This is a genomic window from Lysinibacillus sp. NPDC098008, assembly GCF_044760715.1.
Taxonomy (GTDB): domain Bacteria; phylum Bacillota; class Bacilli; order Bacillales_A; family Planococcaceae; genus Lysinibacillus.
The window spans coordinates 1-57,300 of sequence record NZ_JBIWBA010000005.1; the positions used below are offsets into that span (position 1 = coordinate 1).

At 37.3% G+C, this 57,300-nt stretch carries 56 protein-coding genes, 16 tRNA genes, 2 rRNA genes and 1 other annotated feature (1 of these 75 only partly in view); of the genes, 49 read left to right on the plus strand and 25 right to left on the minus strand.

Going from position 1 to position 57,300, the window contains the following annotated elements; genetic code table 11:
* The 18 genes from ACIQVU_RS06975 to ACIQVU_RS07060 all read left to right on the plus strand — a co-directional run.
* Window positions 1-141: ribosomal RNA gene (locus ACIQVU_RS06975) — 23S ribosomal RNA — on the plus strand; the annotation flags it as partial.
* Window positions 142-258: 117 nt separating this feature from the next.
* Window positions 259-374, plus strand: a 5S ribosomal RNA gene (gene rrf, locus ACIQVU_RS06980).
* A 16-nt stretch (window positions 375-390) separates the two neighbouring features.
* A tRNA-Asn gene (locus ACIQVU_RS06985) sits at window positions 391-467 on the plus strand.
* Window positions 468-472: 5 nt separating this feature from the next.
* Window positions 473-564, plus strand: a tRNA-Ser gene (locus tag ACIQVU_RS06990).
* Window positions 565-588: 24 nt separating this feature from the next.
* Window positions 589-663: transfer RNA gene (locus tag ACIQVU_RS06995), tRNA-Glu, on the plus strand.
* Window positions 664-682: 19 nt separating this feature from the next.
* Window positions 683-758: transfer RNA gene (locus tag ACIQVU_RS07000), tRNA-Val, on the plus strand.
* A 27-nt stretch (window positions 759-785) separates the two neighbouring features.
* Window positions 786-860: transfer RNA gene (locus ACIQVU_RS07005), tRNA-Met, on the plus strand.
* Window positions 861-887: 27 nt separating this feature from the next.
* Window positions 888-963: transfer RNA gene (locus tag ACIQVU_RS07010), tRNA-Asp, on the plus strand.
* A 15-nt stretch (window positions 964-978) separates the two neighbouring features.
* Window positions 979-1,054 (plus strand) — tRNA-Phe (locus tag ACIQVU_RS07015).
* A 10-nt stretch (window positions 1,055-1,064) separates the two neighbouring features.
* Window positions 1,065-1,140, plus strand: a tRNA-Thr gene (locus ACIQVU_RS07020).
* A 7-nt stretch (window positions 1,141-1,147) separates the two neighbouring features.
* A tRNA-Tyr gene (locus ACIQVU_RS07025) sits at window positions 1,148-1,231 on the plus strand.
* Between the two features lie 14 nt (window positions 1,232-1,245).
* Window positions 1,246-1,319 (plus strand) — tRNA-Trp (locus ACIQVU_RS07030).
* 12 nt (window positions 1,320-1,331) lie between these two features.
* A tRNA-His gene (locus ACIQVU_RS07035) sits at window positions 1,332-1,407 on the plus strand.
* A 33-nt stretch (window positions 1,408-1,440) separates the two neighbouring features.
* Window positions 1,441-1,516 (plus strand) — tRNA-His (locus ACIQVU_RS07040).
* A 9-nt stretch (window positions 1,517-1,525) separates the two neighbouring features.
* A tRNA-Gln gene (locus tag ACIQVU_RS07045) sits at window positions 1,526-1,600 on the plus strand.
* A gap of 6 nt (window positions 1,601-1,606) precedes the next feature.
* Window positions 1,607-1,681, plus strand: a tRNA-Gly gene (locus tag ACIQVU_RS07050).
* Between the two features lie 8 nt (window positions 1,682-1,689).
* Window positions 1,690-1,763 (plus strand) — tRNA-Cys (locus ACIQVU_RS07055).
* Window positions 1,764-1,810: 47 nt separating this feature from the next.
* Window positions 1,811-1,892, plus strand: a tRNA-Leu gene (locus tag ACIQVU_RS07060).
* A 333-nt stretch (window positions 1,893-2,225) separates the two neighbouring features.
* On the opposite strand, the gene ACIQVU_RS07065 is transcribed toward ACIQVU_RS07060, so the two are convergent.
* Window positions 2,226-3,596, minus strand: coding sequence for a catalase (locus ACIQVU_RS07065; RefSeq protein ID WP_340807482.1), 1,371 nt, complete (start codon window positions 3,594-3,596; stop codon window positions 2,226-2,228).
* Window positions 3,597-3,837: 241 nt separating this feature from the next.
* Window positions 3,838-4,002: a hypothetical protein gene (locus ACIQVU_RS07070; RefSeq protein WP_340807481.1), complete on the minus strand. Its 165-nt coding sequence runs from the start codon at window positions 4,000-4,002 to the stop codon at window positions 3,838-3,840.
* A gap of 385 nt (window positions 4,003-4,387) precedes the next feature.
* Here ACIQVU_RS07070 and ACIQVU_RS07075 point away from each other — a divergent pair, with 385 nt between their 5' ends.
* From ACIQVU_RS07075 to ACIQVU_RS07085, 3 genes are all read left to right on the plus strand, one after another.
* Entirely contained in the window at window positions 4,388-5,419 is a 1,032-nt protein-coding gene (locus ACIQVU_RS07075) for an ABC transporter permease (RefSeq protein ID WP_340807480.1), read from the plus strand.
* Window positions 5,420-5,421: 2 nt separating this feature from the next.
* On the plus strand, window positions 5,422-6,111 hold the full coding sequence (locus ACIQVU_RS07080) for an ABC transporter ATP-binding protein (RefSeq protein ID WP_402894554.1): 690 nt from the start codon (window positions 5,422-5,424) through the stop codon (window positions 6,109-6,111).
* Between the two features lie 90 nt (window positions 6,112-6,201).
* Window positions 6,202-7,296, plus strand: a complete 1,095-nt coding sequence (locus ACIQVU_RS07085) for an S-layer homology domain-containing protein (RefSeq protein WP_340807479.1) — start codon at window positions 6,202-6,204, stop codon at window positions 7,294-7,296.
* Between the two features lie 38 nt (window positions 7,297-7,334).
* Here ACIQVU_RS07085 and ACIQVU_RS07090 read toward each other — a convergent pair whose 3' ends face one another.
* Window positions 7,335-8,081 (minus strand): arylamine N-acetyltransferase family protein, encoded by a 747-nt coding sequence (locus tag ACIQVU_RS07090; protein WP_340807478.1) that lies wholly within the window; start codon window positions 8,079-8,081, stop codon window positions 7,335-7,337.
* 177 nt (window positions 8,082-8,258) lie between these two features.
* Between ACIQVU_RS07090 and nagB the strand changes: the two genes are divergently transcribed.
* Both nagB and ACIQVU_RS07100 read left to right on the plus strand, forming a co-directional pair.
* Window positions 8,259-8,972, plus strand: a complete 714-nt coding sequence (gene nagB, locus ACIQVU_RS07095) for a glucosamine-6-phosphate deaminase (protein WP_340808621.1) — start codon at window positions 8,259-8,261, stop codon at window positions 8,970-8,972.
* Window positions 8,973-9,048: 76 nt separating this feature from the next.
* On the plus strand, window positions 9,049-9,954 hold the full coding sequence (locus tag ACIQVU_RS07100) for a S66 peptidase family protein (protein ID WP_402894558.1): 906 nt from the start codon (window positions 9,049-9,051) through the stop codon (window positions 9,952-9,954).
* A gap of 119 nt (window positions 9,955-10,073) precedes the next feature.
* Here ACIQVU_RS07100 and ACIQVU_RS07105 read toward each other — a convergent pair whose 3' ends face one another.
* The 3 genes from ACIQVU_RS07105 to ACIQVU_RS07115 all read right to left on the minus strand — a co-directional run bounded on the left by ACIQVU_RS07105 (window position 10,074) and on the right by ACIQVU_RS07115 (window position 13,144).
* Window positions 10,074-11,660, minus strand: coding sequence for a catalase (locus tag ACIQVU_RS07105; protein WP_340807476.1), 1,587 nt, complete (start codon window positions 11,658-11,660; stop codon window positions 10,074-10,076).
* Between the two features lie 270 nt (window positions 11,661-11,930).
* A complete protein-coding gene (locus ACIQVU_RS07110; protein WP_340807475.1) occupies window positions 11,931-12,440 on the minus strand; it encodes a hypothetical protein in 510 nt (169 codons plus the stop codon).
* Window positions 12,441-12,454: 14 nt separating this feature from the next.
* Window positions 12,455-13,144 (minus strand): B3/B4 domain-containing protein, encoded by a 690-nt coding sequence (locus ACIQVU_RS07115; RefSeq protein WP_340807474.1) that lies wholly within the window; start codon window positions 13,142-13,144, stop codon window positions 12,455-12,457.
* A gap of 58 nt (window positions 13,145-13,202) precedes the next feature.
* Between ACIQVU_RS07115 and queG the strand changes: the two genes are divergently transcribed.
* Together queG and trmL are read left to right on the plus strand one after the other, a co-directional pair.
* The gene (gene queG / locus ACIQVU_RS07120; RefSeq protein ID WP_340807473.1) at window positions 13,203-14,375 is read left to right on the plus strand and encodes a tRNA epoxyqueuosine(34) reductase QueG; all 1,173 of its coding nucleotides are present in this window, start codon (window positions 13,203-13,205) and stop codon (window positions 14,373-14,375) included.
* Window positions 14,376-14,382: 7 nt separating this feature from the next.
* Entirely contained in the window at window positions 14,383-14,901 is a 519-nt protein-coding gene (gene trmL, locus ACIQVU_RS07125; RefSeq protein ID WP_402894563.1) for a tRNA (uridine(34)/cytosine(34)/5-carboxymethylaminomethyluridine(34)-2'-O)-methyltransferase TrmL, read from the plus strand.
* A 39-nt stretch (window positions 14,902-14,940) separates the two neighbouring features.
* Here the strand turns inward: trmL and ACIQVU_RS07130 are convergent, their stop codons facing one another.
* A complete protein-coding gene (locus tag ACIQVU_RS07130) occupies window positions 14,941-15,786 on the minus strand; it encodes a VOC family protein (RefSeq protein ID WP_340807470.1) in 846 nt (281 codons plus the stop codon).
* Window positions 15,787-16,181: 395 nt separating this feature from the next.
* On the opposite strand from ACIQVU_RS07130, the gene ACIQVU_RS07135 reads away from it, so the two are divergent.
* Complete coding sequence (locus tag ACIQVU_RS07135; protein ID WP_402894567.1) at window positions 16,182-16,355, plus strand: hypothetical protein; 174 nt, start codon at window positions 16,182-16,184, stop codon at window positions 16,353-16,355.
* A gap of 71 nt (window positions 16,356-16,426) precedes the next feature.
* The gene (locus ACIQVU_RS07140; protein WP_340807469.1) at window positions 16,427-17,257 is read left to right on the plus strand and encodes an aldo/keto reductase; all 831 of its coding nucleotides are present in this window, start codon (window positions 16,427-16,429) and stop codon (window positions 17,255-17,257) included.
* Window positions 17,258-17,301: 44 nt separating this feature from the next.
* On the opposite strand, the gene ACIQVU_RS07145 is transcribed toward ACIQVU_RS07140, so the two are convergent.
* Both ACIQVU_RS07145 and ACIQVU_RS07150 read right to left on the minus strand, forming a co-directional pair.
* A complete protein-coding gene (locus ACIQVU_RS07145; protein ID WP_340807467.1) occupies window positions 17,302-18,141 on the minus strand; it encodes an RluA family pseudouridine synthase in 840 nt (279 codons plus the stop codon).
* Window positions 18,142-18,195: 54 nt separating this feature from the next.
* Window positions 18,196-18,621, minus strand: a complete 426-nt coding sequence (locus ACIQVU_RS07150) for a disulfide oxidoreductase (protein WP_340807466.1) — start codon at window positions 18,619-18,621, stop codon at window positions 18,196-18,198.
* 196 nt (window positions 18,622-18,817) lie between these two features.
* Between ACIQVU_RS07150 and ACIQVU_RS07155 the strand changes: the two genes are divergently transcribed.
* Both ACIQVU_RS07155 and ACIQVU_RS07160 read left to right on the plus strand, forming a co-directional pair.
* Window positions 18,818-19,933, plus strand: coding sequence for a GAF domain-containing sensor histidine kinase (locus tag ACIQVU_RS07155; protein ID WP_340807464.1), 1,116 nt, complete (start codon window positions 18,818-18,820; stop codon window positions 19,931-19,933).
* A gap of 12 nt (window positions 19,934-19,945) precedes the next feature.
* Window positions 19,946-20,593: a response regulator gene (locus tag ACIQVU_RS07160; protein ID WP_340807463.1), complete on the plus strand. Its 648-nt coding sequence runs from the start codon at window positions 19,946-19,948 to the stop codon at window positions 20,591-20,593.
* Between the two features lie 55 nt (window positions 20,594-20,648).
* Here the strand turns inward: ACIQVU_RS07160 and ACIQVU_RS07165 are convergent, their stop codons facing one another.
* Window positions 20,649-21,770 (minus strand): response regulator, encoded by a 1,122-nt coding sequence (locus ACIQVU_RS07165; protein ID WP_340807462.1) that lies wholly within the window; start codon window positions 21,768-21,770, stop codon window positions 20,649-20,651.
* A 521-nt stretch (window positions 21,771-22,291) separates the two neighbouring features.
* Between ACIQVU_RS07165 and ACIQVU_RS07170 the strand changes: the two genes are divergently transcribed.
* Window positions 22,292-23,221 (plus strand): helix-turn-helix transcriptional regulator, encoded by a 930-nt coding sequence (locus ACIQVU_RS07170; protein WP_340807461.1) that lies wholly within the window; start codon window positions 22,292-22,294, stop codon window positions 23,219-23,221.
* Window positions 23,222-23,281: 60 nt separating this feature from the next.
* Entirely contained in the window at window positions 23,282-24,025 is a 744-nt protein-coding gene (locus ACIQVU_RS07175; RefSeq protein ID WP_402894574.1) for an effector binding domain-containing protein, read from the plus strand.
* A gap of 18 nt (window positions 24,026-24,043) precedes the next feature.
* Here the strand turns inward: ACIQVU_RS07175 and ACIQVU_RS07180 are convergent, their stop codons facing one another.
* The 3 genes from ACIQVU_RS07180 to ACIQVU_RS07190 all read right to left on the minus strand — a co-directional run bounded on the left by ACIQVU_RS07180 (window position 24,044) and on the right by ACIQVU_RS07190 (window position 27,113).
* Window positions 24,044-24,952 carry a cation diffusion facilitator family transporter gene (locus ACIQVU_RS07180; protein WP_340807458.1) on the minus strand — a complete coding sequence of 303 codons (909 nt, stop codon included), beginning with the start codon at window positions 24,950-24,952 and terminating at the stop codon, window positions 24,044-24,046.
* Between the two features lie 192 nt (window positions 24,953-25,144).
* On the minus strand, window positions 25,145-26,482 hold the full coding sequence (locus ACIQVU_RS07185; RefSeq protein ID WP_402894577.1) for a hemolysin family protein: 1,338 nt from the start codon (window positions 26,480-26,482) through the stop codon (window positions 25,145-25,147).
* A 427-nt stretch (window positions 26,483-26,909) separates the two neighbouring features.
* Window positions 26,910-27,113, minus strand: coding sequence for a YheE family protein (locus ACIQVU_RS07190; protein ID WP_340808619.1), 204 nt, complete (start codon window positions 27,111-27,113; stop codon window positions 26,910-26,912).
* Window positions 27,114-27,299: 186 nt separating this feature from the next.
* On the opposite strand from ACIQVU_RS07190, the gene ACIQVU_RS07195 reads away from it, so the two are divergent.
* The 3 genes from ACIQVU_RS07195 to ACIQVU_RS07205 all read left to right on the plus strand — a co-directional run bounded on the left by ACIQVU_RS07195 (window position 27,300) and on the right by ACIQVU_RS07205 (window position 29,740).
* A complete protein-coding gene (locus ACIQVU_RS07195; RefSeq protein WP_340807457.1) occupies window positions 27,300-28,442 on the plus strand; it encodes a DUF445 domain-containing protein in 1,143 nt (380 codons plus the stop codon).
* Window positions 28,443-28,458: 16 nt separating this feature from the next.
* Window positions 28,459-28,806 (plus strand): YlbF family regulator, encoded by a 348-nt coding sequence (locus ACIQVU_RS07200; RefSeq protein WP_340807456.1) that lies wholly within the window; start codon window positions 28,459-28,461, stop codon window positions 28,804-28,806.
* A 271-nt stretch (window positions 28,807-29,077) separates the two neighbouring features.
* On the plus strand, window positions 29,078-29,740 hold the full coding sequence (locus ACIQVU_RS07205) for a ribonuclease H family protein (protein WP_402894582.1): 663 nt from the start codon (window positions 29,078-29,080) through the stop codon (window positions 29,738-29,740).
* Window positions 29,741-29,814: 74 nt separating this feature from the next.
* Here ACIQVU_RS07205 and ACIQVU_RS07210 read toward each other — a convergent pair whose 3' ends face one another.
* Window positions 29,815-30,894, minus strand: a complete 1,080-nt coding sequence (locus ACIQVU_RS07210; RefSeq protein WP_340807454.1) for a hypothetical protein — start codon at window positions 30,892-30,894, stop codon at window positions 29,815-29,817.
* Between the two features lie 171 nt (window positions 30,895-31,065).
* Between ACIQVU_RS07210 and ACIQVU_RS07215 the strand changes: the two genes are divergently transcribed.
* Window positions 31,066-31,971: a stalk domain-containing protein gene (locus ACIQVU_RS07215; RefSeq protein WP_340807453.1), complete on the plus strand. Its 906-nt coding sequence runs from the start codon at window positions 31,066-31,068 to the stop codon at window positions 31,969-31,971.
* 376 nt (window positions 31,972-32,347) lie between these two features.
* On the opposite strand, the gene ACIQVU_RS07220 is transcribed toward ACIQVU_RS07215, so the two are convergent.
* On the minus strand, window positions 32,348-32,731 hold the full coding sequence (locus ACIQVU_RS07220) for a hypothetical protein (RefSeq protein ID WP_340807452.1): 384 nt from the start codon (window positions 32,729-32,731) through the stop codon (window positions 32,348-32,350).
* Between the two features lie 163 nt (window positions 32,732-32,894).
* On the opposite strand from ACIQVU_RS07220, the gene ACIQVU_RS07225 reads away from it, so the two are divergent.
* On the plus strand, window positions 32,895-34,400 hold the full coding sequence (locus ACIQVU_RS07225) for a coproporphyrinogen III oxidase (RefSeq protein ID WP_340807450.1): 1,506 nt from the start codon (window positions 32,895-32,897) through the stop codon (window positions 34,398-34,400).
* A 103-nt stretch (window positions 34,401-34,503) separates the two neighbouring features.
* Here ACIQVU_RS07225 and ACIQVU_RS07230 read toward each other — a convergent pair whose 3' ends face one another.
* Window positions 34,504-35,622, minus strand: coding sequence for a CdaR family transcriptional regulator (locus ACIQVU_RS07230; protein WP_402894586.1), 1,119 nt, complete (start codon window positions 35,620-35,622; stop codon window positions 34,504-34,506).
* 141 nt (window positions 35,623-35,763) lie between these two features.
* Between ACIQVU_RS07230 and ACIQVU_RS07235 the strand changes: the two genes are divergently transcribed.
* The 6 genes from ACIQVU_RS07235 to ACIQVU_RS07260 all read left to right on the plus strand — a co-directional run bounded on the left by ACIQVU_RS07235 (window position 35,764) and on the right by ACIQVU_RS07260 (window position 41,832).
* Window positions 35,764-36,903, plus strand: coding sequence for a glycerate kinase (locus tag ACIQVU_RS07235; RefSeq protein WP_340807448.1), 1,140 nt, complete (start codon window positions 35,764-35,766; stop codon window positions 36,901-36,903).
* Window positions 36,904-38,250: a GntP family permease gene (locus ACIQVU_RS07240; protein WP_340807447.1), complete on the plus strand. Its 1,347-nt coding sequence runs from the start codon at window positions 36,904-36,906 to the stop codon at window positions 38,248-38,250. It begins immediately after the preceding gene.
* A 140-nt stretch (window positions 38,251-38,390) separates the two neighbouring features.
* Complete coding sequence (locus ACIQVU_RS07245; protein WP_340807445.1) at window positions 38,391-39,560, plus strand: MBL fold metallo-hydrolase; 1,170 nt, start codon at window positions 38,391-38,393, stop codon at window positions 39,558-39,560.
* Window positions 39,547-39,801 carry a DUF3006 domain-containing protein gene (locus ACIQVU_RS07250; protein WP_340807443.1) on the plus strand — a complete coding sequence of 85 codons (255 nt, stop codon included), beginning with the start codon at window positions 39,547-39,549 and terminating at the stop codon, window positions 39,799-39,801. Before ACIQVU_RS07245 ends, ACIQVU_RS07250 begins: the two co-directional genes overlap by 14 nt.
* A gap of 49 nt (window positions 39,802-39,850) precedes the next feature.
* Entirely contained in the window at window positions 39,851-40,933 is a 1,083-nt protein-coding gene (locus ACIQVU_RS07255; RefSeq protein ID WP_340807442.1) for an ABC transporter ATP-binding protein, read from the plus strand.
* Between the two features lie 110 nt (window positions 40,934-41,043).
* Complete coding sequence (locus tag ACIQVU_RS07260; RefSeq protein ID WP_340807441.1) at window positions 41,044-41,832, plus strand: HAD family hydrolase; 789 nt, start codon at window positions 41,044-41,046, stop codon at window positions 41,830-41,832.
* A 53-nt stretch (window positions 41,833-41,885) separates the two neighbouring features.
* Here ACIQVU_RS07260 and ACIQVU_RS07265 read toward each other — a convergent pair whose 3' ends face one another.
* The 5 genes from ACIQVU_RS07265 to trhO all read right to left on the minus strand — a co-directional run bounded on the left by ACIQVU_RS07265 (window position 41,886) and on the right by trhO (window position 47,294).
* Window positions 41,886-42,353, minus strand: coding sequence for an 8-oxo-dGTP diphosphatase (locus tag ACIQVU_RS07265; RefSeq protein ID WP_340807439.1), 468 nt, complete (start codon window positions 42,351-42,353; stop codon window positions 41,886-41,888).
* A gap of 24 nt (window positions 42,354-42,377) precedes the next feature.
* A complete protein-coding gene (locus ACIQVU_RS07270) occupies window positions 42,378-43,298 on the minus strand; it encodes a hypothetical protein (RefSeq protein WP_402894592.1) in 921 nt (306 codons plus the stop codon).
* Complete coding sequence (locus ACIQVU_RS07275; protein ID WP_402894595.1) at window positions 43,288-43,782, minus strand: RNA polymerase sigma factor; 495 nt, start codon at window positions 43,780-43,782, stop codon at window positions 43,288-43,290. The genes ACIQVU_RS07270 and ACIQVU_RS07275 overlap by 11 nt, the downstream gene beginning before the upstream one ends.
* A gap of 109 nt (window positions 43,783-43,891) precedes the next feature.
* Window positions 43,892-45,499 carry a phosphoglycerate dehydrogenase gene (serA, locus tag ACIQVU_RS07280; protein WP_340807436.1) on the minus strand — a complete coding sequence of 536 codons (1,608 nt, stop codon included), beginning with the start codon at window positions 45,497-45,499 and terminating at the stop codon, window positions 43,892-43,894.
* Window positions 45,500-45,653: 154 nt separating this feature from the next.
* Window positions 45,654-45,897 (minus strand) — a binding site (T-box leader).
* 425 nt (window positions 45,898-46,322) lie between these two features.
* Window positions 46,323-47,294, minus strand: a complete 972-nt coding sequence (trhO, locus tag ACIQVU_RS07285) for an oxygen-dependent tRNA uridine(34) hydroxylase TrhO (RefSeq protein WP_340807434.1) — start codon at window positions 47,292-47,294, stop codon at window positions 46,323-46,325.
* A 140-nt stretch (window positions 47,295-47,434) separates the two neighbouring features.
* Here trhO and ACIQVU_RS07290 point away from each other — a divergent pair, with 140 nt between their 5' ends.
* Complete coding sequence (locus ACIQVU_RS07290) at window positions 47,435-48,217, plus strand: enoyl-CoA hydratase (RefSeq protein WP_402894599.1); 783 nt, start codon at window positions 47,435-47,437, stop codon at window positions 48,215-48,217.
* A 50-nt stretch (window positions 48,218-48,267) separates the two neighbouring features.
* On the opposite strand, the gene ACIQVU_RS07295 is transcribed toward ACIQVU_RS07290, so the two are convergent.
* Entirely contained in the window at window positions 48,268-48,453 is a 186-nt protein-coding gene (locus ACIQVU_RS07295; protein ID WP_340807432.1) for a YhzD family protein, read from the minus strand.
* Between the two features lie 255 nt (window positions 48,454-48,708).
* Between ACIQVU_RS07295 and ACIQVU_RS07300 the strand changes: the two genes are divergently transcribed.
* From ACIQVU_RS07300 to yhaM, 3 genes are read left to right on the plus strand one after another with little or no spacing between them, the layout of a single operon-like run.
* The gene (locus tag ACIQVU_RS07300) at window positions 48,709-49,923 is read left to right on the plus strand and encodes a metallophosphoesterase family protein (RefSeq protein ID WP_340807430.1); all 1,215 of its coding nucleotides are present in this window, start codon (window positions 48,709-48,711) and stop codon (window positions 49,921-49,923) included.
* Window positions 49,924-49,928: 5 nt separating this feature from the next.
* Window positions 49,929-52,817 (plus strand): ATP-binding protein, encoded by a 2,889-nt coding sequence (locus ACIQVU_RS07305; RefSeq protein ID WP_402894603.1) that lies wholly within the window; start codon window positions 49,929-49,931, stop codon window positions 52,815-52,817.
* A complete protein-coding gene (gene yhaM, locus ACIQVU_RS07310) occupies window positions 52,814-53,749 on the plus strand; it encodes a 3'-5' exoribonuclease YhaM (RefSeq protein WP_340807427.1) in 936 nt (311 codons plus the stop codon). The genes ACIQVU_RS07305 and yhaM overlap by 4 nt, the downstream gene beginning before the upstream one ends.
* Window positions 53,750-53,843: 94 nt before the next feature.
* Here yhaM and ACIQVU_RS07315 read toward each other — a convergent pair whose 3' ends face one another.
* Complete coding sequence (locus ACIQVU_RS07315; RefSeq protein ID WP_402894606.1) at window positions 53,844-54,545, minus strand: HAD family hydrolase; 702 nt, start codon at window positions 54,543-54,545, stop codon at window positions 53,844-53,846.
* Window positions 54,542-54,724: a hypothetical protein gene (locus ACIQVU_RS07320; protein ID WP_340807425.1), complete on the minus strand. Its 183-nt coding sequence runs from the start codon at window positions 54,722-54,724 to the stop codon at window positions 54,542-54,544. The genes ACIQVU_RS07315 and ACIQVU_RS07320 overlap by 4 nt, the downstream gene beginning before the upstream one ends.
* 156 nt (window positions 54,725-54,880) lie before the next feature.
* Here ACIQVU_RS07320 and ACIQVU_RS07325 point away from each other — a divergent pair, with 156 nt between their 5' ends.
* From ACIQVU_RS07325 to ACIQVU_RS07335, 3 genes are all read left to right on the plus strand, one after another.
* Window positions 54,881-55,384 (plus strand): DeoR/GlpR family DNA-binding transcription regulator, encoded by a 504-nt coding sequence (locus ACIQVU_RS07325; protein WP_340807424.1) that lies wholly within the window; start codon window positions 54,881-54,883, stop codon window positions 55,382-55,384.
* On the plus strand, window positions 55,269-55,658 hold the full coding sequence (locus ACIQVU_RS07330) for a DeoR/GlpR family DNA-binding transcription regulator (RefSeq protein ID WP_340807422.1): 390 nt from the start codon (window positions 55,269-55,271) through the stop codon (window positions 55,656-55,658). Before ACIQVU_RS07325 ends, ACIQVU_RS07330 begins: the two co-directional genes overlap by 116 nt.
* Before the next feature lie 171 nt (window positions 55,659-55,829).
* On the plus strand, window positions 55,830-57,134 hold the full coding sequence (locus ACIQVU_RS07335; RefSeq protein ID WP_340807421.1) for a methyl-accepting chemotaxis protein: 1,305 nt from the start codon (window positions 55,830-55,832) through the stop codon (window positions 57,132-57,134).
* A 64-nt stretch (window positions 57,135-57,198) separates the two neighbouring features.
* On the opposite strand, the gene ACIQVU_RS07340 is transcribed toward ACIQVU_RS07335, so the two are convergent.
* Window positions 57,199-57,300 carry the end of a peptidylprolyl isomerase gene (locus tag ACIQVU_RS07340; RefSeq protein WP_340807420.1) on the minus strand. Its footprint extends 873 nt past the window's final position, so the window shows 102 of its 975 coding nt (coding positions 874-975); the start codon falls outside the window, past its right edge; its stop codon occupies window positions 57,199-57,201.

Genomic DNA, 57,300 nt, shown 5'->3' on the forward strand with positions numbered 1-57,300 from the left:
GCATGAAGCCCCCCTCAAGATGAGATTTCCCATTACGCAAGTAAGTAAGATCCCTCAAAGACGATGAGGTAGATAGGTTCGAGGTGGAAGTGTGGTGACACATGGAGCTGACGAATACTAATCGATCGAGGACTTAACCAAAACCAGTTTGACGCAATTCAATGCACCGTTTATCCAGTTTTGAAAGAACAAGAAAGTTTTAAAAAAAGCTTGCAATGATAACAAAACCTGTTATAATAAATCTTGTCTTTTAAATAGTCTAGTGATAATGGCAAAGAGGTCACACCCGTTCCCATCCCGAACACGGAAGTTAAGCTCTTTCGCGCCGATGGTAGTTGGGGGCTTCCCCCTGTGAGAGTAGGACGTCGCTAGGCTGTATATTAAAATTATTCCGAAGTAGCTCAGTTGGTAGTAGCACCTGACTGTTAATCAGGTTGTCGCAGGTTCGAGTCCTGCCTTCGGAGCCATTCTTGGAGAGTTGTCCGAGTGGCCGAAGGAGCACGATTGGAAATCGTGTAGGCGGTTAACACTGTCTCAAGGGTTCAAATCCCTTACTCTCCGCCAGCACTTTGATTTATTCCAAACGAAGGCCCCTTGGTCAAGTGGTTAAGACACCGCCCTTTCACGGCGGTAACACGGGTTCGAATCCCGTAGGGGTCACCATTTTATTTAATACCCAGATGGAGGATTAGCTCAGCTGGGAGAGCACCTGCCTTACAAGCAGGGGGTCGGCGGTTCGAGCCCGTCATCCTCCACCATTATTTTTACTAAATGCATATTATTGTCGCGGGGTGGAGCAGTGGTAGCTCGTCGGGCTCATAACCCGAAGGTCGTTGGTTCAAATCCGGCCCCCGCAACCAATTTTTTATGGATGAAAGCAATCAAATGGTCCCGTGGTGTAGCGGTTAACATGCCTGCCTGTCACGCAGGAGATCGCCGGTTCGATCCCGGTCGGGACCGCCATTTATTTTAACATGTGGGTCAGTAGCTCAGTTGGTAGAGCATTAGATTGAAGCTCTAAGTGTCGGCGGTTCGATTCCGTCCTGACCCACCATATTTGTTATGCCGGTTTAGCTCAGCAGGTAGAGCAACTGACTTGTAATCAGTAGGTCGTGGGTTCGATTCCTATAGCCGGCACCATCTTACCGGAGGGGTAGCGAAGTGGCTAAACGCGGCGGACTGTAAATCCGCTCCTTAGGGTTCGGCGGTTCGAATCCGTCCCCCTCCACCAGCTTTATTGATTATAGGGGCATAGTTCAACGGTAGAATAGAGGTCTCCAAAACCTTTGGTGTGGGTTCGATTCCTACTGCCCCTGCCAATTAATTTTATGGCGATTGTGGCGAAGTGGTTAACGCACCGGATTGTGGTTCCGGCATTCGTGGGTTCGATTCCCATCAGTCGCCCCATCAAATATAAAATTAATAGCAATTATAATAATGGCGATTGTGGCGAAGTGGTTAACGCATCGGATTGTGGTTCCGACATTCGTGGGTTCGATTCCCATCAGTCGCCCCATTTTAACGTTGGGGTATAGCCAAGCGGTAAGGCAACGGATTTTGATTCCGTCATGCCTAGGTTCGAATCCTAGTACCCCAGCCATTTTATGCGGAAGTAGTTCAGTGGTAGAACACCACCTTGCCAAGGTGGGGGTCGCGAGTTCGAACCTCGTCTTCCGCTCCAAATATGATGGCGGCATAGCCAAGTGGTAAGGCACGGGTCTGCAACACCCTTATCACCGGTTCAAATCCGGTTGCCGCCTCCATATTTTTACTGCTAATCGGATTATCCGATTTTTTTTATCTTTATTATGCCGGTGTGGCGGAATTGGCAGACGCGCACGACTCAAAATCGTGTTCCTTCTGGAGTGTCGGTTCGACCCCGACCACCGGTATCAAATTAACTAATAATGGTTCATTAGAGATTATCTCTGATGAACTTTTTTTATTTTGTTTATTACACTCACGGTATTGACTGAAGATGCTAGATGCTATAGATAAGCTTAACATCCACTCACGCTCAATATATGTATGAAAGGGAGTTACTCGTATGCAAACTAGAATATGTTGCTTAAGTAGTAGGTTTCTTCGATAAATGTTTTTAAGTAGCTGATTGTATAAAAATATGCCCTCAGTTTTATAAACGGAGGGCAGTCGGAATTCGAGAAAGGCTAGCGTTTTGTTTCAGGACGTTTGGGTTTCTCTATTGTTTGACGATTAGACAGGTACTACCTCTTTCCTTTAGTCCCAATTTGTCGGGCAACACGTTCTCCCAGCTCTGGGCTTGCTTGGGTTAGATAACCTAACACAATCTGTTGCAGCTTTGGAGAGGCAGCCCCAAGATCAGAGGCAATGTTGTGGACTAAATGCTCCTGAAGCACAGGCGCTAGCGAGTTGTAAAATTGCCCTGGCTGCGTGAAATCATCACCTTTTGGAGGTGCAGTGCGTTCGAGCCGGCCTGCCACATAGCTGCCCATGCTGCTCGTTACCTCGTCTGATGGCTTCCAGTTCGCCTGATGGTTGATCGGTATGCTACGGAAATTCGGTCCTAATCGATAACGTTGTGAATCCGTATAGATATTGGAACGACCTTGAAGCACTCTATCGAAGGAAAACTCGACGCCCTCCAGCATATTAGACGGGGAAAAGGCCAGCTTTTCCACCTGTTCTTTATAATTATTGGGATTTTGGTTCAATACCATCTTGCCGACTGGTAGCAGCGGGTACTGCTGTGCATCCCATACCTTTGTATCGTCTAGCGGATCGAATGGCAGTGAGGCTTCGTCTTGTGGATTCATAAGCTGTACGTACAACCCATATTCGACTGGTACTCCTTGAGCAATTGTGTCATAGAGATCCTTACCAGCGTAATCTGGATTTTCGCAGGCAAGTCGCGCTGCCTCCTGACTATCGATATATTGCACGCCGGCTAGCGGAATCCAGTTGTATTTTACATAAGTACGAGCTCCCTGCTCATTCTTCCAAACATAGGTACTTACGCTGTAACCCGGAATGTGGCGGAGGCTCTTGATCGTCCCTAGATCGGAGTACAGTTGCAGCACGAAATGCGTCGCCTCGGGATTGTTCGCATAGAAGCTCCAGAACCGATTGGGATCCATCAAGTTGTTGACAGGCGATGGGTTGAAGGCGCTGACGGTTTCTACAAACCGCATTGGGTCACGCACCGTAAACACGGGAAGATGGTTGCATATTAAGTCGAAGATACCTTGCTCGGTATAAAATTTAGTCGAGAAGCCCCGCACATTGCGTGAAGTGTCTGGCGTTCCCTTGTTGCTTGCCGCCAGTGAGAATCGGACGGCAACAGGAACTTTCTGACCTGGCTGCTGCAAAAAACAAAGCTTTGTATAGGCTGCCATCGAGTTAAATGTTTCGAAATAGCCAAAGGCTCCAAAGCCTTTCACATGCAAGGGGCGCTCTAAAATTGTTTCATGGATAAAGGTTTCATTTTTTTCATGTAGCATGGTATCTTGTTCCAGAATCGGACCACGCTCCCCTACCGTCTGCGAGTAGCGCGACGAATGTGAGCCGCCTTGCCAACTTTGATTGTTCGTCTGATCATGAGCGTTCTTGTCGTCCATTCCTCTACCTCCCATATCTATATTCTCCCAATGTATATGTATTGTTGTAGGTTGTTATGACTGTGCCCCCAACACAGCGAGCAATTGTCACCGTAGTAAAAGCCTGCATAGGAGCAGGACCTTCTTCGTTATCGCAAATATGAGTAACGTTGCCACTTTCAAGAATGACAACTATAAATACCTGAGCCAGTAGCTGACGCTAATGTGGCATTTAGAGTCAGCTATGAAAGTCCTTCACAATTTAGCCGTGAGTAGGTGTTTCGCTACGATAAGATATAAAGCATATAAGAGATATTTGTTGATTTTCATTGTTAAATTGCTCTGTTTCATCATCATTTTTTGCCAGATTGTGTTTAATGATGTAGATAATGTTCTTTACTTGCTGTTTTCGTTCAATTTTTTCCATATACTTAATTCCTCCTTTACATCTTTAGAAGCATACCTGTTGCCCTGATTATAAGATGCTACCGAGTTAACAAAACAACATCTTATCTACTAAGGAAGGGCAGAGGAATAAAAGTTCGGAAATTAAGCAAAATGATAGAGGAAGCAATTGACAAGCTTCCATTTGCGAATGTAAATAGGAAAATTAAAGGTATTGATCCGAATAAAGGAAAGTATCTTTTATTTATAAGCCCACTTCACAAAAATAAGAAAGGCTTTAGTATAAGAACCACTTGATAAGAATAGTTTTATTCTTTAGAGTGGTTTTTATTTTTTAATAAGGAGTTCATGTTCTGTTCATGTAACAGTTTTAAGCTGTGAGTAGTTTAAAAGTGGAGGGATTAGTAATGAATCTTGCTTGGAAAGACATTAAGAAGAATAAAATACGGTTTTTAATTTTAGGCTCCATTATTTTCTTAGTTAGTTTTTTAACATTTATTATTTCAGGTTTGGCAAATGGTCTGTCACAAGATAATGCAGCTTTTATTAAAGATTTACCGAAGGGGCAATTTTATATGACTGATGATGCAGATGACACATTTAGCCTGTCAAAAATTGATCAGGAACTTCAACGGGAAATTATTAGTAAGGAACAAGAGGCAGTAGCTTTTTCAATTCAAATGGGCTTTTTAAACAATGAAGATGATAAACAGCAAAGTGTTGCTTTTGTAACCTCTACAGAATCACCATTCTTTCAGCATGTACAGCAAAATGAAATATTTTTAGATAGCTCATTACGGGATAAAGGCATTCAAGTTGGAGAAATAGTAACAAGTCAGCAATATAGTGGTCAATTTATTGTAAAAGGTTTTATTGAGCAAAAGAAATATAGCCATGCGCCTGTTGCTTATATAAGTAAAGAGGCATATGAAGAAATGTATCGTGTACAAGAGATGCAATTGATTTATTTACCAAACAGCAAATCTAAAGAATTTCAAGGGTTACAAGCGTATAGCAATAAAGAATTTCTTCACACAATTCCAAGCTATAGTGCGGAACAGCTATCGTTAAATATGATTATATGGTTTTTAGTAGTAATTAGCGGTATGCTATTTGCAATTTTCTTCTATATGATGAATGTACAAAAAATTGGTTTGTATGGCATTTTAAAAGCAATTGGTTTAAAGACAAGTAAATTATTTAAAATGATTTGGATGCAGATGATGATTATTACAGTTATTTCACTAGTGCTATCGAGTAGTTTGAGTCAACTATTCAGTATTATTTCCCCAAAAGGAATGCCATTTACATTAACAATTGGCACAACGTTTCAATTATCACTCGTGTTTTTAATAATCGGCTTTATTGGAGCTACACTGTCAGGGTTGCAAATTAAAAAGATTGAACCATTACAAGCAATAAAGCAAGGGGAGGCTTAATGATGACATTATTTGCAATGGATAATGTAAGAAAAACATTTAAAAATGGTGAAGTTGAGGAGGAAATTTTAAAGGGCATTAACCTTACTTTAAAACAAGGAGAAATTACAGCATTAGTGGGTGCATCAGGTTCAGGAAAAAGCACGCTTTTAACAATAGCTGCTGGGCTACAATCCGCAACAGATGGGCAAGTGTTATTTGAAGATCAAAATCTTACAGCAATGAATGCGGAGCAGATGCGAAAATTACGTGCCAGCAAATTTGGCTTTGTGTTTCAGTTTTCCTATCTTGTGCCATTTCTGACAGTGGAGGAGCAGCTACTATTAATGCTAGATATTGCCGAATCACCATTAAACAAGTATCAACAAAAATCAGAAGTACATCGCCTTTTGCAATTAGTAGGCATGTCACATCGCACAGCAGCATATCCTGCTGTATTATCGGGTGGTGAAAAGCAGCGTGTTGCTATTGCACGTGCTATTATACATCAACCCAAAATATTATTTGCAGATGAGCCAACAGCCAGCTTAGATTCACAGCGTTCTATAGAAATTATGTTATTGCTAAGAGAATTAACAGCAACATTACAAATTACAACACTAATGGTGACGCATGACGAAGAAATGTTAGCTTATGCAGATCGTATTATTAAAATAAGTGATGGTGCTGTATTATCAAATAGCCTATACTAGTCTTAACCATAAATACTACAATTATATCTTTTATAATTGTAGTATTTTCTATGTCATTGGGGTAAAGAGTAATTGTAGAGGAGGGAGAATATGAAGAATATTTTGAAGGTGGCTTGTTTGCTTGTACTACTGGTTGTTTTTCTACCAAAGGAAGCACAGGCAGCAAGTTTTCGAGATTTAACAGATGAAACATTGTCGACAGAAATTGACTATTTAGTGGAGCAAGGTATTATAGAGGGCTATCCAAATAATATATTTAAGCCAAATGACTATGTCACGAGAGCACAGGTTGCGGTTATGTTAACACGTGCATTAGGGTTAAATACAGTGGAGATAGAAAATCCAAATTATCGGGATGTACCAACTACTCATAAATATTATAAAGAAATTGCGGCAGTACAAAATGCGGGCATTTTTAAAGCAGCTCCAAATTTTAAACCGAATGCAACACTTTCGAGAGGAGAAATGGCGATTGTATTGCAAAGAGCCTTTCAGTTAAAGGGGAATGACTCGCATTATTATTTTACAGATGTGACGAAGCAGACGCCAGGCTATCAGGCGATTTTAGTAGTCGCTCATAATCATATCGTCAAGGGCTATAGTGATAGGTCATTTAAACCAAATCAACCGTTAACACGTGCGCATTTTTCAGCCTTTTTAGCGCGAGCGATGACGCTGGCGAAGCCAAACCTAGCAAAAGATCGTCGCTTTATTTACACGTATAATTACTATTCGCTAGGTGATCATAAACGCCATACGTTAAATTATGAATACGATCATTTTGATGGCAAAAATGATGTTTGGACAGTTATTGATGCAAATACGGGAAAACGCGTTTATGATGAGCTTTTATATAATGGTATTGACGTATATGGTGAAGCTTTGGTTACTGATGATGATTATGCTTCACATTATGATTTATACATTCAAACACCACTTAGAATAGGGGTTATTGAACATGAGGATGAACCGAAAGTTACTATGGGTTCACGCATAACGGTTAAATCAACGAATGATACAGTGCAAGCTGGTGAAGTGCAATATACAGGTGCAATCGCTTTTGAAATAACATCAATTTATACGGATGGTGTGGATACTTATTATTATGTAGATAATGTCGGTTTAGTGAAGATGCTACATAATGACAAGGTCGTTTATGAGCTGCTTGATCGCACGCTAAAGTAATATTTTTAGAGGGCTTCAAAATTATTGGAGCCCCTTTTTTATTGCTGTAAGGAGATATGAAAAAAACGCTGAAGCGCTTGGAGCCATTCTTGATCGGTTTGTGTTGTATAGGTTGTAAGGGATTGCCCTTCATAGATTCTAAATTCATTGTTGAACATTGTATGACGGCCATAAGGTGTTCGAATCATCGCAATTTTATTTTTTTGTTTGGATAGTCGTGGTGCGAATTTCGCATCATTTGCATCATTATGAAAGCTGTACAGTAAACGCCAATGATGCTTCATTTGCTCAAAAAGCATCCAGCCATTTGCCTCATCATACTCAATTTTATAGAGTTCTCTGCCTTCTCGGTGCTGATAGCCAGCAACTAATGGTACAGGCTTACATGGCGCTAAAGCACCAACACCTACATCTGAAATATAAGATTGTCCAGCATTCTTTACTAGTAATAGCTGATGCATTGGGATTTCTTCAGGAGGTGTATTTTCTGTTACATTACGCCAAAATTGTGCATAGCGATTCGTTACCGAAAAGCCAAGCTCCCGCAAAAGCCAGCTAAATAAAATATTCAGCTCGAAACAATTACCGCCACGTCGTTCAATAATAATTTTTTGAAATAAATCAGGAATGGCGAAGGAGATACTATGTTTTAACACAACATCTAAATTTTCATAAGGAATCGTCAGCAAATGTCGAGTTTGCAATTGTCCAAGTAATTGTATTGTTGGCTCTAAAGTTCCTTGAAATCGAATATGCTGTAAATATTGTTGAATCTGTGTATTCATCAAATCGCCTCACTTCCTTATTAATAACATAACCGAAATAACTTGAGAATACACGCATAATATTTGAAAGTAAATAATAGAAAAATAATTAAATAACTTGTAAAATTAATATATTAGCTATTGTTACCTATTTTAGTTAAAACAATAAACGTCAGGAAGGTATATATGAGAAATAATATGAAATGGATAGAAGTTAATACATATGAGGAAATGAGTGAAGTTGCTGCAAATATTTTTTCTAAGCAAATTCAGGCGAAGCCAAACAGTGTTTTAGGGTTAGCAACGGGCGGTTCACCTGTAGGCATGTATAAAGAGCTAGTATCACAGCATCAAGCAGGACAATTATCCTTTAAGGATGTACAAACTTTTAATTTAGATGAGTATGTGGGGCTTGATCATACAAGTCCAGCGAGCTATTGGACATTTATGCATAAGAATTTATTTAATTTAGTAGATATTCAGCCTCAAAATATCCATTTACCGAATGGTAAGGCAAAGGATTTAGCTGCTGAATGTGCGGCTTATGATGCTAGTATTGAAGCAGCAGGAGGCATTGATTTACAGCTTCTTGGGATAGGCGTGAATGGTCATATTGGCTTTAATGAACCAGGCACTCCGTTTGATTCTATGACTAATATTGTTGAATTGACAGAATCCACAAAAACAGAAAATGCGATTTACTTTGATGATCCTTCTGAAGTGCCAACACATGCCATTACAATGGGTATTCAATCCATTATGAAGGCAAAGGAAATTGTTTTAATTGCCTTTGGTGAGAAAAAGCTAGATGCTATTGAAAAATTGAAAAGCGGCGTGATTACAGAAGATTTCCCAGCAAGCCAATTAGTAACGCATCCAAATGTTACGGTTATTTATGGGGGAACAAAATAACTATAAAAGGGCAAAGGCTTCTTATCGCTGAAGTCTTTGCTTATTTATTGTAGGGAGAACAGTAGGAGGAGTTTATATGAAAACGACCGTACCACATTTACAAAAGGGCGATTTAGTAGGTGTTGTTGCTCTATCTAGCGCTGTAGAGCCCGAAAAACTAGGAAACGCACTATCTTTTTTAGATGAGTTAGGTCTTCGCTATATTGTCGGTGATACTATTTATACACAGCACCATTATTTAGCAGGTAATGATGACATGAGATTAGCAGATTTCCATGAGATGGTGAAAAATCCACAGGTGAAGGCGATCTTTTGTATAGCTGGAGGCTACGGCTGCGCACGAATTGCTGAAAAAATTGATTATGCTCTATTAGAGGAAAATCCTAAAATTTTCTGGGGATTTTCGGATGTAACATATTTGCATTGTGCAATTAATGAGTACGCCAATTTAGTAACATTCCATGGACCTATGCTAATAACAGCTAGTAAGCTGGATGACTTATCAAAGAAAATGTTTTTCCAGCTATTTTCACCAATGGAAATTCAGTATACAGAGGCAATTTCCCCTTTAACAGTAATTGCAGAGGGTATTGCACGTGGAGAACTAATTGGTGGGAATCTGCAACGACTTGTTAACACATTAGGGACTAAATTTGAGATATGCACGGATGGCAAAATTTTATTGCTGGAGGAGAGCGGAGAAACAATTCCTAAAATCGATGCAATGCTGCAGCAATTAAAACAAGCAAGGAAGCTAGAACAGCTAGCAGGTGTTGTAATTGGCTCCTTTACACAGACAGATGCAGATAAAGCAGTATTACATATAGTAATGCAAGAATACTTTGGAGATTTGACTATTCCAGTGATGGCAGGGTTTAAAATTGGACATGAAACAACAAATATCGCCATTCCATTAGGAGCAGATGCTATTTTAGACACGCAGGAGAAAGTATTGAAAATTTTACCTGGGGTTTATGGCTAAATTGGTGGATAGAATCTTAAAAGTGACGGATAGAACTCAATGCAACATTGAAATTAATCAATATAAAATCCGCTAATCAAAGGAGAACACCTTCAATTAGCGGATAGTATTCATTATCTTTAATAAGGCTCAGCATCATGCCCTTTATTAACAGCGTCTTGGGGGGCTTGATTACCATTCGTATTGCCAAGTGGCTTTGAAGCGCTGGAATTTTTGCGAGCTTTATGCAATCCTTCCTTCAATAGGCGACCGTATTCTTCATCGGCTTCTTCTGCCAGAGCAATCATGGCATTTTGAATGTTCTCATGGCAAACCGATAAATCACGTATTAAATTTGCGAGTAGCTCATCGCGCTCCCATTGCTCAAAGTTGCGATAAGTTTCCCCAGCTTGCTTTGTATTGCTTTGACGATCAATGGACTCACGCACAAGGTTTCCTTCTACATATGGTGTATATTCTTTCCCAGCTTGTGTAGCTTCTTTTAAGCCATTTAACATCGAAGGCTCATAATTAATATGTGGATTTTGCCCAGGTGCTAGATCGCGTTTATACATCATTTGTCCACCGCTTTGATTTGTTGCGACACGCTTTTTCGGTGCATTAATTGGTAGCTGTAAATAGTTTGCGCCTACGCGATGACGCTGTGTATCTGAATAAGAAAACGTGCGACCTTGCAGCATTTTATCATCTGAAAAATCCAAGCCATCGACAAGTACACCAGTGCCGAAAGTTGCCTGCTCTACCTCAGCGAAATAATCTTCAGGGTTTTTATTCAACACCATTTTGCCAACAGGATACCATGGGAATTGATCATTTGGCCAAAGCTTTGTATCATCCAATGGATCGAAATCAAGCTCAGGATGTGGACCATCCTCCATAATTTGCACATATAGCTCCCATTCAGGATATTCTCCACGTTCAATGGCATCATATAAATCCTGTGTAGCATGATTAAAGTTTTTTTGTTGAATTTCTTCTGCTTCTTTTTGTGTTAAATTTTTAATACCTTGAAGCGGCTCCCAATGATATTTCACAAGAACGGCTTTTCCTTCATGATTCACCCATTTGTACGTATTAACACCAGAGCCCTGCATCATGCGATAATTTGCTGGAATGCCCCAAGGCGAGTAGACGAATGTTACCATATGGAAGGTTTCTGGTGAGCTGGCACAAAAATCAAAAAAGCGTTCCACATTTTGGATATTTGTAATAGGGTCAGGCTTAAAGGCATGAATCATATCTGGGAATTTGAGCGCATCACGAATAAAGAAGATTTTTAAATTATTGCCGACTAAATCCCAGTTGCCATCCTCTGTATAAAACTTTACAGCAAAGCCTCGTGGGTCCCGTAATGTTTCGGGGGAATGACCACCATGAATAACCGTAGAAAAGCGCACAAAGACAGGTGTTTGCTTTCCTTTATCCTGAAAAACCTTTGCACGTGTATATTTAGAAATTGGCTCATCGCCCACAGTGCCATAGGTTTCAAAATAACCATGTGCGCCAGCACCACGAGCATGCACGACTCGCTCTGGAATTCTTTCACGGTCAAAATGACTCATTTTTTCTAGGAAATCATAATTTTCAAGTGTTGCAGGGCCACGATTACCCACTGTTCGTAGATTTTGATTGTTTGTGACGGGATGCCCTTGTCTGTTTGTCAATGTTGTATCTTGCTCATGTGCTGAATCATTGTGCTTTGTCATAATATGCCCCTCTTTCTTTATAGATAATTCTATATTGTCCGTTATTGGGGCAAATTAGACATAAAATAAAAAGCTCTCCTACATGCAAGATGTAAGAGAGCCTTTGGATGGCGTTTTCAAATAATTTTCCAAGTTGGTTGAGTATGGCCATTGCCTATGGTTGGTGAGTAGTCATTGGTCATACAGTAACAGGTCACTTGTTATTGGTTTTCCATAGCTAAGGTTGAAAACAGCACATCCAACTCGGTTTGGAGTCTCACCGCCCCGAGCTTAGAAATAACGAGAATCATCAAAGCTAAGCTGTATACTATAGTTTTTAGCATTAATTAGATTAGATAGCTTATGTGCATCTTTTTCAAGCTGAATTGCACGCTCCCGATATACGTCAGGCTCATACATGGCGATGTCATAAAGCACCGTATTTTCACCATAGCCAAGTCGTACGCTTTCTTTTTCGCGCATGCTAAAGCCTTTACAGAGCTCTGCCTCAGCACGTAGCTGTGTTGCTAGCTCAATGGCTTCCACTAATGCTAGCTGCTCGCCCTTAAAATCTACAAAGTTTTGAATATTTGCTTCATAGACTAAACGATCTAATGTACGGGCATCTCGGCGAACTTGTGCTAACTCCGCTTCAATAATGGCTAGGGCACGATTACTTGTTTTAGGTGCTTGTCCTTTTTCTACTGTAACAAAAGCGCTGCGATGTAATTCCTCAACAAGCTCTTGAATTTTCTTGCCTAAAATACTTTTTAGTTTTACAGCTTCTGCAAGATTAATCATGAAAACACGTCCTTTTATAGTGTTGTGGATGGTGCATCATTTGATAAGAGGGCGATTTGATAATCACCGCCATGAATTTGACGAAACATTTTACCTGCCACTGCAAGAAGCTCATTCGCTGCTTCAGCTGACAAGGATGGTCGTAAATAAAAAATATGTAATGCCTCAGTTGTGCCCTCTGAAACGGCTGTACGTTTAGAATCAACAAAAGGTGAGCCAAATGCTCCGATGTCATCATGACTGTAGAGAATGTTTTTTAATGAATTAAAGCGACCATTTAAGCCTTCATAGCCAGTTTCTTCATCACCTAGAGCTATTTCCACATTCCCTTTTAGTTGTGCTATATCATAGAGACCAATAGGAATCTCGTATTGTAATGAGAAGAAATTATTGATATCAACACCTGAATGAAAAGGTGTTAAATAATTTTGTTTACTAACTCGGCGCATTAAGCTTTCTGCTGAGTGACGATAGCGATTTGGATCAGCCCCAAGCTTTTTCCATAGCTGTCGCCATTCTGCAATCCCTTCACGCTGAGTTACAGGCTGGTTCTGCATTTCTAGAAAGAGATTTTCCTGATACAATTGTATACGACCTTTAATCATTTGAGGCGATTCTGCCACAACAATTTTGGTATAATGGATAATGCCGATTTTTAGCTCAGGATGTTGTGCTAAAAGAGCTTGATTAATCGAAATTTCCAAAAACATCACCTACTTTATCTATTTTTACTATTGTACCATGTAAGGAGTTGGAAATAAAATGAACATACATGACCTACAACGTGATTTTGTGGCATATGCGATGTCCATTGGCGTTGATAAAATAGGTTTTACGACAGCAGCTCCCTTTACAGAATTAAAAAATCGATTGCGTCGTCAGCAAGAGCTTGGCTATCAATCAGGTTTTGAGGAAAGTGATATTGAAAAACGTACCGAACCCCTTCAATTATTAGATGAAGCAGAGAGCATTGTGGCGATAGCTGTTGCCTATCCTTCACGTATGCAAAATGCACCTAGAGGTAAAAAGGGTGCAAGACGTGGGATATTTTGCCGTGCTTCTTGGGGTGTCGATTATCATACAGCATTACGTGAGCGCTTGGCGCTATTATCTGCATGGCTTGAGGACCGCGTTGAAGGTGTACGCATTCAATCAATGGTAGATACGGGTGCTCTTGTAGATAGAGCAGTAGCAGAACGAGCAGGAATAGGCTGGAGCGGCAAAAACTGCTCGATTATTACCCCTGAATTCGGCTCCTACGTCTATTTAGGAGAGCTTATTACAAATATTCCTTTTGCACCAGATCAGCCGATGGAGGATGAATGTGGGGATTGCCGTTTATGCTTAGATGTATGTCCAACAGGAGCATTAATTGAGGGAGGACAGCTAGATGCCCAGCGCTGTATTGCCTTTTTAACGCAGACGAAGGGAATGCTTCCAGATGAGTTTCGGAGTCATATTGGTAATCGTTTATATGGCTGTGATACATGTCAAACGGTATGTCCTAAAAATAAAGGAAAGGTTAACTGGATTCATGAGGAATTTCAGCCAGATCCAGAGCTTGCAAAGCCATTGCTAACGCCCCTTTTAACAATTTCTAATCGAGCATTTAAGGAAAGCTTTGGTCATGTTTCAGGCTCATGGCGGGGGAAAAAGCCTATTCAACGCAATGCGATTCTAGCACTTGCTCATTTTAAAGAGGAGGCTGCCGTGCCAGATTTAATTGCCTTGCTTCAAAAAGATGAACGGCCCGTTATTCGAGGTACAGCAGCATGGGCTTTAGGCAAAATAGGTGGGGAACAAGCACAAGCTGCCCTGTTTGAAGCAGAAGCGACAGAGCAAGATGAAGAGGTACTTGCAGAAATTCATAAAGGCTTACAGTTTTTTGTTAATGTTGGAGTGGAATCGCTCAAGTCTGGGGAGAATCGCTCATAAAACCAAAATGAAATGCCATTCAAAGAAATTTTTAATAAGGAAGTGTACCGTTATGCCATTGCATATCGTTTTATATCAACCAGAAATCCCCGCAAATACAGGAAATATTGCCCGTACTTGTGCTGGTACAAATACATCATTGCATTTAATTCGTCCACTTGGTTTTTCCACAGACGATAAAATGCTAAAGCGTGCAGGGTTAGATTACTGGCATAGTGTCAATGTTGTCTATCATGACTCATTAGAGGACTTTATCGAATTCTCGAAAAATGGTGATGTTTATTTAATTGAAACATATAGCGAGGAACCATTTACCACACATGATTTTAGCAACCAGCATCGTGATATTTACTTTATGTTTGGAAAGGAAACAACAGGCTTGCCAAAGGACTTTGCCTATGAACGCCGAGATATGTGCTTGCGTATTCCGCAAAGTGAGCATGTGCGTTCATTGAATCTATCCAATACGGCAGCAATCGTTATTTATGAGGCATTGCGTCAACAAGGTTATCCAGGATTACACTAAACGAAAGCCGTTCTCCATCATGGGAGGACGGCTTTTAATTTAGAATTTTAATAACACTACATTACCAGCAGGGTCCTCTGTTTGGAGCCCTTTTTCTAGCTCTATAACAGGTGCGCCAAGTGTCTGAAGATTTGCTTTTATTGTTGCGGCTTGCTCCTCATTAGTTAACTGCAATGAAAATGTTTTTAAACCGATCTGATTTACACCGAGCTTTGGTGCATTTGCTGATTGCCAAGTATTTAAGCCAATATGGTGGTGATAGCGTCCCGTAGAAATAAACAATGCTTGTGTGCCATAGCGTGCTACAATAGTAAACCCTAATCCCTTTGTATAAAACTGTTCAGCTTCCATTAAATTAGCAACAGATAAATGAATATGCCCCATTACGGTGTTAGCAGGTAGCCCATTCCAGTGACCATCACCTTCTGCTAAGATAGAACGAATATGAAGCGGCTCCGTTACCATATACACCTCATTAAAATGCCATAGCCATTCATGCTCAGAACGATCTGCATATACTTCAATACCATTACCATCAGGATCATTTAAGTAAAGTGCTTCACTGACATGATGATCAGAAGCTCCAAAGTATACGCTCTTTTGATGAAAATGATTAATAATGTTGGCTAAATCACGGCGGCTCGGTAATAGTAGAGCAAAGTGATATAAGCCAGTGGTTTGACCTACTTTTTCTTCTACTATTTCAGGCTGAATAAGTGTTAATAATGCTGTTTGTCCATCTGCTGTTAAAGTTGCTTGATAGGCTTCTTGTTGCAAAATTTGAAAGCCGATTACTTCTTGATAATACTGTAAGGAGCGTTGTAGATCACTTACCTTTATTTCAACGTTTGTAACATATATGTTAGGTTTTTGATGAAAATGCATAGAGTAAGCCTCCAGACTTAAGTTATCTTTTTTTATTTAGTTACTTTATGTAAGTTATATTAATAGAAAAATAAAAGAAAGTCAAGGAGCGCTATTGTTTCATAAAAAATAAGAAACTCACTAAACCTTATCGTAGGCTTAGTGAGTTTCTTGTGCTCTTATTTGTCAGCTTTGTAGTCGCCTTCGTAGCCGGCAGTGAAGATAGCTGATAAGAAAGCAATTGTTACACCAATAATTAATATTAATTTCATGGAAGTACCCTCCTCATGTTATAAAGAAATCTCTTTTTAGTATAGCCTATCTACTATAAAAATGAAACGACATAGCTGAATAAAATATGGCGGAAATGGTTCAAACGTAGCGATAACGGGAAAACTAGCAATGAGGTGATGATGATGGAGAAAAAGGTACCAAATATTGAAAATGGAACAATGGCAAGGGATATGAAGGAATTAAAAGATTTAGGTAAACAAATGGAGCATTTACGAGATGGCTTAGAGCTTGCTGAGGATGAGCGAATTGCTGACCCTATTCAATTGGATGATGCTGAACTGGAAAAAGATAAGTAAAAAACTTCTTTATTTTTCTTAAATCCAATTTTTTGTATAATGGTACTAGGAAAAGAAAGGGGTTGTGATTTTTGCATTTACAATCGACAAAAACATTAGCAAATGGTGTAGAAATGCCTCGATTTGGCTTAGGTGTATATAAAATGACAGAGCGTGAGGAAACATTACAGGCAATTGATACAGCATTAAAATTTGGTTATCGTGCTATTGATACAGCATCTTTATATGGCAACGAAGCAGAGGTAGGAGAAGCGATTCGCTATTCAGGCATTCCACGCGAGGATATTTTTGTGACAACAAAAGTATGGAATAGTGACCAAGGCTATGATGCAACATTACATGCTTTTGAGGTATCACTGAAAAAATTAAATATGGATTATTTGGATTTATATTTAACACATTGGGCTGTTCCAGAAACATTTGAAGAAACATATCGAGCGATTGAACGTCTATACGACGAGAAATTAATTCGTGCAACAGGTGTATCAAATCATCATGAGCATCATTTAGAAAAAATATTGGCAAAGGCAAATACAGCGCCAATGGTTAATCAAGTGGAATTACACCCTTATTTACAGCAGCAAGCATTAAGTGCATTTTGCAAGGAGCAGCAAATTGCAGTGACAGCATGGTCACCGCTTGGTCGTGGTGGTGTACTAAATGACCCTACAATTGTGGAAATAGGGCAGGAACTAAGAAAAACTGCTGCACAAGTCGTACTCCGCTGGCATTTACAAAATGATACCCTTGTTATACCTAAATCAGTGACACCTAGCCGAATCGAGGAAAATGCACAAATCTTTGACTTTGCATTAACCGAAGCGCAGATGGCTAAAATAGCTACATTAAATCGTGATCAACGTTTTGGGCAACATCCAGATCATTTTAAATTTGATTTTTAGTGATAAATAATCCCGCTCTCTAACTGAGAAGCGGGATTGTTTGCTTATTGCTTATCTTTAACAATAATCCGTTTATTTAAAAATGGATGCTCAAATTCTAATTGAATCGCATGAAGTTCATAATCACTGCTTGCTGTTTCTCTTGCGCCATACATTGTATCACCAATAATTGGATGACCAATATAGGATAAGTGAACACGAATTTGATGTGTTCGACCTGTTTCTAAAATAAGGTGGACAACACAGGAATTTTTATAGCGTGCAACAACTTCGTAATGTGTTACAGCGTGCTGCCCATTTTTAGATACAACACGTCTTGTAGCATGATGACGATCCTTCCCAATAGGCTCAGCAATTGTGCCAGATGCCCCACGTATATTTCCTTGTACCTCTGCTGCGTACATACGAATAATGGATTTTTCCTCAATCATTCTGTCAAAAATAGATTTTGCTAGTGGATGCTTTGCAACAAGTAATAAGCCCTGTGTTCCTTTATCAAGACGATGGACATGCTCTGCATAAATACCACCTTGCTCCTTAATATGTGCCATAACATGGTTCATACAAGTATGTGTATCATGGGCATCGTTAGGATGTGTTGACATGCCCTTTGGCTTCGATACGATTAAACAATGGTCGTCCTCATAGACGATATCAATTGCACAAACAGGCGTTGGCTTATAGTTAGATGCTGTCATAGGAAATGTAAATTTAAGCATCGTTCCTTTTGGTAAAGGTGCTTGCCATTGAATAAGCTCATCATTTGCTAATGTGACCGTCTTAGCCATGCGTAATTCATGGACAAGCTTTTTGCCAAGTCGCCAATGATTACGTAGCAGTTCTTCAATACTTACGTTATCTTCAACAATTTCATAAAGAAACATTGATTTACCTCCATAGAAAAGACCGCATTCCATTGGTAGAACACGGTCTTTTAATTATTTTGTAGCTTTTGAAGCCTTGATTAAATAGAAGCTTGCACCTGCAATTAAAATAAATGCAGCTAATGCTAAAAATGGAATAGTAATAAAGCCGAGCCAGTTAATATATTGACCAGTACAAGAAACAGCACCGCAGGAAGGGGCATTTTCAGCTAAAAAACTAAGCTTTTGAATGCCGTAATGGTAGAGTGAAATACAACCACCAATTACAGAAAAAATAGCTGTTGTTACAGCAATACGAGCATTTTTCTGGATTAATGCCACCGTTGAGATAATGACAATAGGATACATAAAAATGCGCTGTATCCAACACATTTTACAGGGCTCATAATGGCGAATTTCAGAAAAATATAGTGAGCCAAGTGTCGCTACAACTGAAACAATCCAAATAAATAATAAGCCATTTTCCTCTTTTTTGGACATATAAGTTCTCCCCTTCATCAAACTATGTACTTGTATGATTATAGTTGTTCCAGTTTTAGATGTAAATGAACTTACGTAAAATAAGTTATAGCCTTAAAAGGTGAATTTCAGTCTAAAGTATGAATGGCTGATACAGACGTTTCAAATCTCTTAATGGTATGATAAATAGTAGTCATGCTAAAGAAGAGGTGTTTTCGTGAAAGAAAATGAGCATTCCAATATTAGTATTTTAAAGGAAATTGCTGAGCTATTAAATGAAGAAACTGAAATTGTGACAATGCTGAAAGGTGCACTTATTAAATTTTTAAATGGTACAAATTTTGAAACAGGCTGGATATTTTTTATTGATGCAAAGGGACGCTCAGAGCTAGTTGTTCATGAAAATCTACCAGAGGCATTGGAATATAATCATTGTCATTATTTAAAAAAGGGTGGCTGCTGGTGTGTATCCCGCTATCGAAATGAGGAGCTGAAAAAAGCTTCTAATATTATTGAATGTCAGCGTATTGAAAGTGCTATAGCTGCAAAGGTTGGGGATCATGCAGGCATTACCCATCACGCAACAGTGCCTTTGCAATCTGGACAAGAGCGTTTTGGTGTCTTAAATGTTGCATCGAAGGATACGGTGCGCTTTTCAGAGGAGGAGCTAGCCTTATTGGAATCAGTGGCGTTTCAAATGGGCTCTGCCATTAAGCGTATTTTACTGACAAAGCAAGAGCAGGAAATGGCACTTGTTAAGGAGCGTAACCGTCTAGCACGTGACTTACATGATTCTGTTAATCAGCTATTATTTTCTGTAACATTAACCGCAAGAGCAGGAATTGAAATGACAGAGGATAGCGATATTAAAGAAACATTTAAGGAAATACAGCAATTGACACAGGATGCCCTAACAGAAATGCGTGCACTTATTTGGCAACTGCGACCAAAGGGCTTAGAAAATGGCTTATTGGAAGCGATTAAAGTATATGCTGAGATGCTTGGCTTAAAATTGCATATTACTGTTTCAGGTGTACTGCAATTTCCCTCACGTATTGAAGAAACATTATTTCGTGTAGCGCAAGAGGCACTCAATAATGTGCGCCGTCATGCAGGTGTGCTAGAAGCGGCATTGTATATTACGGTGACATCAACAGATATTTTACTTGTTATTCGTGATGAGGGACGAGGCTTTGTTATTGATAACAATATAAAGTTATTATCAATGGGCTTACAATCCATTAAAGATCGTGCAAAATCAGTGGGTGGCACTGCTGATTGGGTAAGTGAGCTTGGCAAGGGCACGGAACTGCTAATCCGCTTGCCGTATTAAGGGGGAGAGGACATGATACGTGTATTAATTGCAGACGATCATCATGTGGTGCGTCGAGGACTATTGTTTTTTTTAAAGACACAAAAGGATATTGAAGTTGTGGGAGAGGCAAAAAATGGGCATGAAGCTGTAGCTTTGGCAGAAAGCATTCAACCAGATATTATTCTAATGGATTTAGTGATGCCTGAAATGGATGGTATTCAGGCTACAAAACGCATTAAAGCAAGATTTCCGCAAATTGAAATTTTAATGCTAACAAGCTTTTCTGATCGAGATCATGTAGTGCCAGCAATGGAGGCTGGGGCAGCAGGCTATCAATTAAAGGATATTGAGCCTGATGAATTAGTCTTAGCGATTCGTCGTATTATGCGTGGCGAAAATACATTACATCCTGACGCCACAACAACGCTTGAAATGGAGCGCCAAGAATCTCAAAATGCCCCACATTTATTAAATCCGCTGACACCACGTGAACAGGACGTATTGGCTGAGCTAACAAAAGGAAAAAGTAATCGTGAAATTGCGGCTTCATTGTTTGTAACAGAAAAAACGGTGAAAACACATATTTCAAATATTTTTACAAAGCTCCAAGTACAAGACCGAACACAAGCAGCATTATATGCTGTTAAGCACGGTCTAACAGAAGGTAGCGGCATTTAACACGGCAACGGCGAGTTTCTACAAATGTGTAGTAGCCCGTCGTTTTTATATGATGCTATTTATGCTGTGCAAATAATTTTTTAGATATTTCTAATAATGTAGAGCTTGGTGCTAACGCTAAATCTTCCTTTAATTTTTGTCGATATGTTTGAAAAACCTCATATGCCTGCTTATGAAGCCCTGCCTGGATTAATGTATATAAATAGTGCTCAAGCTTTTGCTCATTATAGGGGTCATACTCTAATAATCTATTTAAAAAATCCATGGCTTTTTCCGTGTCAGAAAAGACGGTTATTTGAAATCCTTTTTCTAATAACTCTATGTATGATTTTGTTAATTTATCTTTATAAGTAGTAGCCCACTCATAATCATCATATACAAACAAGCCATTTTTATAAATAGCAAGACATTGATGAATCAATGAAATAGGCGGAGATTTCAATTTTGTAAATTCCTCATGAAATTTTTGGAAATCGTATAAATCACATAGAATATTTGGTTTTTCAAAAATATAATATTTATTTGAAAAAATAATACAGTTATCATAGCCGATCGTATTTAAAGCTTTTCTTAAATATGAGAGTGCCGTATGAAGATTGGATTTAGCTCGTACATAGTCTAACTCTGGCCATAAAATTTCAATTAAATAATCTCTATGAATTGGTATATTAGGATGCAAAATAAAATAAGCAAATAATTCCTTTGTTTTTTCTGTTTTAAATGGAACTAAGCGATTATTGCTATAAACAGCAAATTGATCAAAGCATTGTACATTAAGTATAGTATGAGTATTTTGCTGTAGCATTTGCTGAATCGAGAATTCATGTTCAATACGGGCTACTGTTTTTGCTAAACGTGTATGATTAATAGGTTTTAATAAGTAATCAAGACCTCCAATTTCATAGGCTTGTAATGCAAATTCCTGATAGGAAGTAATAAATACAATGCTTATATAGGGGCGATCTGTTTTAACAATATCAGCTATTTCAAGTCCAGAAAGTTCTTGTAGCTTTACCTCTAAAAATATAACGTCAAACTCTATCATTGGTAGTTCATTCAAAAATGACTCCACACTTGTAAAGGCTTGAATGACCTGTATTTGTTGAAAGGCTTGTAGTTTATTTTGAAAATAATGTAAAGCTAAAGGTTCATTATCTAGTAAAATGGCTCGAATCATATCAAACTCTCCTTTTTACAATTAAATTGAAAACTATTAAACTCTAGCTTATTTTGGTTGAGAAGTCTTTTTCTAGATAAGGAAAAAGCATGAAAATAGAAAATTATTTATTTTTTTTGTTAAAAAATTGACTTCAATGAAAGGATATTTATTATAGACGAGCGCCAAGTTATTCTAGGGAGTCTTAAAATATTCTGTATGATGAATGGCATCGCCAAAAATAATCTATAGATTATGTTAAGAGAATTGAAAGAATTGTATAACTATCATGTAACATCTAGTTGCAGTTATAATGATTAAACAATTCTTATAAAAAATAAAACAGCATGGATGTAGCAAAAACATATTAGATAGTATTAATAACAAGTATTATTTATCTTATATTGTAATAATTTACTAGGCGTATTATAGTACATTTGACTTAAATAAAACTTAAACAATACTTAAATGGACAATGTATTAGGAATTAAGATATGAACAATGATAGGCATAATGAAATATATATAGAAAGGAGCTCCACCATGAAATTAGAACGATTGCTGACAATGACGATGATTTTAGTAAATCGTAAAAAAATTAAGGCACAAGAGTTAGCAGAGCTATTTAATGTATCTGTTCGTACAATCTATCGAGATATTGACACACTTAGTTGTGCGGGGATTCCTGTTATAAGCCAGCAAGGGGTGAATGGTGGTATTTATTTAATGGAGGGCTATCGTATGGATAAGCAAGTTTTAACGAAGGATGAGCTTACATCATTATCGATAGCCATTAAAAGTGCATTGACGGGGTATGAGGATTTACATGCAGAGGCAGTCCTTGAAAAATTAACAAGCATTGCAGATGATGATAGTAAACAATCTATGGAGCATCTATTAATAGACTTAAGTCCATGGGGACCAAATTCTCTTTTTAAGAAGCAGCTTACATTATTAAAAGCAGCTATTAAAAATGGTCAATATGTAAGTTTTAGCTACTCAACTACACATGGTAAGCTAACCAATCGCTTTGTTGAGCCACATACATTAGTACACAAGGGGCGGGTATGGTATTTATATGGCTATTGCACATTAAGACAAGATTTTCGTCTATTTAAACTTGCAAGAATAAAAAATTTACAGCAGCAACTGATGACCTTTGAACGCAAGGAAGTACATTTATCTGAGCTACCATGGAGTACAGAATGGCATCAGCCAGAAAATACGGTTAATTTGGTCATTTCTTTTGACAGAGCTATCACAACACTTGTCGAGGAATCATTTGGGGCTGAGCATATCGATCATGAGCATGCCATCATCTCAATAGAGATACCAGAGGATGAGTGGCTTTATGGCTTTTTGCTTAGCTTTGGTCATCGTATAAAAATCATTGAGCCACTCTATTTACAAGAGATTATCCAACAGCGCGCACAAGAAATTCTCCATTTATATAAAAATCCAAATAATTGCTGACAGACAGCTGTCAGGTTTCCTTCGCTATAGTAGGAATAAATAAAGTGAAGGGTGGAGGTAATGATGCAAAGCTATTGTCAAAGCTGTAGTATGCCATTAACGACTGAGGCATTATTAGGAACTGAAAAAGGAGGCAGTATCAATAAGGATTATTGTCGATATTGCTATCAGGAAGGCGAGTTTACACAGCCGACTATAACAATTGAAGAGATGGTAGAAATTTGTGTACCATATTTAAAGGACAATGGCATGGCTGAAAAGGAAGCACGTCATATGCTAGTAGCTGTGTTGCCAGATTTGAAGCGCTGGAGAAAAAATAAATCATCAGAGCCAAAAGTAGTAGAACGACCTGCATTTTATATTATGGGAATTGCGGAGGAAACAAGTAATGCTCAGGAAATAACAGCACAAGCTAAAATTCCGCAGCTATGGACAGACTTTTATCAGCAAAATATAATTGGTCAAATTGCTAATCGGCATAATGCAACGATTTATGGCTTATATTCAGACTATGCAACAGATGTTAATGGGGATTATACAATTACACTTGGTGTAGAGGTGTCCAATACAAATGAGGCTCCTGCAGGTATGGTATTAAAAACAATACCGGCAGCTAAGTATGCTGTATTCACTTCTCAAACGGGTACAATACCAGAGATTGTTATTCAGACATGGCAAGATATTTGGGCATGGTTTGCAAGCGCTGAAGTAGAGCGAACTTATACTGGCGACTTTGAGGTTTATGATGAACGATGCACAAATCCTCAAAAGGCACAGGTAGATATTTATATTGCGATTAAATAATAAAAAGTCCCCTACCACTTAATGGGTAGGAGACTTATCATTGTTTTGCGGAGGGATTGCTTCAATATATGGTTCAATATGGACAAGAACCTGGCAAAAACGGTTTTCACGCATAATGGTATGTTCAATTTCCTCTGTAATACGATGACTTTCAAATACATTTAAATAAGGGTCAACAGTAACCGTTACATCAATGAAGTACATATTACCATGTGCACGTCCTTTAAAGTCTAAAAGCTCCATAACACCATCTACATTTTGAATTAAAACAGATAATGTTTCAACTTCCTCAATATCAAAGGCATCTGTAAGGCTTTGAACAGCCTCCCAAAAAATTTCAACAGCTGTTTTGATAATTAAAAAAGCAACAATAAGCGCTGTTAAAGAATCAATAATAGGGAAGCCAAAAATTGCGCCAAAAATTCCAATGGCTGTACCAATACTAACAAGTGCATCTGAACGATTATCAAAGGCGGCTGCTTTCACAGCGGCACTTTTAATTTTCTTAGAGAGTGCCAAATTATAGCGATATACTACATACATTACAGCAGCACTGCCGATAGCGACATAGGCTGTTAACAGAGAAGGTGTTGTCCCTGTAGGCTCCCAAAGGTGTTGTAACGAGTTAATTAATACTTGAAGGCCAACAATAAGCATAATAAAGGATGCTACTAAAGATGCAACCGTTTCGGCACGTAAATGTCCATATTGGTGATTGGAATCAGGTGGTCTTTGTGCAATACGTAAGCCAACCAATACGGCGATAGAGGCAATAATATCTGTAGTATTATTTAACCCATCTGCCTTTAATGCCTCAGAGGTCCCAGTATAGCCAATTGTAAGCTTAATGGAACTTAAGATTAAATATGTACCAATGGATAACCAAGCGCCTTTTTCCCCTTGACGTAAATTTGTATAAAGCTCCATATTGTTTCCTCCTCACAAAACTTTCGAACATTAGAAAACGACCCCCTTTGAGAAAGGGAGTCGTTTTCTATTTATTATGACAGTATTTGCTCCCACCCTTATAGAGTGTGAGCGAAAAACCATTTTTATAGCCTAAATCATCTAAGTGTGCTTATAATCGTATCACGATAAGGGTAATAAGGTAAAGTCACATTAGTCAATTACTGTGTCAATTTTATTTAATAAATCACTTTCAGGCAATTTCAGAACTTCTAAGTATAAAATATGGTGACCATCTAATTCTTTGGCAATAAATTTATAACCCTGTTCCTGAATGCTATCTCCTTCGACAGCATCAAAGCGCTTTGTCATAAACCAACCGCCAATCGTATCAATATCATCATCTTCTATGTCAGTACCAAGCATATCATTTACATTTTCAAGCAGCATTTTAGCATCTAAAATAAAATGATTTTCTGCAATTTCTTGTACTTCTGGAACTTCATCTTCATCGAATTCATCTTGAATATCGCCGACAATTTCCTCGATAATATCTTCGATTGTTACTAAGCCAGATGTTCCACCATATTCATCCATTAAAATAGCCATATGAATACGTTCACGTTGAATTTTTAGTAATAAATCGTTAATTTGCGTTGTTTCCATTACACGAATAATAGGCTGCATATAATCAATAACAGGTTTATCGCCATTTTTAGGGTCTTTAATGTAAGCGGTTAATAAGTGCTTCATATTGACCAAGCCAATAATATGGTCTTTATCACCATCAATAATTGGATAACGAGTATACTGCTCAACACCCATTAAATCGAACACTTCTTTAATTGTCAGCTCTTTTTCAATACCGACAATTTCAGTTCGAGGAACCATAATTTCCTTTGCAAGACGATCTGAGAACTCAAAAATACTGTTCACATATTCATATTCTGCGTTATTGATTTCTCCACCTTTTAAACTATCCGATAAAATCATACGCAGCTCTTCCTCTGTATGGGCTACTTCTGATTCTGACATCATTTTTAAGCCAAAAAGACCAGTTAAGGCACGAGCAGAGCCATTTAATAGCTTAATGATGGGATACGTAATATTGTGGAATAAAATTAATGCGCCAGAAAAGTTTAATGTAACAAATTCTGCTTTTTGGATGGCTAATGTTTTTGGCGCCAACTCCCCAATAACAACATGCATAAACGTTACGAGTGAGAATGCAAGTATGAATGAAAGGATAGACGTTATACTACCACTTAAATTTAGAAATTCAAACACCGGGTGTAAAATAATTTCAAATGTAGGTTCACCAAGCCAACCTAAACCAAGTGCAGTAATTGTAATACCTAGCTGACAAGCAGATAAGTACTCGTCTAAATCTGAAACAACACGTTTTGCATTTTTCGCTTTTTTATGCCCTTCTGCGAGCAATTGATCAATGCGGGTAGCTCTTACTTTAACGATTGCAAATTCAGTTGCAACGAAAAATCCTGTCATTATAATAAGTAGGGCGAATGCCGCCAACCTAATGGTTATCTCCAATATGTCTCCGTCCAAATAATCCCTTTGTCCCCGCCCGAATGAGGGAAGTAAACAAAGTGTACACCTCCTATGATTTAAAAAATTGTTGGATGTTTCAATCATAAATTATTTACAAGGAAAACACAAATATTGACAACGTTTTTTCGCTGTTTTTCAGTAGCTTTTTTTGAATAGATGTCCACCTTTACATATCATATAAATTGAAAATAGTATAGCTATATGATAATTTTAAAAATATAGTAAAAATAGTTTATTTAGGAAATAAAGCATGTGCATCCTATATTAAATGACACGTCAAAAATCTCAAAAGTGCTATAGTGTGTGGATTTTTTAAATAAACTATTTTGTCTAATAATAAGGAGCAGTCCTATCCAATCTATAGGGCTGCTCCTTTGTACTTATATGCATTGCATTAAATCCTATGCTGTTAATCATAAACATGGTATAGCATGAGGTCATGAATCATTTTTTTTACATGTTCTTCGTTGGGTGGAATAGGTCCTGTCCATTGAATCATACCATCCTTTAAATATTCTGCTGTATAACGTTCTCGCTCATAAAAAAAGGAAATTGTCCATCCGGGAAGCTGCGTATTTTCAAATAATGGTTTAAAGCTAAAATGCTGAATCATCATCAAACCTCTTTTCTATCGATATGTAGTTCATATTATTCAGGGATAATAGTAATTTTGCAACTATTCATATTTTACATTTTAAAAGGGGTATTTATTTCGTTGAAAATCATTGCTCTGCTATAATGTATGCAGAAGACGACAAAATACGTCAAGCGTGAATACAAGTGAAATGAGAGGATGCAAATGGATAATTTTCTAGTAACATTACTTTTTATGGCAATTATTGGTGCTGCCATTGGTGGCGTAACCAATCACTTAGCCATTAAAATGCTTTTTCGTCCATATAAAGCAATATATATTAAAAATTGGCGCGTACCATTTACACCGGGCCTTATCCCGAAAAGACGTGATGAATTAGCGAGGCAGCTTGGTTTAACAGTTGTCAATTACTTATTAACACCTGAAACTTTTAGAAAGAAATTTTTCTCCAAGGATATGCAAGATAAGCTTGAGCATCTTGTACAGACAAAGGTGGAAGAAACGATCTTTACAAATGATAAAACAATTCAGGATTGGTTAAACTTAGCTGGGTTTGCGCATATGCCAGCAACGATTGAGCAAAAAGTAGAAGCGATTGTAGAGGGACAATTTGCATCAGTGAAGAATACACTATCTACAAAATCAATTCGCACACTGCTATCTGCTGATATTCAACAAACGATTGATGCTAAAATTCCTGTAGTTGTTGGTCATATTTTAGAGAAGGGTGAGGATTATTTTTTATCACCTGAAGGCGAAATGACAATTAAGGCGATGATTGATGACTTTCTCTCCACAAAAGGCTCTCTTGGCGGCATGATTAGCATGTTTTTAGGAGATTCCTCTTCACTTGTTGGAAAAGTTCAACGGGAGCTTATAAAGTTTTTACAGGCTCCGGGTACAACAACATTGCTAACGAAAATATTTACACAGGAATTGGAAAAGCTAAAAGATCGACCAGCAATGGACTTTTTACAGGATATCCAATTTGAACCGTTATTAGCGAAATTACAAGTCTATGTAAAAGAGCAATTAGCCATTGCAGAGCGTTTAAATCATCCTATTTCCTATTACTGGCCTGAGGGTAATGAGTGGGTAAAGCGCCAAGTTATTCCACAAGCCATTGAAAAGGGCTTTAGTAAGGCAGAAGCAAAGCTAGAGGATGTACTTAAGCGTTTAAATTTACAAGAAGTTGTGCGAGAGCAGGTTGATTCCTTCCCAGTAGAAAAATTAGAGGAGCTTGTATTAGGCATTTCTAAACGTGAATTTAAAATGATTACGGTACTAGGTGCAGTTCTTGGTGGATTGATTGGGATTGTGCAAGGTTTAATCGTTTACTTTATTTAAAAAGGAGATTGTATACATGATTAATATTTATAATGACATTAATGCATTAGAGGCAACTTTCCGTAAAACTTCTGAGTTTGAAACTTTACAAGCAGCAGTGGAAGTTGTGAAGAATGATGAAGAGGCATTAAATGTCTTTAAAAACTTCCGAAAAATCCAAATGGAGCTGCAGAAAAAACAATTAGCAGGCGAGGATTTATTGGAAGATGAGCTTGTCTATGCGCAAAAAGCAGCACAACTTGCACAACAAAATGAAAAAATTTCAGCGATGCTTGAAGCAGAAATGGCATTAAGCAAAGTAATTGAGGAAGTAAATCGCATTTTAATCAAACCGATTCAAAGTTTATATGAGGGGCTTCAATAAGGAATAATTGTTGCAAAAAATGCATATATAACAAGTAAGAAGAAAACGTGTATCCGCTAATAATCGGAGCACGTTTTCACTTTATCTTGGTTCAGCAAATTCTTTTTGTATCGAAAGCAAAGCGACAGCAGCAGATATTTTTGTGCGACAGCAACAGATACAGAAGAGCCCATGTTCTGTGGAGAGGGAATGAATGCTTTTCCCTTCTGCTCAGTGGGTGTCCAAACGCCTACTGAACCATGAGGCGTAATTGATATTGGAGGCTATGTTTATGGATGTTGTCATTGAATGGACTTATAAAACACCAAAAGGAGCTACAACGGTTTTACGTTCAGAAGAGATGCCTGCTGCTCAAGCACTTTTACTAGCAGAAGATATGGAGAAAACAGAAAGAGTCAAATTATTGCATTGTATAGATCGGCAGGCTACAAGTTGGTCGTTAAAGGAATTAAAGGCGTATTTAAAGGAAATAGATAGTGAGCCACATGACATTACGGTTTATTTTGATGGTGGCTTTGACCGTGGGACAAGACAGGCAGGACTAGGCTGTGCCATTTATTATGAGCAAAATGGTAAGTCCTATCGTTTACGAAAAAATGCCTTTTCATTGGAGCTTCAATCAAATAATGAGGCGGAATATGCAGCGCTTTATTTAGGCTTAGTGGAGCTGGAGTTATTAAATGTTCACCATCTGCCTGTCCGTTTTATAGGCGATTCACAGGTAGTTATTAATCAGCTAAGTGGGGAATGGCCAGCATTAGAGAAGGAGCTAGCAAGCTGGGCAGATAAAATTGATGCCAAGCTAGCGCAGCTCGCCATTCAACCAACGTATCAGCTTATTGCACGCAAGAACAATAACGAGGCAGATCGACTTGCTACACAAGCTTTAAACGGCATTGATATTACTAGTACAAGTGAAATTGGAAAGAAATAGACGGCTTGTTCTTAAGCATTCTACTTAATTTTAAGAAGAAACCTACCAGCACATGCTACTGGTAGGTTTTATTTTTAGTTTGTGGAAGCCACTAAACTTAAAGATAAGTTTAATAGGGCTGCATTGTTTTGATCATTGCTGAATTCAGCATAATAGTAAACATCTTCAAATTCAAATTCACCAAAATAGACAATATCATCAGGGTCTCCATATCTTTCATAGGATAAAATTTGAATTGTTTGATTGATAGCCTTTTCTAAATTTTCCCTTGTGACATTTTTAAATTTTGATAGATAAAAATGGCTAGGAGGAATTTCATCTTCTGCTAAACAAAAAAAGTAGTCATCATAAAAAGAACAGAAACCACCTTCATAATAGTCCTCATTGACTGGAGTTCCAGCTTTAATTTTGGCGGTTGAATAACTATCTCCAAAAATAATACCTGTTTTAAAGAAACTATTGTTTAGTAATGCCAACAATTTTTCGTTTTGAATGATAGGCAGTCCAGAATTTAATTTAACAGTGCCATATTCACTTATAATTGCATTGTCTTGAAGCTCATAATGCTCTAAATAATTTTCCTCTTGAATGGTAAACGAATTGGTAGAGGTATCTACAATTAAATTTCTATTCATGGAAAGGCTATAAGTTTGACCACTAATAATTTTATCGCCATCATCCGATACTTTCAATAAATGGAGCACCTCCGTGTAATTAGAGGCTCCAGCAGAAAAAATAGTTATTAGCGGAAGCTCTTGGTCGTTGTTGTTTTTTAGTATATCTTTAAAACGAACCTCGCCATGAATAGGTGTTTCATATTGTTGAGCAGCCCATAATGACCATGATTTGTTATCTTTATTAAATTTCCCAATAATATAGCCATAATTTGTGCCACTATAGCCAATAAAAATTTCAGGTACTTGATCTCCCTCAAAGTCTACCATTTTATAGTATGTATCTTCACTAGGAATATTGCTATTACGATACCATGTGCTGTCTAATGCTAATTGCTGCCATTCTTCAGTCGATAAAGATAAGTCTTCCTCTTGAGTAACCTTAGAAGAATCAGCGCTAGATGGCTCATTTACTTGTTGATCCTGACAAGCAATTAATAAAAAGCTTAAAAATAAAAAAGGTATACTTATTTTTTTCAATATAACATCCCCCCTTTATGGATTAATCACCAAATCAGACTATAACATATTGAATTATATAATGGAATATTACCCAATTATCTCCTTTAATAATTTTTCTATGTTCAATGAAACTTTTTCCATTTAAAAGCTACTACTATAGTGAATCCAAGTAATAAGGAGAGATACTTTATGAAGATGAAAAAATTAGCACCTGTAGCAATGACTGCATTATTATTTGGCAGCGTTGTAGTACCAACAGCTTCAGCAAATGAGCATATGACTGAGTTAGAGGTTCCACAAATTCAACCTGTATATATTTTCGATGACACACGTGGCATGGTTGAGGATATCCGTGTTGGTGAAAATATTACATATTATACAGTGAAAGACGATGAGCAAATAAATGTTTTAGAAATTACAAAAGATACGCTTGTCTTTGATAATACTGGTAAAAGAGTAGAACTAAAAGAGGGAGACAAAGTCGTGGCATATACATTTGCCAACAAGCCACAAAAATATATTTATCCACCGCAGTTTGATCCTGATGTAGTAATTGTTGAGTCAGAGGACGCTGGCTTTGTGGAAGTTGATTATTTCTTTGAGAATTTGGTAAATACGTATAATTTATTGAAGTTAAATATTGGAGATGACACAGAGCTGTTAAATGCTAAGGGAGAAACAGTAGCATCTAAAGACTTAACAAATAAGCATCTTGTTGTGTTTTATACAGCTTCAACTAAAAGCATTCCAGCACAAACAACACCAACAAAAATTATTGTGCTAGATAATGCTGATGAAAGCGTAATTGACCCAATAGAGGCAGAAATTACTGCTATTATTGCATCAGAAGCTTATGAGGTCGCAGGTATAAAAATGGTCCCATTACGCTCAATCGCTGAAAAGCTTGGCTATCAAGTAGTGGCAACAGGAAAAACGGTGATCTTGACAAAAGGAGATACGACATACACAATGACGCGTGGAGAAAAAGCATTTCATTTTAATCAAGCACTGCACACACTGCAAGTAGCTCCTGCATTGTTAAATGGTGCAACAACATATGTACCCGTTGAATTGATTAACAATTATTTGAAATAGTGAATAAAAAAGAGCACACTTCAGTATAATTGAACTAAGCCCCGAATAGTGACACTTTGTGAAGTGAACCTATACGGGGTTTTTCTATATTTCAGGAATATGCAAATAGTATTTTCATATCTAATGGGGCTATTGAGGAGAAAGGTCTATGCCAAACCTTTCGAAAAGTTGTATTTGACTTAGGGTTTATTAGTGTAAAACAGCTTAATGTGCCGTTATATAGTTGGAGTTTAGGAGAACAGGGCTTTATGGACATTAAAAAGATGACTTTGGCTATTTACCGAAGTCATCTCATTGTGTCTTAATTGATAACTGCATTTCCTTTATTAAATTGTCCACAAATAGGATGTATTTCAGATGTTTAAGTGTATCCTATTTAAGCTGTAGAAATTATTTTCGAGGAAATAATTGTAGGATACTTTTTCATAAATTGTTGAAGGCATTGTTTGAAAGCATGGGTGTGCATAAAATTTTTAGCTAATAGTAATTCATCTGAGTATAATAAAAATTGTTGGAAATGCTGTTGGATAAATTTCCTAGCATTTTCATAATGCTTATTAATAGAAATAGCACCATAAATGTCCTGTTGATCAATAATGTAGATAAAGTCACACAAAACTTTATGTATATCATACTTTAATAAGACAGCGATATACAATGTTTTGTCATCACAGCGTTCTACATCGAAATGGTGGAATACGACTTCTACTTGTTGGATAAAATTCGAAACGGGCATACGATTATTCTTTAAAATACTCACTATTAACACCACCCTTTTTAAAAATTATAATAAGAAAAAATTTTTTTGTCTATAAATAACAGAATATTCTGTTATTTTTGTTGTTTTGCTTAAAGTTAATAAAATTTGTTAAACTTAAGTTTGCAATATATTTGGAATAAGGAAAGAAGAGAGCGATAATATTATGAAAATTATTCACATAGATCAAAAATACCCTGAGGATTGGATTCGCGTATTAAACCATATAGCGAATTTATTTTTTGAGGATTCCAAGCTAAAGGTGGAACCAGAGGATGCGGAGATGGCTGCATCATTTTCCTATGAGGTTGGAGATGATTTTTCGATAACGACAAAAGCTATATTAACAGTAGATGGTAAAGAATATACAACACATTACAGTATTCAATATGAATCAGTCGCAACAGATCGAGAGCTCAATATTCGTATAAAGCGTGCATTGTCACATGTATTTTTAGATGTATTAGAGCAGCATACAGGGATGCATCAGCAATGGGGGATTTTAACAGGAGTACGCCCAACAAAGCTCTATCATAAATTTAGAAAAGCAGGTAAAAGTGAGCAGGAAATTGCTGAGCTATTAATCCGAGATTTCCGTCTATCAAAGGAGAAGGTTGCACTATTGAAGGAAATTGTAGATCGTCAATTAGTAACGATTCCTGATATAGACGATATTGGAAAGGAAATTAGTATTTATATCGGCATTCCATTTTGCCCAACAAAATGTGCATATTGTACATTCCCAGCATATGCGATTGGTAGCAACCGCAAACAGGGTCGTGTCACTACATTTTTAGATGGTTTGCATATAGAATTACGTGAAATGGGCAAATGGTTAAAGGACAATAATATGACCATTACCTCTATTTATTGGGGAGGTGGTACACCAACGTCCATTGAGGCAGATGAAATGGATGCCTTATACCAAACAATGTATGACTCATTCCCAAACCCTGAAACGATTCGAGAGGTCACTGTTGAGGCTGGAAGACCTGATACGATTACACCTGAAAAATTAGCAGTACTGAAAAAATGGGGGATTGATCGTATAAGTGTGAATCCACAATCCTATACAGATGAAACATTAAAAGCAATTGGCCGCCATCATACTGTTCAAGAAACCATCGATAAGTTTTGGCTTGCACGTGAATCAGGTATGAACAATATTAATATGGACTTGATTATTGGCTTGCCGAATGAAGGTGTTGAGGAATTTCAGCATTCATTAGAGGAATCTGCTAAAATGCAGCCTGAGTCATTGACGGTTCATACATTGTCATTTAAACGTGCTTCTGAAATGACACGTAATAAGGAAAAATATAAAGTTGCGGATCGTGATACAGTTGCCGAAATGATGCAGATGGCACAGGTATGGACAAAGGAAAATAACTATGTACCATACTATTTATATCGTCAAAAAAATATTTTAGGTAATTTAGAGAATGTTGGCTATAGCAAGGCTGGTGAGGAAAGTATCTATAATATTGTGATTATGGAAGAAGTGCAAACGATTTTAGGAATTGGCTGCGGAGCATCCTCAAAATTTGTGCATCCTGACACAGGGAAAATCACACAGTTCCACAATCCAAAAGACCCTGCTGCCTATATTATGACCTTTGAAGAGGCTATTGGTAAAAAAATCGAGCTTTTAGATGAGCTATATAAAGCATAGTAATAAGGACATGCCTTTTGAAACAGAGGGTGATAGTACTTTAGTGTAACTACTATAGAAACATAGGTTTTTAGCAAATATTTAAGATAACAGTTTTAGCTGTCTAGAAAGGTCTTCCCTTTTTAGACAGCTCTTTACTTATTGAGAGTGTTCGCAATGTACATGCGATTTTTAAAATCACTGCATCCTCAAAATATTGTGGATCATAGCCTGTTAGTTCTCTTATTTTATTTAATCGATATGTAAGTGTATGGCGATGAATATTTAATTGTTGCGCACAAAGTTTAAGCTGTAAATTACAGTCGAAAAATGTCTGCAATGTTTCCAGTTGTTTTGCATTTATCTTTTGCAGTATTCGCTGCTGAAATGCTTGTACCTCTTCAGATTCATGGTCTTTAAAAAGTGAAAATAGTTCCACATCCTCAAAAAAGGTTAGTTCATTATGGATTGTTGCAAACTTTAAAGCCGTTTTAGCTCCCTGATAGCTATAGGGAAGCTGTGATAAATGCTGCACAACAGGTCCGATACCAATTTGTAAGGAAGCGAGTTTCTGCTTTTTCTTGCGTAACGCTTTTAAAATGGAGCGGGAACGCTGCTCTTGATAGTCGCTTAGCAGAATATAATATTCCTGCAATTGACTATGACCAGCGAGAACAGGCTGCTTATAAAATAAATCCTCAAAAAAGAATGGCATTGTATTTTCTGCATAGGAGGATTCATTTAAGCTTACTAAAATAACTTGAAAAGGAGCTTTAAGTGTAAAGGGTAATTTTTGCATTCGCTCATTTAAAGCAGCATCTAGCTTACTACCATGTACAAGTGCCTCAAAGATATAGTCGTTATTTTTCCGCTGCCATTCACTTTTTGACTCAACAAGTGCTTGATGTGTCATGATTTCTGTTGTTAGCTGGACAAGGTTAGCAATATCAAGCATATCCTTAGATTCCCCTGTAATCCCAATGACGCCAACTACCTCATCCTGATACAGAATAGGCATATTAATGCCAGGCTTTGTATTCGGATATAATGCTATATTGTCTTCATTAATAATTAATGTCTGTTTCGTTTGTGCTACATAAAGTGCGCCTTCATGAATATTTTCCACTCGCATCCTATCGCCAGAGGCAAGGATAACCCCTGTTGGACTAATGACATTAATATTATGGCGTAAGCGCAACATTGTTTGATAGACAATTTCCTCTGCCAATTTTTTTGTTAGCATGTTTATACACCTCATATAAAAAATAAATTGTTATAGGACAGTTAATTTATACACTCAGTATAGTGTTTTCTAAATTTTTTGTCATTATAATAAAATGTAAGCGCTTAACTTTTGGGTTATCTAAATAATGGAGGGGGTAGCATGAAAGTTATTATTAGTCCAGATTCCTACAAAGGCACATTATCAGCTGTTGAAGTTGCTAAAGCGATGCAAAAAGGAATTTTAGAAGCAAATCCAATGATTGAAACCATTATTCTACCAATTGCAGATGGTGGGGAGGGAACGCTTGACTCGCTTATTACCTCTACAGATGGTCAATATTTTTCAGTGAATGTATTAGACCCACTAGGAAGAACTATTCCAGCACAATATGGTGTATTGGGTGATCAGGAAACATGTGTGATAGAAATGGCACAGGCCTCAGGAATTATGCTGTTGCAAGATAATGAAAAAAATCCTGAGTATGCCTCTTCTTATGGAACAGGTCAATTAATTAAGGCAGCGCTTGACCAAGGCTTTAGAAAATTTATTGTTGGTATTGGTGGTAGCGCAACAAATGATGCTGGAGTTGGTATGTTAAAGGCTTTAGGTGTGCGCTTTTTAAATGAGGATGGCGTAGAGCTTGAGCATGGTATTTCACATTTATTACAGTTAAACACTATAGATATTAGCAAACTTGATAGAAGAGTAAAAGAAGCAACATTTACAATTGCTTGTGATGTGGATAATCCTTTAATTGGTCAGCGGGGTGCAACAGCGGTTTTTGGTCCACAAAAAGGTGTTATAGCACATCAAATTGCACATTTTGATAACTGTTTAAAGCAATTTGCGGATATTGTTGAAAGGCAATTTGCCATTCGTTTACATGATTATAAAGGTGCAGGAGCTGCTGGTGGAATGGGTGGGGCTTTAATTGCATTTTTACAAGGAACCTTTTATGCAGGCATTGATATTGTGATGGATGCTGTACAGCTACAAAGGCATTTACTAGATGCACAGATGATTATAACAGGTGAAGGAAAATCTGATTTGCAAACATTGCATGGCAAAGCACCAATAGGGGTAGCAAAAGCTGCGAAGCTCGCAAATGTAGAAGCAATTTTATTGTCTGGAGGAATTGATACAGAGGCTAAACCTGCACTTCAAAAGCATTTTTGTATTGTGGAGTCATTGGTAGATGAGGAGGTAACTATTCGACAGGCACTACAAAAACCTGCGTATTTTATTTCTTTAAAAGCAAGGGGAATTTTTGAACATTACATACAAAAAGGGGATGATTAAATGTTGTTCATTATTATTTTAATAGGGGTATTGTTTGTTGTAGTGGGAACAGCAAAATTAAAGCTTCATCCATTTTTAGCTTTATTAATAAGTGCTTTCTTCGTTGGAATTGCTTCAGGTATGCCGTTATTAACGGTAGTAGAAAGTATTAATACAGGATTTGGCGGTCTAATGACAAGCATTGGCTTAGTTATTATCGCTGGAACGATTATAGGGTTAATTTTAGAAAAATCAGGTGCTGCCTATCGTATGGCAGAGGTAGTGCTACGGATTGTTGGTCCAAAACGTCCACAATTAGCAATGTCTTTAATTGGTTATATCGTGTCTATTCCAGTATTTTGTGATTCAGGCTTTATTATTTTATCTAGCTTGCAAAAATCATTGGCAAAGCGAGCGAATGTCACGATTGCATCTATGGCAGTAGCTCTAGCAACTGGCTTATTTGCAACGCATGTATTAGTACCACCAACTCCAGGGCCTATTGCAGCAGCAGGAAATATTGGCGCAGCAGATTATTTAGGAACAGTCATTGTCATTGGTTTACTAGTAGCGATACCAGCGACATTTGTAGGTTATCTATGGTCAGTAAAAGTGGCGACAAAAATTCGAGTTCCTGAAGATGAGGTAGAGGCATTAGATTATGAGGAAGTCATTAAATCCTTTGGGAAAATGCCATCAACCTTTAAAGCATTTTTACCAATCATCCTACCAATCGTTTTAATTGGTCTTGGCTCTGTCGCAGCATTAGTTGGAGATACAGAATCCACATTGAACACTATCTTTAAATTTTTAGGTTCGCCAACAGTTGCATTGTTTTTAGGGGTAGCGGCTGCCTTTTTATTATTACCTGAAATTAGTGAAACAACATTAACAGGCTGGATTGGTGAAAGCTTAAAAGAAGCGGCTCCTATTTTATTGATTACAGGAGCTGGTGGTTCATTTGGTACAGTTATTAAAAATGCAGGTGTTGGAGAAATGCTACAGGAAATGGATTTAGGAATGTTTGCATCAGGCACATTATTCCTGCTTGTGCCGTTTATAGTAGCAGCAGCGTTGAAAACAGCTCAAGGTTCTTCCACAACAGCTCTTGTGATTACCTCTACTTTAGTAGCCCCAATGCTTGTGACATTGGGAATTGATGGAGCGGTACCATTAGCATTAGTGGTGATGGCAATTGGTGCTGGGGCAATGACAGTAAGCCATGTGAATGATAGTTTTTTCTGGGTCATTACACAGTATAGTGGTATGGAAGTTACACAAGCCTATAAAGCACAAACCGTTGCAACATTATTGCAAGGTCTTGTAACCATTATTATTACGATGGTGCTATGGTGGATATTTGTTTAAAGAATCAATTACGCCCCAGCTTAATTGTACCTGTCGTTAATGCTTTCGATACAAAAGGAATTTGCTGAATTAAGATAAAGGAGCTGCCCCCATGGCTAGCTCTCTTTTTTGTATAATAGAAAAAGAAAGGGAGTTAGTTCATGAAAAAAATAATCGTAGTATTACTTTGTATTTTGCTAGTAGCAGGCTGTACTGAGGCAGTGAAGACAGAGAAAATTCCTGTAACGGCTGGTCACGATATGCGTGTTCATTTTATTGATGTAGGGCAGGGAGATTCGATTTTACTAGAGTCGCCAAATGGTAAAACAATGCTTGTAGACGGTGGTGTAAAAGGAGCAGGGCAACAGGTTGTTGCTTATTTGAAGGAACTTGGTGTTAATAAGCTTGATATAGTCGTTGCGACACATCCTGATGCTGACCATATTGGCGGGCTAATACCTGTATTAAATGCTATGTCAATTCAGCAGTTTTACGATTCAGGTAAGGTACATACTTCGCAAACCTTTGAAGAAATGCTAATGCTAATTGATGAGAAAAATATTCCTTATCATATACCAAAAACAGGTGACACGCTTGATTTTGATAAGGATTTAAGTGTCAAGGTGCTTAATGCTGACGAAAATGCCGCAGATAATAATGATGCTTCAATTGTTTTAAAAATAGCATATGGCAATGTATCCTTTTTATTAACTGGGGATGCTGGTATAGCCTTAGAAAAAGAAATGCTACAATACGATGTAAGCGCAACTGTGCTAAAGGCTGGGCATCACGGCTCTAATACAAGTAGCTCAGCAGACTTTATTCAAGCTGTTAAACCTAAGGTAACAATCTTAAGCTATGGACAGGATAATAAATATGGTCATCCACACGCTGAAGTGATGGAGCGTTTACAGACAGTTGGTAGTAAAGTCTATGCCACTGCTAAGGAAGGAACGATTATTGTATCAACAGATGGGGTAAACTATGCCGTAAATGATGAGGAAGCATACAAGGTAGAAGCATCAGCACCAACAACAGCTATTGATATTGTGAGCAAAGACTTAGTAGCTGAAATTGTAGAAATTAAAAATAATGGGCAACAAACTGTATCTTTAAAGGATTGGCAACTGATTTCAATAGAAGGAAATCAAGTTTTTAAGTTTCCTAATGTATCATTACAGCCAGGTAAAACTATTTATATTACAAGTGGCACAGATGCACGAGAGGGAAAAAATTATATAAAATGGACAACGAGGCAAATTTGGTTAAATGATGGAGATGCTGCACAACTACGAAATGAGAAAGGGGAACTTGTAAGTGAGCTTGACTAAATACACGTTAGACCGTATTGAAGATGGCTATGCGGTGTTTTTAAAGTATCCAGCGGAAGAAGAACAACTTATTATTTCACAGTCAGCCATGAGCAAGCCTGTAGAGGTAGGTGCACGTGTGCAAATAGAAGAAATCGACGGACACTACAACATTGAAATATTAAAGGAAGAAACGGAGCAAAGACAAGCCAATATTCAACGTTTAATGGATAAACTACGCAAAAAAAATAACCATCGCTAATAAGAACGATACACATTTTATTTAGATAGTTATTGATTGGAGGGATTGGATGGCTCATTTACAATTAAAGCATATTTATAAAACATATAGCGATGGCACAAATGCGGTGGAGAATTTTAATTTAGAAGTAATGGATAAGGAATTTATTGTGCTTGTTGGCCCATCTGGATGTGGAAAATCAACAACTTTAAGAATGATAGCGGGCTTAGAGGGCATTTCATCAGGTGAAATTTTAATAGATGGAGTGCTTGTCAATGAGTTAAAGCCTAAAGACCGCAATATCGCTATGGTGTTTCAAAATTATGCACTTTATCCTCATTTAAGTATTTATGACAATATGGCATTTAATTTAAAATTACAAAAGATTAATAAATATGAGATAAAAAGAAAAATTGAGCGAATTGCTGAGATTTTAGATTTAACGAAGTATCTCAATAAGAAGCCAAAATCTTTGTCTGGTGGGCAACGGCAAAGAGTAGCATTAGGTCGAGCAATTGTCAGAGATGCGAAAGTTTTTTTACTGGACGAGCCTTTGTCAAATTTAGATGCCAAGCTAAGAATGCATATGCGTACAGAGATTATTCAACTGCATAGGCATCTACAAACAACTACAATTTATGTCACACATGATCAAACAGAAGCGTTAACAATGGCATCAAGAATTGTTGTAATGAAGGATGGAAAGATGCTGCAAATTGGAACGCCCTATGAAGTATATGAAAAACCGCAAAATATTTTTGTAGCAGATTTTATAGGCTCACCATCAATGAATTTTTTTTATGGCATCCTAACAACTGAAGGTTTTAACGTAAACGGCTTCCTCGTCAACATCAATGCTGAAGATATGGCATTACTGTTGGACAAAGGCTACTTACATAAAGAATTAGTTCTTGGTATACGTCCTGAAGACATTTCCTATGGACAGATGGAGAAGGAAACGTATCAAGCAATAATCACCGTCATAGAAATACTAGGCTCTGAAGCCATTCTCTATTGTGATTTATATGGTGAGCAGATCATTGCCAAGCTCAACACTGCTTCAAAATTTAATATAGGTGATGCAATTTCCTTACAATTTAATATGGCTAAGGCTCATTTTTTTGACAAAGAAACAGAACAAAGAATTTTTTAAAAGCTTTTATAATGAATAAATCTTCCTATAGTTTTTTGTTAGAGAGCGCTCTAAATATTTTGAAAATATGTTAAAATAGTTGTATCAATTGAAGGCTAGGAGCGGACAGAATGGCTATTAATACAATTATTTTTGATTTAGATGATACATTATTATGGGATAAGAAATCTGTTAAAACAGCATTTGAAAAAACATGTGATTATGCCGCGACAGTACATCATGTAAATGCTGATGAGCTAGAGGAAGCGGTACGCACAGAGGCACGTACATTATATGAAGGCTATGAAACATATGATTATACGGTATTAATTGGCATCAATCCATTTGAGGGACTTTGGGGGTCTTTTGATGATCCAACAGATTCGTTTCAAAAAATGAAAGAAATTGCACCAGCCTATCGTGCAGCTGCTTGGACAAATGGCTTAGCGGCTCTTGGCATTGAGGATGCTGCGTTTGGAGCAGAGCTAGGGGAGCGTTTTGTAGCAGAGCGTAAAGTATCGCCATTTTTATATGAAGATACATTTGCTGTGCTTGATGCATTAAAGGGGAAATATCAATTGATATTACTAACAAACGGTGCACCAAGCTTACAAAATTTAAAGCTCGAAATTACACCAGAAATTGCGCCATATTTCGATCATATTATTATTTCAGGGGATTTTGGCAAAGGAAAGCCAGATGCAGCTATTTTTGAGCATGTTATGGAGAAGGTAGGTATTACGGCTGATGATGCGATTATGGTTGGTGATAATTTAAATACAGATATTTTAGGCTCCTCTCGTGTAGGGATGCGAAATGTTTGGATTAACCGCGAAAACAATGTTGTAAACGGTGCTGTAACACCTACTTATGAAGTCGATTCATTAACAGCATTATTGGAACTTGTAAAGGAACTATAATTAATAAAAGAAACCAAACTATTGCGACTTGAATAGTTTGGTTTTTTGCTAGATTATAACCTTTTAATAGATTCTTTTATTGTTTGCTGCTGCTCTTTATCCCAAACCTCATAAATTTCAAATGTTCCTTCCTCAAAAAATAATGGTAATCTTCGTTTAAACCAAGGCTGCATAGGAAGATTGTAGGCTTCGTTAAGAGGAACCCATACTAATTCACCTTCTGGCGGATTTTTGAGCAGTGTGCCTTCAAACGATGTAGCTAAATAGTTAAACACCATATAACGATAGTTTTTCTTTGGGTCAACATATTCATCAAGCCCTTTATAAACTAAATCTTTCACCATTAAGCCTGTTTCTTCCTTTACTTCACGGATAGCCGCTTCAGTTAAGCTTTCAGGGAAATCTACTTTTCCACCAGCACCAATATAGCCTGGAAATCCTCTTTCCACGGGTCTATTTAATAATAATATTTTATCGCCATCCTGCACGATGCACATTGTATATAAATCAATCGTTGTCATATTTGCTCTCCTTGTTTGTAAGTGTTAAAAAGGGGTACTGATTCCCACATATAAATAGGTAAAGCCGATTGCTAAACAAAGCTGGATAAGGACATAGACGATTAAATAAGCTTGAGGCTCTCCAGCTTTTTTGCGATAGTAAATTTGTGCAATCGAGTAGAGCATAAAAAGGCTGTAAATAATCATAGCGTGAACCATATGCTGTAAAAGATATATAAAGAGTAAAGTCCCTCCAAATAATATAAGCATAATCACATTGGCGATAGCATGCTCAACGGTTGCGGCAAAAAAACGACGCTCTGTATTAGGCATTCTTTTTTTGGCAATCCATAATAGAAAAGATGCTAGGAAGATAAAAATATTGCCCATTAAAATTTTTATCGAACTTTTCCCATCATCATAGTACCATAGGGAGTAAAAGAGTCCATCGAGCTGAACCGCCTGCTCTGTTTCAATATTCCAGAATGTATTGTTATTCAGTACCTTCCATTTTTCTTCTGTTCCATTATCATAACGAATGAATACATCATAGTAATTAGCACTTGATGGGCTTGGGGATATGGAAACAGGTGAAGCATTCGCTAAATCCTTTTCTAGCTGTACTAACGTCTTATGATTAGTATAGCATTGCTGAGGCACATAAAGGCAGGAAGCTTTGGCTATAAAGGTATCCTTATGGCTATTTTTCTTTACATAGACTCTATCTATTGTTTTCGTGGCATCTACTGTTGTTGGCGGATGGATTGGCTCATGAACAAAGGATAGTAGAAGGATTGAAAGCACTGCGAGAAATAGTAATGACAAGGATAGAATTTTCCAGCTATTTTTAGTGAAATGTTTTTTTGCTGTAGTCGTTTTTGTGATTTGATAGAATAAACGTTGCTGCTGCTGTTCCGATAGCTTTAAATTATGTAAATGCTGCCATGCCTTCTTCTTATTCTTCATGAAATTCACCTCCAAGCTCTTTTTTTAATGCAATGAGTGCACGCTTTAATGTGTTTTTTACTTTTCCTTCATTCCAGCCTAAAACATGGCACGTTTCCTCAATGGATAAGCCTTCAATTTTACGTAAAATAATAACGTCGCGATAGGTCATTTTTAATTTACGAATAGCGAGATAGAGCATTTTTGCATCCTCTTGTTGCATTAGCCATTGATGTGGAGTAGGGGATGCTTGTTCTTCATACTGCTGTAAAAAGGGAACAAATTGTATCAGCTTTTTCCGACGGTAATAATCATAGGCGATATTACGTGCGGTACGTCGTAGCCATGCTAGCTCCACGCCTTCTTTAATGACTTGCTGGTAGTTGCAATAACGAATGAATGTCTCCTGTGTAAAATCCTCAGCTAATTTTTCATCATTTAATAAGTAGTATAAGTATTTAAAAATGGCTTGATTATGTAAGTAAAATATTTCTTCAAGTTTCAAATTGCGCACCTCCTCTCCCTTAAAGACGATTAATCATGAAAAAAGTATCGTTTTGCTGCCAAAAAGAAACAGCAGAGAGTATGGAACTCCCTGCTGTAGATGAAAAATATTATAGGTCAATCGCTTTTACTTCATCAATATTTTCTAGCTGTGCAACAAATGCTAGGTCTTCTTCTGTTACTACATTATCAACTGTCAACATCATAACGGCTGTTCCACCAATTTGTGCGCGACCAACCTGCATTGTAGCGATATTGATTTCTTTTTCTGCAAGCTTTGTTGCTACACGGCCGATTGCACCTGGTTTATCAGTATTTTTAATATAAAGCAGGTGACCTTGAGGAATAACGTCTACAACATAATCCTCTACTTTAACAATACGTGCACCTAAGCCATTTAATAATGTACCAGCTACTGTATGTGTTTCATTTGCTGTAATAATTTCAATCGTAATTAAGCTTGTAAAGCCTTTAGCAGTTGTTGTTTTATGTTCATTAATTTTAATGCCAATTCGCTCAGATAAGTAACGGGCATTGACATCATTAACGTGATTACCATGATTTTTAGATAATAAACCTTTCAATGCATTTGATGTCAATGGGCGGACATCGTAGTTCGCTACTTGACCAGCATAAGATAAGTTAATTTCTTTTACAGGCTCTGTTGTCACTTGAGATAGGAATGAACCAAGCTTTTCTGCTAGTTCAAAGAAAGGCTCAACTTGTGCAAGTAATTCTTTTGGAATAGATGGCATATTGACAGGGTTTGTAACAGTTCCTGTTTTATAAAATTTAATAATATCATTTGATACATCAACCGCTACAGATTCCTGTGCTTCAATTGTAGATGCACCTAAGTGAGGTGTTGCAATAACCTGTGGTAAAGTAAGCAGCTTATGGTCTGTTGCTGGCTCAGAAACGAATACATCAAGAGCAGCGCCCGCTACTTTACCTTCAACAATAGCATCATATAAATCATCCTCATTAATAATGCCGCCACGTGCACAGTTAATAACGCGTACACCGTTTTTCATTAGTGCAAATTTCTCTTTATTAATAAGATTACGTGTTTCAGGAAGAAGTGGTGTGTGTACAGTAATAAAATCTGCAGCTGCACAAATTTCTTCAACCGTTGCCTTTGTGACACCTAATTCTTTCGCACGTTCATCTGTTAGGAAAGGATCGTATGCCATAATATTCATGCGTTGACCTTTTGCACGATAAGCAACCTCAACACCGATTCGGCCGAAGCCTACAACACCTAAAGTTTTATTTTTCAGCTCTACACCAACATAAGATTTGCGATCCCATTTTCCATTCTTTAATGTATTAAAAGCTTGTGGAATATGGCGAGCAAGAGATGTCATCATAGCGATTGTATGTTCAGCAGCAGAGTTTGTATTACCGTCTGGTGCATTGACAACAATAATGCCATGCTCAGTTGCAGCAGCAAGGTCGATATTATCCACGCCAACGCCTGCACGACCAATTAATTTTAAGTTTTTCGCAGCCTCAATTACTTCACGTGTTACAGTTGTTTGAGAGCGTACTAGCAACACATCGACATCAGCAATTTTCGCGATTAATTCTTCTGGTGCTAGGCCAGTGTCTATGATAATGTTTAAATTTAATTCTTGCTCTTGACGTAATGGGAAAATACCATCCTCACTTAATGGATCAGCGATAAATACGTTAATTGTTTTTGTAGCAGTTGTCATGATAATTAGCTCCTTTTATATAAAAATAGATTATGGTCTTTGATCTACAGCAGTTAGAAAATTCGAACATCTTACAGCATGAAAACAATCTCCTTTCTAGATCAATAACAATATAAAAAAGCCCTTCACCTCTTACAAACACAGGGGATGTGTTGTAAGGGGCGAAAGGCTGAATAAACATTGGTTTTCGCGGTACCACCCTTAATCACTGCTAGAAATAGACATTCTTGCAGTCTTAGCTATATGCGTAACGTGCATGTGACGGATAGACTTACTTAATGTTGTTCAGCCTATCTATTCAGGGGTGGAACTATTATTGTAGAAATCACTGATTTGCACCAACCATCAGCTCTCTGAGGATTTTCTGACAACTAGTATGTCCCCGTCACGATATTTTGTGTGATTAAATTTGTTAACATCATAATCCCTATTGTTCACCTTTGTCAATGATATTTCCAAAAAACTTTAAAAATATTGACTTCAAGAGTCTGAAAAATAAATATATGCGAACATTAATTATAAAAATTTGATTTAATGTTCGTTCTTTTGGGGTGTACAAAGATGACGTTCGAAATATTTATAAAGTTTGATAATATCAGGCTTTTAGGAAGTTTATAAGTAAAAAAATATATGGGAATTAAATGGGAGAAAATAGTTGTTTTATGTTAATATTCGATATTTTTAATAGAGAAAACGAACATTTTTTGTTGTCACATTTTAGACAAAAAATATATAGTAGAGTAAAAGAGCATCGTCTTGGTGAACGATGCTCTTTTTCATTATATTTTGTAGAAATTAATCACTTTGTCAAAAGAATATCCTGTCAACAAGATGTGTTTTGAGCCTCGGCAATTTTAGCAATTTGAGCCTCTACTTGTTCCTTTGTCCAACCGTTTTCATCAACAAAGAAGTTGCGCTCTGCACGGCGACAGTTATCTGAACAGCTACGCATATAAAAGGCCTCATGCTTTTCCTCACATAGCATGAGCTTATGACAATCAGGATTTGCACAGTTGATATAGCGTTCGGAAGGCTCTCCTGTGAAATAATCCTTGCCAACAATAACATGCTCTACTTGATTAATCGGTACACTTCGACGACGGTCAAAGACAAACATCTGTCCATTCCAAAGCTGGCCTTTTACTTCAGGGTCTTTAGCATATGTAGCGATACCCCCATGTAATTGTCCTACGCTTTTGCCATAGCCTTCACGTTTTAACCAGCCTGAGAATTTTTCACAGCGAATGCCACCTGTGCAATAGGTTAAAATCTTTTTATCGGCAAATTCCTCTTTATGCTCTTCCATCCAAGCTGGTAACTCACGGAAGGTTTCAATATCAGGACGTATTGCACCTTTGAAATGACCTAAATCATACTCATAATCATTGCGTGCATCAATAATAATAGTATCTTCTTCCTGCATTTGCTCCATAAATTCTTTAGGTGATAAATAATCACCTGTAATTTCTAATGGATTAATATCCTGCTCTAAGCCTAAATGAACAATTTCACGGCGAGGGCGTACATGCATTTTTTTAAATGTATGCCCCTCAGCCTCATCAATTTTCCACATTATATCGCTAAAACGAGGGTCTGCCTGCATATGATTCATATAAGCATCGGTTTGTGCGATTGTACCTGAAACCGTGCCATTAATTCCTTCATGACCTACTAAAATACGGCCAAGAAGCCCAATTTCTTTACAAAGCGCTAAATGCTCTTCAGCAAATGCGACAGGGTCTTCAATCGTAACATATTTATAATAAAGCAATACACGATAGTCTTTTTGTGTCAAAATACATAAACCACCTTTATAACAATATTCGTCCTTTAATATAGCATAACAAGCGTAATTTTGCGTAGGATAGAAGGAGTTTTCTAAAAAAACACGAATACTACATAGTGAATGACTATTCATATTTGGGGGTAATGGAGATGGAATTTTCAACAATCACACTAGAAAAATTAGAACGCCGTGCAACACTAACATTGAACAGACCACAAGCGATGAATGCAATGGATGGGGTAATGATGCGTGAGCTTGCGGAATGCTTTGAGGCATTGCAGCAGGAGCAAGATATACAGGTGCTTGTGATTCGTGGGGAAGGGAAGGTTTTCTCAGCAGGCGGCGATATTAAGGCAATGCTTGATAAAGACAATCCGCTAGATATTGATGAGGCAATGACTTACCTTACACGTATTGTCAAGGCATATTATCAGCTACCAATGATTGTTATTGCAGCAGTTCACGGTGCATCGGCAGGATTGGGCTTTAGTTTAACATTAGGGGCAGATATTGTTGTGGCATGTGAAAATAGTAAGTTAGCAATGAACTTTATTGGGATAGGGCTTATTCCAGATGGCGGCGGGCACTTCTTTATGAAGGAACGTGTAGGTACTGTAAAAGCGAAACAAATGATTTGGGAAGGGAAAGTATTAACTGCCGAAGAAGCATTAGAAGCAGGATTAATTGATTATCTTGCACCAGATGGCACAGTATTTGCAATGGCGGATCAGCTTGTAGGTAAAATGCTTGCTTCACCTATTTCCTCGATGATTACAACGAAAAAAATTCTGCATGCTCAAAATTTACCACAGCTAGAAAATATTTTAGCAATGGAGGCAGAAGGGCAATCAGCTATGCGTAAAACGGCTGACCATCTGGAAGGTATCCAGGCATTTGTAGAGAAAAGGACGCCTGCTTTTGTTGGAAAATAACTATAGCAAAAGGCACGTAGCAAAATTTACTGCGTGCCTTTTACTAGCCACTAAACATGGAACAAAATTAATTTACCTGAAGAGTTGACAAGGCGATGTGTTTTATCAGCGACACCTTTTTCTTCAATTTGCTGCTGTCCATTTACTTTAGCTTCTTCATCGTTTTCAAATGTCCATGTTTCATCAAATAATGTTTCCCCTGTTTTTTCAAAAGCTGTAAAACGATAATTCTCCATAACAAACCCCACCCTTTTACTTAAATATATCTCTATTATACATAGAAGATTTCTAAACTTCACGATAAAACTAGTGAATATTTTGATAAATTACAAAAATTGTGGAAAAAATAAGACAAAAGCACTTTTAGAGTTATACCATTTCTCATGACATAAAAAATATGGTAAAATAGAACAAATATTCGGTCCGTAGGATAGCTGTCTTGTTGGAGGCTTATAGCAACTAACAACACAATAATTAGTTGGGGTGATTGGATGTCAACAATTCGTTTTTTTCATATGGCAGATTTACATTTAGATAGTCCGTTTAAAGGTTTATTTGGCTTACCTGAACATATTTTAAGAAGGATTCGGTCAAGCACCTTTGAAGCCTTTGATAAAATTATTAATAAGGCAATTGAAGAAAAGCCTGATTTTCTACTAATTGTAGGAGATATTTATGATGGTGAAAATCGTAGCTTGCAAGCACAGCGAAGATTTCAAGATGCTATGGAAAGGCTTTTTCAACATAATATTCCTGTTATTATTAGCTATGGTAATCATGATCACTTAAATGGGACATGGACACGCTTTGCTTTGCCAAGTAATGTTTATGAATTACCGGCCGAAACAACGGTTGTGCAATTGAATATTCGTGGTCAGCAAGTTAATATTTATGGATTTAGCTATGGAGAGCGTCATCTTAATCAGTCAATGGTTGAAACATACCCCATTGCACAGAATCAGCAAACCATTCATATTGGGATGCTTCATGGCAGCGAGGCAAACGACACATCACATGCTATGTATGCACCTTTTACAAAGCAACAGTTGCTTGAAAAAAATTATCATTATTGGGCTTTAGGTCATATTCATAAGCGACAACTTTTACATCGAGAGCCACCAATTGTTTATCCAGGCAATATTCAAAGCCGACATCGCAATGAGCAAGGAATAAAAGGCTTTTATGATGTAACATTAGCACAACATACTGCCGAGCTAGAATTTGTGCCTACTTCTGCGATTGTTTATAGCACGCTAGAGGTGGATTGTACAAATATTGTACATGCTAATGAATTATTAAATAAATGTGCAGAAGTGATTGCTGCTAATCGCACAACGTACGGTGCATCAGTAGTAGAGCTACGCTTACAACAGATTGATGAACAAGCAGAGGCTTTATTTGAGCATGCAACAGTTGATACATGGTTAGAAACAATTCGAGAGGCTGAGGAAGGGCTAGAGCCGATGTGCTGGGTTCAAAAACTGGTATTGCAAAAACCTGCGCCATTAGATAAGCATACAACAACTACGCAATCCATTATAAGCTTAATGGAGCAATGGGATAGTAGTGAATGGCAAGATATTTTAAAGGATTTATACCAATATGCAGGTGGTGCTAGACTGATTGAAGCTCTAACTGAGAAAGATATAAAACAGTTAGTGAACAATGCACAGGCATTACTAGTAGAAGAAATTCAAAGGGTGTGAATTACATGCTGACAATACAAAAAATCCAAATTTATGGCTTTGGCAAGCATGAAAATATCACTATTACTTTAAAAGACGGTGTCACGATTTTTTATGGCGCGAATGAGGCAGGTAAAACAACCATTCAGCAATTTATTTTACAAATCCTCTTTGGCTTTCCAACAAAACAGCAAGCACAGCGCAGATATGAGCCGAAAATTTCAACAAAATACGGTGGTCAATTGATAGTAGCGCATCCATTGTATGGTCAATGCACAATTGAACGTGTGAAAGGCAAGGCAATAGGAGATGTGACAGTTTATTTGGAGGATGGTACAACTGGACAAGAAGAATTATTAGCAAAGTTATTATATGGTTATTCCAAAGCATCCTTTGAATCCATCTTTTCTTTTTCATTACATGAGCTACAAGGGATTGAAAAAATGTCAGAGGAAGAGCTCACGCATTTATTGCTTGCCTCAGGAACGACAGGTATTCAGCATTTATCTGCTCTTGAAAAGAGAATGGAAAAAGAAGCTGGTGAGCTCTTTAAAAAAACAGGTAAAGTGCCAGTGATAAACCAAAAAATTGCACAGTTAAAGCAACTTGAACGAACAATTAAGCAGGAGCAAGGCAATATTCGAACATTTGAGGATAAATTACAGCAATTACAGATACTTGAACAAAGGCTAGAGCAGCTCTATCATACTCAAAAATTACAGCAGCAGCAGTGGCAGCAGCTCACCGTCCAAAAGCAGGCATTGCCGCTTCTGAAGCAACAACAGATATTGCAGCAAACATTGACAAAGTATGAGCATATACAGTTTCCAGCAGAAGGCATTAGACGCTATGAGCAGCTAAAAGACCGTCTATTACACGAAAATCAAAAGCTAAAGCAATTGCAGGAGCAATATCAAGCATTAGAAAATAACATACTTGCTACACTAGATGAACAAACGCTAAATGAAATGGCTTTTCTTCTACAGCAAGAGGCAACATGGCATCAGCTAATGGTAAAAGAGCAAAATTTACAAGATAGTCTTTATTTGTTGGAGCAAGAAATTGAAGGGCAATTTCGTTTATTAGGTGTGCAGGAACAAGAGGCACAGGAAATTGTTCTTGGCGAAACAGTTTCCTTACAGCAAGAAGAGCAATTTCAGCAGCAATTAAGCATGCTAGAGGAGGCAAAGATAGAGCTTCAGTTTTATGAGCGTTCAATGGAACAGGTTCATATAGATTTAGATGCTATTGCAAAGCAACAGCAACAACTAAAGCAAGAGTCATTAACACAGGAGGAAGAACATATTTTAGCACAGTGGCCACAACGTAAACGGCAGCTTGAGCAATTACGTGCTGAAAAATGGCAGCGTGCCAAACAACAGCAGCCTCATTATGTGATATGGCTTGTATGTATGGTTGGGCTTTTATCGTTTGTCTATGGTGTGCTGGAAAAAAATATAGCGGTAATGGTTATTGGAGCAGTTTTATCAGTCATTATACTAGTGTTTATAAAATATAGTAGACAAGCCTATAAGACGCCAAGTAAGGAACAAAGCCAGCTTATACGCAAATTAGAGCAAGAAGAAGCAAATGTGCAAACAGTGCTACTAAAGAAGCAACAGCTTGAGGAGCGTTGGCTACATGTAAATGAACAGCAAAAGGAAAAAGAACAGCGCTATGCTCAACTTGAATATAAAATTCAGCAGGCTGAAATAGTAAGCGAGGAAGCCATACAAGCCTTGCAACAATTTTTAAAGCGTTATCGATTACAAGGCACTATAGCTACAACATTAATGCCTGAATTATTTACACGTATTCGTAGTGTGCAGGAGCTAGCAACTAAAAAGGCTAGTACGCATCATCTATTACAAACAGTACAGGCAGAAAAGCAGGTACTTTATCAACGGCTACAGCGGATTGTAGATGGGGTGTATAATGAGCAAGAAATATATATGTATTTACGTACAGCCTATCTAGAAGCACAGCAAAATCAGCAGCAAGCACAGCAAACAACAGAACAATTAGCTAGTCTTAGTGTTACGATGGACGGTGTGCAGTCGCGCATTGAGAGCTATACAGCTAATATTAGCCAGCTATTTAATGCTGCAAATGCTCAACACGAGCAAGCGTATTATGAGATACATGAGCAATTTGAACAACAGAAAAAAATTACAGCAGAGCTTCAAGCAATCCAAGATCAGTTAGCATCACTGAATCTTATAACTCAACAAGGTCTAGAAGAGGCATCTGTTGAGGAAGAGATGCTTGTGTTAGAGCAGAAGCAAAGCTTAGTGCAACAGGAAATTGATCAATGCCTTGAGCAACGTGCAACATTACAAATTCAAAAAGACCAACTATTAAATGATCAAAATTATGGACAATTACTTCAACAATTTGAGCAAGAGAAAGCACAGCTACAGCAGCTTGTGGAGCAATGGGCATCCAAAAAGGCTGTGGCGACAGCTATCCATGAAACGTTATTCCGTCTTCGAGAGGAAAAACTACCACATGTTTTAACAAAGGTCAATAAGATATTCTGCTTATTAACAGATGGGCGTTATGAAAAGCTATCCATTAATGATGAAGGTTACTTTATGGCACAAGATATGGCTGGATTACGCTATCAAATGGTTGAATTATCACAGGCAACAAAGGAGCAAGCCTATATTGCATTGCGTATGGCACTTGCACAAACATTGGCAGCTTCTGCGCCATTTCCACTGATAATGGATGATCCATTTGTCCATTTTGATCGAAACCGTACAAACAAAATGGTACAATTAATGAAAGAAGTAGGATATGAACGTCAAATTTTATATTTTACTTGCCATGATGCAATGCTTACACATTGGCAAAAAGAGCAAATTGTTGATATAGCAGCGCTAGCAAATGAAAGGGGAGTGGCGTCGACATGAAAGGCATTACAACACTTCAAGTAGGAGAGCCGGTTGACCAATATTTACTAATTAAACAAGCGACAAAAGGAATTACAACAGTTGGAAAGCCATTTATGTCGCTTATCTTACAAGATAAAAGTGGCGATATTGAGGCAAAGCTATGGGATACAAATGAAGAGCATGAAAAAATGTATCATGCGGAAGCGATTGTCCGTGTTGGTGGAGAAATACATGACTATCGAGGGAAAAATCAATTGCGTATTAAGTCAATTCGTGTTGCAAAGCCAGAAGAAGGTATTGCGATTCATGATTTAGTGCCATCCTCTGCAACGCCAAAAGAACAGCTGTATGAAGAATTAACACAATTTTTCTTTGACATTAAAAATCCAAATATTTCACGTATTACAAGAGCGACAATTAAAAAGCATCAGGAGGCTATTTTAGTGTTTCCTGCTGCCACTAAAAACCATCATGACTATGCATCAGGTCTATTAGATCATATGGTGTCTATGCTACGACTTGGCAAAGCAATTGCAGATTTATATCCAACATTAAACCGTGATTTATTATATGCAGGTATTATTTTACATGATATTGGTAAAGTCATTGAATTATCAGGGCCAGTAGCTACAATGTATACAGTAGAAGGCAATTTATTAGGTCATATTACGATTATGGTCAATGAAATTGCGAAAATTGCTAGCGAGCTAGATATTGAAGGTGAAGAGGTAATGCTACTACAACATATGGTATTATCTCATCATGGGAAGGAAGAATGGGGTAGCCCGAAAAAGCCAATGCTACAGGAAGCAGAAATCTTACATTATATTGATAATATTGATGCGAAGATGAATATGCTAACAAGAGCATTAGGAAAAACAACACCAGGCGAATTTACAGAGCGACTATTCCCACTCGATAACCGCTCCTTCTATAAGCCAACAATTTAGCAGGCAGCTTGCAATAACTGAATACAATAGAAATAAACGCTCCCATTCCAACAGAAAAGGGAGCGTTTATTAATTGCTTAATTAAGATATGAAACTATAAGCGGAAGTGATGAACTATATCATGAATTGTTGGTAAAACAGTTGTTGAATATTGCTGTAGTGTAGCTAAATCTGACGTACCAGATAATACACCTACAGGCTGTTTAGTATTTTGCCCAAATAACATATCTACTTTTGTATCACCAATATGAATAACATCGCTTTGTTGAAGGTTAAATTTATTACAAAATGCATGTAAAGCCTCTGGAGAAGGTTTTTTAGGATACGTATCAGCTGTTGCAATAAAATCCACATAAGGCATCAGCCCTAAATGCTGAAGTGTAAATGCTGTGACGTTGTACTGATCAGCAGTAACAATCCCAACGCGAATATTTTTATTATGCAATTCTTGAAATAATTTTTTTACATCTCCTATAGGCTTAATTGCATCTGGATGTTGACATGTACCTACATAATACATTTCATCTAATAATTTATATAGCGTTTCAGTGCTTTCATTTATAAATGGAGCTAAAGCCTGCGCTGAATCGTATAAAGTTTCACTCGCAATTAAACTATTACTCACAAGCGTATCGTTAGCTTGAATACCAAGAACCTCCAGCATTGGGATAGTATTTTTCTCATCAATATTATATTGCTTAATAATGTCATGTACAATTTTTTTGGTTAGATTAATCCATAGACTATTAAACTCAATTAATGTGCCATCTTTATCAAATAAAATCCCTTTAATCATCCGTCACCTCTAGTTGTTTTAGAATTTCTCCCCAATGGTTTACGATAAATTTGCTCAGGTGTACCAATTTGCTGAACTTCACCCTCCTTAATTTCCATATTAAGGTCCTTAATAATTGGTTTATCTACATCGTTATAGCCTTTCGATAAATGATTCATTTCAATTTTGATGGAAGTCACGACATCCTGCCTTTCGTTTTTATTTGTTTTTATTTTGTTTTATTCGTTTTTTTATTATAGAGATACTTTTTTAAGCACATTTTAATAAATTGTAATTTTGATTTTACAAAGTAAAACAAAAAAATATAATAAAGAAAAAAAGAAAGAGGACTTTATATGCTGCGAGATGAACGTATCGAAAAAATACGCCAGGCGTTAAATACCAATGCGACAGTGCGAGTAACTGAATTAAGCGAGTTGCTTGCTGTAACACCTGAAACCATTCGAAAAGATTTAGAATACCTTGAAGCGGCAGGGGAGGTAAGGCGTGTACATGGGGGGGCAATTTTAAAAAAGCGTAATATTAAAGAAACAAATTTTATTGTGCATGAAACGATTCATAGGGAATGGAAAGCAGAAATTGCAAAGGTCGCTGCAACATTTGTAGAAGAAGGCGATTGCATTGCGCTAGATGTTAGCACAACTAATACAGAGATAATGAAATATTTAGTGACAGCATTTCAGCAGCTATCCATCGTTACAAATTGTTTAACCATTGCAACTATTGCAGCACAAAACCCTAATTTTTCGGTATTTTTACCTGGGGGGGAAATTAAAAAACTCGGAGCTTTGTCTAGAGGGGCAAGAAGCTGTAGCCTTTGTGGAAAAATTTCATATTGATACATTTTTTATGAGTGCCAGCGGTGTATCCGTAGAAAAAGGCTTTCTAGATTATGGTTTAGATGAGTTAGCTGTAAAGCAGGCGCTGCTAAAGAATGCCACAACAACATTTGCTGTGATAGATCACACTAAATTTTATAAAACAGCTATTTTTAAAATTGGTGCAGTTACAATTGTGGATGGCATTATTACAGATTGTAAAATACCAGAGGAAATAGTGAACACCTTTGAAGAGGCGAGTGTAATGATTTATACAAAAGAACATACAATATAAAGTTAGTAAAAATTGTTAATAAGTGTAATTATTTTATTTCCTAATTGCTATTAAAGTATGGTTTTTATAGGTTGAAATATATAACTAGAAAGTTTTAGAGGCTATCCATTGTACCAATGCTAGTATTTATTTTAGAATATAAGAAGAAATACATAAGAATGGGGAAAAACAATGGAGAAAGAGGTACTTTTTTCGCAGAAAATTAAATTTTGGAAAAGCTTAATTTTTAAAATGATACTGGCTATAGGAATAAGCTTATTTATTAGCTCATATGTTTCAGAATTTATTAGCCATCAAGTTGAAAAAGTAGTTGCATTAAATGGTAGCGCAGGTGTTGCTATCAATACATTTATTTCATTATTCATTGGGACAGTTATTATTTCATTATGTACAAGATATATTGTGTTAAAGCGTATTAACTGTGTGCTAAAGGCAATGACAAAGGCTGCTAATGGCGATTTAACAGTACGTATTGATGATAAATTCAAAGATGAGATTGGGCAATTATCAACTGAATTTAATCATATGCTAACACAAATCGGTACAGTTATTGAGAAGGCAAATAAAGCATCTACAGATGTTTCGGAGTATACAAAGGAATTTACAGCTATTACAGAGCAAAGTAGTAAGACAGTGGAAACGATTTCTGACGCTATTGGAAGCATTGCCTCCAGTGCAGAAGGACAATTAAGGCAATTAGATTTATTATCTGGTTCTGCTGATTTAATTATTAAAGATATGGACCATGCCTCATCTGCTGTACAGGCAGTTGCAGATATAGCGAATGAAACGAACCAAAAGGCTGATTTAGGATTACAGTTAATTGAACAGACCATTGACAAGATGAATACAATTAATGACTCTGTTCACCAATCAACAGAGGTTGTTAATGCTTTAGGTGAAAAATCAAAGGAAATCAGTACGATTGTCGCGTTAATTACAAGCATTACAGATCAAACAAATTTACTTGCATTGAATGCATCCATTGAAGCGGCACGAGCAGGAGAAGCAGGAAAAGGCTTTGCAGTTGTTGCGGATGAAGTTAGAAAGCTAGCGGAGGAATCAGGAAAGGCTGCCGATAATATTCGAACATTAGTGGACGATATTTTAAACCAAACATCAGGTGCTGTTAATGCTATTAATAGTGGTACAAAATTTGTAGATGAAGGTCGAGAATCCGTTGAACAGACAGGCGATGCTTTTAAAAATATTGTAGATTATGTGCAGCAGATTAGTCTTCGTACAAATGAAGTAACAAATATTGTCTTGCGTGTCAATGACAAGGCAAGCCAAACAGGTGATGCCGTAAAAGAGATTGTAGAAATTGCGAACGACACATCCTCAGGTTTACAGCATATTGCTGTATCAATAGAGCAACAAACTGCGTCAAATGAGGAAATTGCAAGCTCAGCAAATGTTCTTCAAACAATGTCAAATGACTTACAAGCGGAAATCAGCCAATTTAAAGTGAAGTAGAAAAGGAAAGGGAGCATCTCGTTATTTCGGATGCTCCCTTTTGTTGATAGTATAGTTATCCTGATTACTCAGCTTCTTTGTCAGTATCTTCTGCTTTGTCTTTATTGTCAGCTTCTTCTTTAGCAGCTTTTTCTTCAGCTTTCTTTGCTGCTTCTTCAGCCGCTTT

Coding starts and splice junctions, on each gene's coding strand:
- ACIQVU_RS07065 (WP_340807482.1), bottom strand. CDS start 3,596: ATGGACGACAAGAACGCTCATGATCAGACGAACAATCAAAGTTGGCAA.
- ACIQVU_RS07070 (WP_340807481.1), bottom strand. CDS start 4,002: ATGGAAAAAATTGAACGAAAACAGCAAGTAAAGAACATTATCTACATC.
- ACIQVU_RS07075 (WP_340807480.1), top strand. CDS start 4,388: ATGAATCTTGCTTGGAAAGACATTAAGAAGAATAAAATACGGTTTTTA.
- ACIQVU_RS07080 (WP_402894554.1), top strand. CDS start 5,422: ATGACATTATTTGCAATGGATAATGTAAGAAAAACATTTAAAAATGGT.
- ACIQVU_RS07085 (WP_340807479.1), top strand. CDS start 6,202: ATGAAGAATATTTTGAAGGTGGCTTGTTTGCTTGTACTACTGGTTGTT.
- ACIQVU_RS07090 (WP_340807478.1), bottom strand. CDS start 8,081: ATGAATACACAGATTCAACAATATTTACAGCATATTCGATTTCAAGGA.
- nagB (WP_340808621.1), top strand. CDS start 8,259: ATGAAATGGATAGAAGTTAATACATATGAGGAAATGAGTGAAGTTGCT.
- ACIQVU_RS07100 (WP_402894558.1), top strand. CDS start 9,049: ATGAAAACGACCGTACCACATTTACAAAAGGGCGATTTAGTAGGTGTT.
- ACIQVU_RS07105 (WP_340807476.1), bottom strand. CDS start 11,660: ATGACAAAGCACAATGATTCAGCACATGAGCAAGATACAACATTGACA.
- ACIQVU_RS07110 (WP_340807475.1), bottom strand. CDS start 12,440: ATGATTAATCTTGCAGAAGCTGTAAAACTAAAAAGTATTTTAGGCAAG.
- queG (WP_340807473.1), top strand. CDS start 13,203: ATGAACATACATGACCTACAACGTGATTTTGTGGCATATGCGATGTCC.
- trmL (WP_402894563.1), top strand. CDS start 14,383: ATGAAATGCCATTCAAAGAAATTTTTAATAAGGAAGTGTACCGTTATG.
- ACIQVU_RS07130 (WP_340807470.1), bottom strand. CDS start 15,786: ATGCATTTTCATCAAAAACCTAACATATATGTTACAAACGTTGAAATA.
- ACIQVU_RS07135 (WP_402894567.1), top strand. CDS start 16,182: ATGGAGAAAAAGGTACCAAATATTGAAAATGGAACAATGGCAAGGGAT.
- ACIQVU_RS07145 (WP_340807467.1), bottom strand. CDS start 18,141: ATGTTTCTTTATGAAATTGTTGAAGATAACGTAAGTATTGAAGAACTG.
- ACIQVU_RS07150 (WP_340807466.1), bottom strand. CDS start 18,621: ATGTCCAAAAAAGAGGAAAATGGCTTATTATTTATTTGGATTGTTTCA.
- ACIQVU_RS07160 (WP_340807463.1), top strand. CDS start 19,946: ATGATACGTGTATTAATTGCAGACGATCATCATGTGGTGCGTCGAGGA.
- ACIQVU_RS07165 (WP_340807462.1), bottom strand. CDS start 21,770: ATGATTCGAGCCATTTTACTAGATAATGAACCTTTAGCTTTACATTAT.
- ACIQVU_RS07170 (WP_340807461.1), top strand. CDS start 22,292: ATGAAATTAGAACGATTGCTGACAATGACGATGATTTTAGTAAATCGT.
- ACIQVU_RS07175 (WP_402894574.1), top strand. CDS start 23,282: ATGATGCAAAGCTATTGTCAAAGCTGTAGTATGCCATTAACGACTGAG.
- ACIQVU_RS07180 (WP_340807458.1), bottom strand. CDS start 24,952: ATGGAGCTTTATACAAATTTACGTCAAGGGGAAAAAGGCGCTTGGTTA.
- ACIQVU_RS07190 (WP_340808619.1), bottom strand. CDS start 27,113: ATGATTCAGCATTTTAGCTTTAAACCATTATTTGAAAATACGCAGCTT.
- ACIQVU_RS07195 (WP_340807457.1), top strand. CDS start 27,300: ATGGATAATTTTCTAGTAACATTACTTTTTATGGCAATTATTGGTGCT.
- ACIQVU_RS07200 (WP_340807456.1), top strand. CDS start 28,459: ATGATTAATATTTATAATGACATTAATGCATTAGAGGCAACTTTCCGT.
- ACIQVU_RS07205 (WP_402894582.1), top strand. CDS start 29,078: ATGGATGTTGTCATTGAATGGACTTATAAAACACCAAAAGGAGCTACA.
- ACIQVU_RS07215 (WP_340807453.1), top strand. CDS start 31,066: ATGAAGATGAAAAAATTAGCACCTGTAGCAATGACTGCATTATTATTT.
- ACIQVU_RS07225 (WP_340807450.1), top strand. CDS start 32,895: ATGAAAATTATTCACATAGATCAAAAATACCCTGAGGATTGGATTCGC.
- ACIQVU_RS07230 (WP_402894586.1), bottom strand. CDS start 35,622: ATGCTAACAAAAAAATTGGCAGAGGAAATTGTCTATCAAACAATGTTG.
- ACIQVU_RS07235 (WP_340807448.1), top strand. CDS start 35,764: ATGAAAGTTATTATTAGTCCAGATTCCTACAAAGGCACATTATCAGCT.
- ACIQVU_RS07240 (WP_340807447.1), top strand. CDS start 36,904: ATGTTGTTCATTATTATTTTAATAGGGGTATTGTTTGTTGTAGTGGGA.
- ACIQVU_RS07245 (WP_340807445.1), top strand. CDS start 38,391: ATGAAAAAAATAATCGTAGTATTACTTTGTATTTTGCTAGTAGCAGGC.
- ACIQVU_RS07255 (WP_340807442.1), top strand. CDS start 39,851: ATGGCTCATTTACAATTAAAGCATATTTATAAAACATATAGCGATGGC.
- ACIQVU_RS07260 (WP_340807441.1), top strand. CDS start 41,044: ATGGCTATTAATACAATTATTTTTGATTTAGATGATACATTATTATGG.
- ACIQVU_RS07265 (WP_340807439.1), bottom strand. CDS start 42,353: ATGACAACGATTGATTTATATACAATGTGCATCGTGCAGGATGGCGAT.
- ACIQVU_RS07270 (WP_402894592.1), bottom strand. CDS start 43,298: ATGAAGAATAAGAAGAAGGCATGGCAGCATTTACATAATTTAAAGCTA.
- serA (WP_340807436.1), bottom strand. CDS start 45,499: ATGACAACTGCTACAAAAACAATTAACGTATTTATCGCTGATCCATTA.
- ACIQVU_RS07290 (WP_402894599.1), top strand. CDS start 47,435: ATGGAATTTTCAACAATCACACTAGAAAAATTAGAACGCCGTGCAACA.
- ACIQVU_RS07295 (WP_340807432.1), bottom strand. CDS start 48,453: ATGGAGAATTATCGTTTTACAGCTTTTGAAAAAACAGGGGAAACATTA.
- ACIQVU_RS07300 (WP_340807430.1), top strand. CDS start 48,709: ATGTCAACAATTCGTTTTTTTCATATGGCAGATTTACATTTAGATAGT.
- ACIQVU_RS07305 (WP_402894603.1), top strand. CDS start 49,929: ATGCTGACAATACAAAAAATCCAAATTTATGGCTTTGGCAAGCATGAA.
- yhaM (WP_340807427.1), top strand. CDS start 52,814: ATGAAAGGCATTACAACACTTCAAGTAGGAGAGCCGGTTGACCAATAT.
- ACIQVU_RS07315 (WP_402894606.1), bottom strand. CDS start 54,545: ATGATTAAAGGGATTTTATTTGATAAAGATGGCACATTAATTGAGTTT.
- ACIQVU_RS07325 (WP_340807424.1), top strand. CDS start 54,881: ATGCTGCGAGATGAACGTATCGAAAAAATACGCCAGGCGTTAAATACC.
- ACIQVU_RS07335 (WP_340807421.1), top strand. CDS start 55,830: ATGGAGAAAGAGGTACTTTTTTCGCAGAAAATTAAATTTTGGAAAAGC.